The organism is Bacillus norwichensis (assembly GCF_014836955.1).
GTDB lineage: Bacteria > Bacillota > Bacilli > Bacillales > Bacillaceae_C > Siminovitchia > Siminovitchia norwichensis.
Genome location: NZ_JACSPV010000010.1, coordinates 1 through 57,671, shown reverse-complemented (window position 1 = coordinate 57,671; position 57,671 = coordinate 1). Strand labels below are relative to the sequence as shown.

Here is a 57,671-nt window from a genome sequence, read left to right as displayed (position 1 = left end):
TTTTTTCATCCAGAGTCCAATATTTCACCGCTCTTACGGAACGAGTGCTTTCTAGAAGCCAATCCTTTGATAAGACATCATCTTGTCCGATTTTCCGGCAGGTTACTTGGTAACCGTCATCATAACGCTGTACAGGGCCCATCGGCATGCTTCCGGGGGCGGAAGCTCCTGTATCAATAACATGGGTAACCCCACCTACCCAACCGACAATCTCATCTTCCCAAAAAATAGGAACCAGTGTATGAACATCACATGTATGCACGTTTCCAACATGATTGTCATTGTTACAGAAAATATCTCTATCAGCGATTCCTGGATTCTCTTCATAATCATTTTCAATCATAAATTTTATTGCTGCTCCCATTGTTCCGACGTGAATAATAATCCCTGTCGATGTAACAATAGAGTCCGCTTCAGGAGAGTACAAACTGAAACATAGTTCACCTTCCTGCTCTACAATGGGAGAAGCAGCCACTTTCTTAGCCGTTTCCCTTGCATGAACGACCCCGCCGCGAAGTTTTGAATAAATCTTCTCAAACTTTATTGGATCTGACTCTTTTAATGGCAAGGAAGTCAATCCAGCATAATGCCCCGTTTCTTTACTTATTTCTGTCATATCATGACGCATTTGCTTTAATGACTTTCCACCCCAGCCGATCGGTTTTTGTGTTTTTGGTAGAACACTACCTATTGCTTTTGCCAAGTTGAATACCTCCTCGCATTGATTATTTTAATTCCTTCAGATGGAAAATTCGGTTCTCATCCAAATAAGCTTCAAACCCTGTTGGAACAACCAAAGTTGTTGCTGTTGATTCCACGATAGAAAATGCCTTAATTCGGTTCCCAGGAATCAGTTTTTCCATCTCGTAAATATCGGCGTATTGCCATCCATCTGTCCAATAGACCTGGCGTGTCCCTATGAAAGCTTCTTTTGGAGGCGTCTCCCCATCCAAAGGCTCAGACGGAATCTCCGGCTTCGGTACATCAACAACTCCGCGAACAATCGCACCGGTAATAGAATAACCGAGTTCTGGGGACAAGGCTGATTTGGCATAGACTCTTGTGTACATGTCCTCAAAGGTTTTAACCAATGTTTCAAAGTCATCTTCATTTTTAAATTCTTTTATCGGCGCTTCAATTTCCAAATCATTGAGCTGTCCTTGATACTGCATACGATAAAGGAGACGGAAGTTCACATCCTCAGGCGAATAGTCATTTTTCCTGAATTCTTCTGTCACTTTCTCCTTAAGCTCGTTCCATGAAGACTGTAATTCTTTTCCAACCTTCATAACAGTCTGGCTATCCGCATCCTCGTCTACATTCAAGTCCAAAGTTTTGTCATAGCGGTATTCGAAATCCGCAGCACCGCATCCAAATGCAGAGAATCCAGCAGCCCATGCAGGGATTAGTATGTCTTCAAAGCCCAGTCCTTTAGTGTAACCAGCTGTATGTAACGGGCCTCCCCCTCCATAGGAAAAACAAACATACTGAGATGGCGAATACCCCTTGCCAAGAATCATTGATTCTAAATAGTTTCGAAGTTGTGATTCAAGTAATTCTATAACTCCCAGTGCCGCTTCCTCGACGGGTAACCCAAGGGGATCTGCAATTTGAGTTTTAACGGCATGGTATGCCCGTTCACGCGACAGTTTAATTGCACCACCAATAAAATTATCTGGATTGATCATACCAATCACAACATGGCAGTCAGAAACAGTAACAGTTTCAATGCCTCCTTCGGGGTTGCATACTCCTACAAGTGATCCCGCGCTATCTGGACCTAGTGTCAGATTTCCATAGTTTGGATCGATTCTTACATAGCTCCCGGTCCCTGCACCTGTTGTATCCATTGACACTAGAGGCAAAGATAAGACTAGTCTGGCCATATCGGGGCTGGAATTAATGGCAAGGTCCCCTTGTGTAATCAGTCCAATATCAAAACTTGTTCCTCCAATATCCGAACATGCTACATTTTTAAGCCCGAGACTTTCCGCTAAATATTTTGCTCCAACCATTCCCCCTATTGGGCCAGAAACACATGTCCTAGCTAGCTCATTTGCTTTTATACTGATGGTTCCACCATGACTGGCCATAATCCTCAAATTGAAATCGGTTCCATTTTCTTTTAAAGCTTGATCTATTCTTTCCAAAGTTTTTCTAGATGGCTCAGCGGCATAGGCTTCTACAATTGTTGTGTTTGTCCTGTGAGATTCTTTTCTCACTGGATAATAATCGACTGTTGCAAAGACCTGAATATCCTTTTTTGCTTTCTGAATTAACTCTTTTGCCATGTCTCTGATTTTTCTCTCGTGTTCTGGATGCTTGTATGAGTGGAGTAAACTAATGACAATCGCTTCGACATCTTCATTTATTAGCTTTTGAATAGCTGGTTCAATTTCATGCTCATATAGCGGAATGACAACATTCCCAAACATATCTACTCTTTCGGTGATGCCAATAGTCCATTTTCGCGGTACTAACGGTGGGTCAAAATGATGTGTGTTAATATGAATCCGGTCAGAATAGGAATAACCTAGATAGGATTGAATCCCCCTTCCCATGCGGTGGTTATCTTCCATTCCTTTATTCACTACTAATCCAACACGGCGTCCAACTCTGGATACAAGACGATTAAGCATGGCGGTACCGGAATAAACCCCAGCCCGCAAATTGGGAAACTCCTGTTCCACTTCTACCTCCCATTGTCCCAATGCGTCTTTGGCAGAGTTCAACAGCCCTATATGCTCATCCATCGGTGTAGTTTGGGCTTTTCCTACAACAAAATCCCCCGTTTCATCGATTATAAAGGTGTCTGTCATTGTTCCGCCAGCGTCAATCGCAAGAATCTGTGACTTTGCCAAATTGTTTTTCTCTCCTTTCCATTGAATTAAAGATTATAATTGCAAAAAGCATACCAACCTGTTTCCGAGAATAAAATAAAGAAAAGCAATTTCGGTATTTGGTTAAGCTTTATTCGCCGGAAGTCTCCCACTTTTGTAAGTGTGCCGGTATTCCATCAGTGGGGACAAGCCCCAGCTGAATCTAGTTAAAGCATCCGGCGGATGCCACAGATTTTCAGAGGAAATGTATCGAGCGGAACTAGTTAAAATCTGGGCGCAAATAAGCCAAGGCGAATTTGTTTGTTTGAAAGAAATGAAATTAACTGTATCCTTTCGCTACATGTGTAGCGAAACGTTGTATTGGCAAAAGGAAAGCAAGGCGGAGTTATTATAATGAGATACAAAGAATGTGTGAAGTGTTTGTTATCGGAGCAAAGCAGGCAGCCTTTGCCTTCTGCTGCGATTGACAAAATCCACTTAGTTGTCTCCACTTCACTAACAACAAGCCACACCACATCCTTCAGCTCCGGCAGACTTAGGTTAGTTATTTTTCCCAAAAACAAAAAAGCTTCGGTAATCAATTACCAAAGCGACGTTAATGAAATCATTATTATTGGTGTTTTTTCAGGAGTCTTTTGAGCCTTGTCCGCATATCCTCAGCAATCCCATTGATTTCTATGACCCTCTCAATCTCCGCAGCATTCTGGCGGTCATGAAAAAATAAATGGTGCAAGCCCCTGACTGAAATGGTATGTTTCTGTCGATCAATCAAAGTAATCTCCGATGTTTCTTCTATCATACCTTCCTCCAGTACTCTTCCGAAATAACCTGCTTTTCCGGTCAGAATAAATTGTTCAAATAATCCCCGGATCCGGTTGGAAATATCCACTTTAGCGCAAGGGATCCTACTTTGGGTGATTTCAACTTTTGCATCGCCAATTTGAAAAATATCACCGATGTATATATCATCTTCTGTAAATCCGGTGATGGTCATATTTTCTCCAAAAGCGGGTATAGCCAGCTCTGTACCTGAGAGTGAGTTCCAATCCGCATAATGTTCAAAGGGATAAAAACAAACAGCACGATCTATACCACCATGACTTTCATTGTCCGCAACATCATCATTTTCAAAGCCAGATGTATAAAGATATGCTGAAGAAACAGGCTTTTTTCTAATTCCGGAATTGATTACCTGTCCAAATGGATTCCCAATCAGCTGCGGCCTGCCCACATTCAATGATCTAATAATGATCCGATTCTCCCTTCGTGTCACTTTTTTACCATTATACAATATAAAAAGCCCGGCGAAACCGGGCACAATTTATATTCAAATTGGTTTGGTGGAGACTTCTCTCTGTTTTTTCCACAAAGAGTATCCACCTCTAAGACTATAGATATCTTTTACTCCGTTTGCCTGTAAAATACTTGCTGCCATTGCTGACCGACCTCCAGAAGCACAATATACAACAATCGGACAATCCCGTGGCACTTCATCCAAACGGTCTGGTAAAGTGCCCAACATAATATGTTCTGCCCCTGGTATGCAGCCAAGCTCCCATTCGTCTCCATTCCGGACATCCAAAACTGCCGGGTGTTCTATATTATTTATATACTCCGGCTGTATTTCTTCGTATGTTTCTAAGTTGGGATGGTTCCTTATTGCGGAAACGACATCCATATAACCGCTTATTCGATCAATTCCAATCGAATATAAGGCATTCATCAACTTATTCTTTGTTCCAGATTCCACTAACAAATACAAGGGCTTATCATAGTTTATAAGCCACCCTGCCCATTTAACAAAGGATTTATTAAATGGGATATTGATCGTTCCAGGAATATGTCCTTTTCTAAATTCATCCACATTCCTCGTATCGATCACTATACCATTTATTAGCCATTTGATCAGGTCGAACTGGTCATTTGACTTTGAAGGCACAGCCAGATCTCTTTTAAATGCAGGTCCTGTCTTATTAACTCGCTTCATGATGGAAAAATATTTTGGCGGTTCAGGCTGACCATGCAGCAAATCGCGCGAGAATGTTTTTGCATCATGATGTTGTAAAGCTGGATTAAACATTTTCTCATATCCTGCTGTTGAAGATGGTACAGCCCCCAATGACTTTCCACAGGCACTGCCTGCACCATGCGCAGGCCAAATTTGCAAGTAATCCGGGAGCTGTTTGAATCTTTCAATGGAAGCAAACATTTCCTCGGCTCCCTGTTCAGCAGCCCCTTCATACCCGACCGCAGTCTCTAATAAATCTGGGCGACCAACATCTCCGACGAAAATGAAGTCTCCTGTAAACACACCCATCGGCTGATCAGCCCCACCCCCGGTATCTGTCAAAAAAAAGGAAATGCTCTCGGGGGTATGTCCAGGGGTATGCATAACTTCAAATTCCAGATGGCCGATGCTAAAAACATCGCCATCTTTTAATAACTGATGGTTCACATTAATCAAATTGTCATACTTCCAATTTACCCCGCCTTCATCCGATACATATATTTTTGCTCCTGTCCTGGCCTCCAGCTCCCTCGCCCCAGAGACAAAGTCAGCATGTATATGCGTTTCAGCAGTGGCGATTACCCTTAGTCCATTAGCTTTTGCCGTCTCAATGTATTGATCAATATTTCTTGAAGGATCGATGACAATGGCTTCACCTGTTTTTTGACACCCAGCCATATATGAGGCATGTGCAAGATATTCATCATAAAAATACCTTAATAACACTCGGCTCAATCTTCCTTTCTATTTTCCAGATTTGGAATCACGTTGATAGATGCCTGAATATAAGCTAAAAGTCTTTGCACCTGAGGCTCTTTTATCCATTTCATCATTGTAAGCATTGATATTTGCCGGGTGTTTTTTTCAGCCTCACTTCTTACTTCTGTCCACAGTCTCTTCCCTTGTGAAAATCGATCTTTTACTGGATTCATATAATCCTCAACATTTTGTAAAAGATATTGAATGGATTTCTCATCCTTCATCACATCTTCTGCAAAAACTGCAGCCTGCTCCAATTTATCTATAATTTGTAACAGCGATGGCAGCTTTTCAAGCAAATGTATGCCTGATTCAAGTGTTTTCCAATCAATATTCGTATGCTCCAGCTTTAATTGTAATTTTTCTATCGTTTTTGCATCTGCCATGACAGATTCTACTGATGTTAGGAGCTGCTCCAATTTATCCATTCTCTGGACAATGCTAGGTAATTGTTCCAGTAGCCTTTCCAATGAATCCGCTGTGTCCGGATTGTTCAGCTTTTCCATTAATTCTTTACTTACAAGGGCTGTTTCCATCTATTTGAACCTCCCTACATGGTTCCTTTTAACATCCCATTCCAATATATGATCGGAAGCATATCTTTTTTCATCACGTACATACTGCGCCGTTCCTTTGCCTGGTTGAATGGAAATGACTCTTTCGGTTGTTTATCATAATTGAATTCAGCTAATATTAATGTGTTATACCCTGTCACTAGCGGACAAGAACTGTAGCCGTCATATTTGGCGCCCAGCGCTTCTCCTTTCATAAAAGACAAGAGGTTTTTAACAACGACGGGATATTGCTTTCGAATTGCCGCGCCTGTCTTGGATGTTGGTAAGTTGGAGCAATCACCGAGTGAAAAGATATTTTCATATTTTTGATGCTGCAGCGTATGAGGATGAACATCAACCCAGCCGGCTTCATCTGCAACCATGCTATTTCTTATGAAAGCCGGTGCACGCATCGGCGGAGTGACGTGAAGCATGTCATAATGGATTGAAGTCTGTTCCTTTGTTTCAACATGTTCAAAAATCGCTACCTGCAAATCACCTTGTACTTCTATTAGATTGTGTTTAAATCGTACATCGATTTTTTTCCTCTCTAAAATCTTCTCAAGGGCAAGCCTGTATTTTTTGACATCAAAAATAGCATGATTGGCCGAACCGAAAATAACTTCCACCTTGTCCCTGATGCCTGTCCTGCTGAAATAATCTTCTGCTAAATACATAATTTTCTGCGGAGCTCCCCCACACTTGATGGGAGTCGCCGGATGTGTGAACAACGCATTCCCGCCTTTGAAATTCCTAATCACATCCCATGTATAATCTGTATATTGATAGGAATAATTACTACACACTCCATTTTGTCCAAGTGTTTCTGTCAGCCCTTTTATCCCTTCCCAATCAATTTCTATTCCCGCGGCCACAATCAAATATTCATATCTAAGCTTAACCCCATCAGATAGCTGAACATAATTTTCTTCAGACTCAATAAAGGTAACTGCCGATTGAATCCAATCAGCTCCTTGAGGAATCAATTCTGTCATACTTCTTTCAGTCTCTTCCTTTTTGGCTTCTCCTCCCCCCACTAATGTCCAAAGTGGTTGATAGTAATGCTTTTCAGCGGGATCGATAATGGCAATCTCCCCAGCAAGTGACCTTAAGTCTTTTAAAAGCCTTGCAGCTGTACTGATGCCCGCTGTTCCTCCTCCAATAATGACGATCTGATAATGTTTATCCATGTTTATTGACCTCCATCAGCCTTTATATAAACAGGATTTGAATCCCATGAAGCGAAGCAAACCCGCCTTTACGATTATAGTAGTGGATTTGGTCATTTATGCTTCTTACTCATTGATTTTCCGAATCGCTGTAAATTGGGTTTGAAAATTTATTCGAAATGCAGTTTACATTCGCCATATATCATTCAGGGGACAAGTAAACTGATATAGGAATCAAGCAGCGGGATTTATTCTAAACACCTCTTTTTACCACAAAAAGTGTATCAATTAAGAAAATTTAACTGCAACACCATCAGCTCTTGGGAGCAAGTACTAATACCCGCAAAGAAATTAGGAACAGGTACCAACACTTGATATTAAAACATAATATTTTCCTGTTTTTGTAAAAAAAATGCGGTTTCTTCAAGCCACAGGGATCAAACTGCTATCGTAATTTTTGTCAGGTTTTCAAGCCATTCAACTTTCATATGTTATTTCCAATTTGAACATTATTTTAATATATTATTAATGTTTTCGTTGCATAAAACAGGCTTCAGAATAGAAAACAACTACTTGTGCATTTTTTCACAACTTTATCATAAAGACGATAACAATTTGCCACATAATATCCGTTCAAAAAACTCAATCAAGGGTATTATAAAAATGAGGGGTGTTTAAATGATGTACAAAAAACATGAACGGATTTTGATGGGACTTGCATTTGGTGTTGCGGCCATTATGCTTTTATCTATGCTTGGACGAATTTTTGGAAGTTAATGAAAGGGTGGAAGTTTAATGTTTAATGGAGACTCTTTGTTTTACAGCAGGCTATTGACCGAACTTACCCTCTCTTTCCATATCATATACGCCACAATTGGGGTTGGCGTTCCGCTGATGATTATGATTGCACAGTGGGTCGGCATCAGGAAGAATGATGAGCATTATATTTTATTAGCAAGACGATGGGCTCGTGGCTTTGTCATCACTGTTGCTGTCGGGGTTGTGACGGGTACGGCGATAGGATTGCAACTCTCGCTTTTATGGCCAAATTTTATGGAATTGGCAGGTAATGTTATAGCTTTACCGCTATTTATGGAAACTTTCGCTTTCTTTTTCGAGGCGATTTTCCTCGGAATTTATTTATACACTTGGGATCGTTTCGAGGATCAACGGAAACATCTTATGCTATTGATACCAGTTGCAGCAGGAGCAGCCTTCTCGGCTGTTTTTATTACAATCGTCAACGCATTTATGAATTCACCACAAGGCTTTGACATTGTAAATGGGGAGCTCGTGAATATCAACCCAATCATTGCCATGTTCAATCCGGCGATGCCTACAAAGGTAGCACACGTCGTTGCCAGTGCGTTTATGACTTCCGCTTTTGTGTTGGCATCTATTGCCGGGTTCAGGTTATTAAAAGGGTCGGACCATATTTATCATAAAAAGGCTTTATTTTTGACCATGAAGATCGGACTGATTTTTTCCATTGCTACAGCAGTTATCGGAGACTTCTCTGGTAAATACTTAGCGGATTATCAGCCGGAAAAGCTTGCAGCGGCTGAATGGCATTTCGAAACATCTGGAGATGCCCCACTGGTTTTATTCGGAAAATTAGAAAATGAAGAAGTGAAATACGCCTTTAAAGTTCCGAAGGCACTCAGCATTTTGGCATACAGCAAACCCTCTGCCGAAGTTGTCGGTCTTGACCAGTTTATCGATGAGGAGATCCCACCTCTGTATATTCACTATCTCTTCGATATTATGGTGTCGGTAGGTATGTGGATGACATTATTGTCGATTGTATTCTTACTGGGAGCCAATAGAAACTGGAGATTTATTCAGACAAAATGGTTTCGCCGTCTGATTGTGCTCGGAGGCCCCCTCTCCATCCTCGCAATTGAAATGGGATGGTGGCTGGCTGAAGTGGGAAGACAGCCTTGGATTCTTTATGGTTTGATGAAGACGTCGGATGCTGCAACAACAAGCGGACAGGTTGATCTTATGCTCGTCCTGTTTGCCGGGGTGTATATCATCCTAGCAATAGGTAGTGTCGTAGTATTGACAAGAATGTTCCGTAGCAACCCTGTTGAACGTGAGCTCAAAGATCGTCAGGAAGAAAAAGGCGGTGTCGTTCGATGAATCTAGAAATATTAGGAATCATGGTGTTATGGACATTTTTATTTGGCTACGTTATTGTTGCTTCCGTAGACTTCGGCGCAGGATTTTTTAACGCATACAGCCTGTATGCAGGAAAGCAGCATATTTTGACAAATATTATCCAGCGCTACCTGTCCCCTGTATGGGAAGTGACCAATGTATTTCTTGTATTCTTTTTTGTAGGTATCGTCGGATTTTTTCCAAAAACAGCCTTTTATTACGGGACTATTCTCCTTATCCCTGCGAGTATAGCCATTATACTTCTGGCTATTAGGGGGTCCTACTATGCTTTTGAAACTTATGGAGCAAAGGGGCATAAGGGATATTCCTTCATGTATGGCCTCTCCGGGCTGTTCCTTCCAGCCTCCTTATCGATTGTGCTAACAATCTCGGAGGGCGGCTTTGTTTCGATGGTAGATGATAAGCCTGTATTGGATTACTGGGCGCTGTTTACCAGCCCCCTTACATGGAGCATTGTAGTATTAAGTATTGCAGCCGTATTGTATATATCTGCTGTTTTTCTGACTTGGTACGCCCATAAGGCAAAGGATAAGGATGCGACAGAACTAATGAGAAGATACGCACTCATTTGGTCTCTGCCGCTGATCATTACTGCTTCTGGGATTATTGTTGAGCTTCGTGACCATAACCCGGAACACTTTGGAAATTTACTTGATCTCTGGTGGATGTTTGCTTTATCTTTCCTACTCTTTATCGGAACTGTATGGCTTATCTGGAAAAGAAAACATTACGGAAGAGCTTTCGGCTTGCTGGCGGGTCAGTTTGCCCTTGCGTTTTTCGCATACGGCTTCTCTCACTACCCCTATTTGCTTTACCCGCACTTGACGATTTACGACAGCTTTACTAATGAGGTCATGGCGATATCGTTGATCGTTGCCTTTATTGCAGGTCTGGGATTGTTAATCCCTTCTCTTTATTTACTCTTACGGTTGTTTCTTTTCAATAAGGATTATGTCACAGGTAAATCAGATCCATATTAATAAAGGAGATTGCATATGCATAATTTCTTCATTTTTTACGCCCCTTTCATTGTACTCGGAGTGGCCATCGCAGTAGCGTTTTGGGCAGCTCCAAAAGACCGTGCGGTTACTAAGAAATAATCACAAAAACTCCGGATTCCATGATGGATATTGATGGAATCTGGAGTTTTTCATCCCTTAATCAAATCCGTTCAGTTACAGATTCAAATTAGGAATTTCGATACTTTTAGTTGGTCAAATATTAACAGTAAAATTTGACTCCAAAGTATATAGAACTTTATAATATACTTATTACAATAATCATATCTTCCACATAAGGGGAGTAGCTATACAGCAAAGTCGTCAATACAGGAGTTATTCCTCGGCTTTGTTGGCAGCACAGTTGTGTTGTTTGCGAGACCTTGCCAATTTTTGGCAGGGTCTTTTTCCTTTTTTAAAAAGACCTGACCTAGGAATTGGTACGGATGTCTTTTTAAAAAAGGAGATCATAATGAATTTTTATAAAAAATTAGCAGAAAGTGTTCAAATACAATATATCAATGGAAAACCTATGGTTGTTGGACAAGCAGATTCCTTAAAATTAATAGGTGTTGGACGTAGTGCCTTTGTATTTTTAATAAATAATACAACTAAAGCGATGAAAATATTCTTTCCTGGATTGAACAATATTGCATTGGAAGAAGCGTACATTTATCAAATAATCAAAGACATTGACTTTTTTCCTAATATTTATGGATCCGGTTTAAACTATATTGTTATTGATTATGTAGAAGGCTATACGCTTTTTGAGTGCTTAACACTTGGCATTCCGATTTCTGAAAAAGAAATAAATGAAGTCGATTTTGCCCTATACTTAGCTAGAAAAAAAGGGTTAAACCCATCAGATGTTCATTTGCGAAACATCATCATCACGCCCAATGGTTCAATAAAAGTAATTGATGTTGCCCGCTTTCGACAATCACAAAAATGCCCTCAATGGGAAGACATCAAAAGTGCTTTTTCCTACTTTTATCTTAAACCCTATTTCCCAAAAAAATTTCCAGCTTTCCTGTTAAATGGAATTGCCTATCTTTATAAGAAAATTTATAAAAAACGGCTCTTATCCTTTTATTTAAGAAAAGCGCAAGCTCCTTGATCCGATGAGGCGGTTCTTCAGCGACCTCAATGGAAGCGTTGGCTGCCACATCCTGTGGCTTCGGTGGCACTAGTTTGTTCTGTCCGTCAAAGATCAAGCTCCTTTGAATAATTCTATATATCTTCACTCACAATGAAAAAACAAACAGGCGAATTAATCTCGCTTGTTTGTTTTTAAATCGCTAAAATGTTGTATAGATATTCTCGCACTCCTCGCCAGTTGGTTCATAAAAACAGTGCAATTTAAACCTGCCGACCAACGGTTGATCATACCATGTAGCAGGACAATCGCCCTGCGGCCTGAAATACCAAAGGCTAAATTTAGCAGGCCATAGTCGTTCTCCTTGCACTGATCGTCTTGCCAGCCTTCTTTCGCTTTCTCGTGCCCTTTGATAAAAATATCCATGGGTCACGGCTTCAAATGCTTTTGGTTGGTATACCATTTGCGGGATAGTGCGGAGACCGACAAAATCGGAGCAGTTTGCCCTGATTCGATTGACCCCTACGTTGCCAACCAGGAGCATTCCCTGTAACCCTTCGCCTTCTGCTTCTGCTCTCAGCAGCCTTGCCAAGAGGTCAATATCGGCTGTCCTTGCTTTTACAACTGCCATACAGCGCCACCTCCAAGTCTCTACATCTTTATTCTATTATTGGAAATGGTGAATGGTTCACTCATGCGTATGATTAGAGCAGTTCCTCAAATCGTCTCCTTGATTTTTCCGCAATGTCCTCTGGAGCTTTATAAGTAAGTGGCTCCTGATGTAATGCCTGGAAAAAGTTGATATCGCTTGTTTCAAGAGCTCCTATCGTCAATCTTGGAATAAGCCTGACATGAACAGGCTCTCTTTGTTCTGGATCGATTGAAAGAATCATATTGAAACTGGAAAAGCTTTGATCGGTTAAGATGGAGAATATGGCTTGGAGCCCCTTCGCAAAATGGTCCCAGTCCGCCCCATTGATATCCTCGATGGAATAGGCTTTGTTAAAAATTCCTATGTAATCATTATGACTTTTTGGTGCAAAAGCATGCAGCCACGTTATCGTCCCATTATCAGCAATCCATCTTTCTCCAATCGATCTTTCGGTTTCAGAAAGGGCATTAAAATATTTTGTACCTGTCTCCATTTCAAACTGCCTTGCTTTTTCATAAGTATTCATTTGATAATTTGTCCCGGTGTCCGAAATAATGATATGGAGATGAGGGTGTATGATACTGCCGCCTGAAAGCGGCAGGTAATTCCAATTAATTGAGGCAAACTTTGCTTGTGAATCTGTTACTGCTACTCTATGTATGTACCTCTGTGCTGCCTGAAAAGCGTTTTTTATCAATTCAGGCGTAAACTCGTTTAAGCGGACAAAATGAGAACCAGAGAAAACAGCTACTCCATTATGCTTGCTGTATGGAAAAAGATTTGGAAACACAATGGCTTCACCTTTTGTAATCCGCCCTTCTTCAGCAATCTCCTGCGGAAAAACAGGTGTCATATTTAATATGTTCTCTGGACAAAATGGACAATTGACCCTTTTTGTCTTTTCGGCTGCTTCAGAATAGTCTACGGGTGTAATTGCCAATCCCGCATCATAAACGAGCCGGGATGTTTCCCCTGTCAGCGGGTCAAAGCGAACTTCGGTTTCACGCTCAATTTTTCCCTCTTTCGTGTCATAAAAAGTAAATAACTCTGTTTTTTTTCTCAACTTAATTGCCAATGTTTCTACCCCTCCTCTTTTAGTTATCAATATAACATTTCCCTCGAAAAAAGTCTGTATATTCCATTTTCTTATCATGAGTAAAGGCGCAAACCTCTGTACATCGGCAGGCTCAAAACACGACGTCCTGTCGCTTCGCTTGCACTAGTACTTCCTGTACGTCGGCAGGCTCAAAATGCGACGTCCTGTCGCTTCGCTTGCACTAGTACTTCCTGTACGTCGGCAGGTTCAAATCTCGACGTCCTGTCGGTTGCGCCAGTACTTCCTTTACGTCGCAGCCGATGTTGGCTTATCGTATAAGGAAGCGCGAGGCCTGTTTGCGATAGGCGCTGGAATTGGGCGCAGCACAATCATAGAATTTTATAATTTCTATACTAAGAAAAGATCGCACAAAGGAAATCCTCGTGCGATCTTTTTTAATGTTCGTTCTGAACTGGGATATTCACTTTCACCTTACGATCCTGCTCATAAGGAGTTTCCTGATAGACGTAATAATTCAACCAGTTGGAAAATAGAAGATGGCTGTGAGACCTCCATGTATTTAGCGGCTGCTCGTTCACGTCGTTATTCGGGAAATAATTTTCCGGAATTTCGATATCCAACCCTTTTTTCAGATCTCGTTCATATTCGATAGCCAACGTATCTGTATCATATTCCAGGTGGCCTGTAACCATAATATGTTTCTCATCTTCAGATATAATCATAAATGGTCCGGCTTCCCCTTTAGATAGTAGCTTCAGGTCAGGATGATTCGTGATTTTTTCCTGGCTAACGCTTGTATAGCGTGAGTGCGGAGCAAAATAGACTTCATCAAATCCCCGAACAAGTTTAATCGTCTGATCAGCAATCGTATGCTTATAAATACCGGAGCATTTGGATGGCAGCTCAAACTTGCCAATCCCATAATGATGGTATAATGCTGCCTGAGCCCCCCAGCAAATATGTAAAGCCGAGGTAACATGATCTTTGGACCAATTCATGATGTCCTTCAGTTCTTCCCAATAATTGACCTTTTCAAATGGAAGATGTTCAATCGGCGCTCCCGTGATGATCATACCATCAAAATAATAATTTTTGACCGTTGAAAATGTTTTGTAAAATTGTTCCAAGTGCGATTTGCTTACATTTTTGGATTCGTGTGTTTCCATGCGCAAAAATGTTATGTTTACCTGTAAAGGGGTATTTCCAAGGAGCCTAAGCAGTTGTACTTCCGTTTTTTCTTTTTCCGGCATCAAATTTAAAATTAATATATTTAATGGACGGATATCTTGCGTACTTGCTCTTTCCTCATCCATTACAAATATTTTTTCTTTATCAAGAACTTCCCGCGCTGGCATTTGTTTAGGAATATTAATTGGCAATGAAATCCCTCCTGCTTGAAAAATCTAGTAAAATCTATTATAAGCGGGAAGCAACATTTCAGCAATGGATAAAGTTCATTTTTAGATTTTTTCATAAAAAAATAGTTTTGTGAAGCATGCTGACAAATTCAAAACACATGCCAAGAAATCATATCAAACTGTGTACATCGCTTAACAAGCTTCTTCCATCGGGATTAAACTTTTCCCCATGAAATATTAATTTTACTTTTTATTGCCGAAGAGTGACTTCAGATGGAGTACGGCGACCATTTGAGAAATAAGGAGTCATATTCCATTTGGAGTGGTATTTTGTAGCTTTAATGTTTTCTTCCCTATCATAATAAAGGATATTCCTAACTTTATAAATTGCATGATTAAATCTCAACATATATAGGAATTCTCGCCGTACCCATTTATAGGTTAAATCCAACAATAGGACACAATTTAAAAATAAAAAAGTTGTTTACTAAATTAGTTTTCCTTCAGTTGAATAAGATACTTTGCCAAGGTTTCTTATTTCATCATTTTTTCTTTTGAAGCTCATTAAAACTCTGGATGAAAAACTCCTTAAATCTACGCGCAGCGACAGACATATAGCGATCCTTTTGCCATGAGATTTGGTAGGTTCGCTTGCAAATTGGTTTATTGATATGCAGCACATGAAACGATGTCTCTATTTTTTCTATTAATGTTTCCGGTAAAAAGGCAACACCACTCCCTGCACGCAGATAGTGACCCACCGCGGAATGCTCGTCAACTTCACATATAACATTCGGCGTAAAACCGGCTTCCTGGCAAAATTGATTTGTCATATCACGGAATGGATTGTCTCGATTTATACAAATAAAAGAATCTTCAGCCATGTCACTTAAGTTTATGCGGCTTTGGTTCGCTAATCGATGTGTGTGAGGAACAGCTAGCAGGCTTTCCTCGGTCAAAAAGGACCGTCCCTCTATCCCATTCTGATTCATTGGAGGAAAGGTGATACAAGAGTCGATATCCCCATTTCTAAGTTGCTGTACCTTGTCCTTTTCTGAAGCTTGTGTGATTTGAAGTTTAACATCTGGGTTCATAGAGATAAACGAACTTATTATTACAGCAACGGGGCGATCATTAGCTTGACGAAAGGTAGGCAGGTCAGATATCCCGGCACTTTTCATATCGGCTTCATACTGGATAATGAAAAGAAAGTGAACGAGATCTATCAACGCCTAAAGGAAAATGGGTTTGATGTGAATCCACCACAGAGGTTACATGCTTGGACATTCTATGTGAAAGCCCCGGGCGGGTTTAAAGTTGAAGTTCTTTGTAGATCGAAAAGAGTAGAAGAGAACATGGGAAGTTAATAGACTCCTTAAAAAGTTGATAAGACATCAAACCGATTCCCCACTAATTTTAGGGAATCGGTTTTCTTAGTATTGTATTGTTATTATCGGGTACAGCAAGAATTCTTTTCTTTTGGAGCCACAAATTTAAATAGTGACATAGAATATGTCTTCGACGTCACTTTGTCATTAGAATTGACTCATAAATTTGAAAAAGAGAGTCGTTAACGGTGAAAAAAAGTGACGTAGAGCTCGATGGGTTTGAAAACTAACTTATCAAACAGGGATAAAACGATTAAGGATTATATAAGACATATTAGTAATTTTAATAATTGGATTAATCCGAAGCGCGGTACCATCTTCGTCGATACTTGGAGTTTCGTCAAGGTCTACTTCTTCCATATGTTTTACGTCTCGGAGGCCTCAGCGATATAAAAAAAGAAACTATCCATAAAAATCAATTTTCACTGACTTTTTGGATAGCTCCATATTTAATGCTCGGCTCCCAGCCCGGTGTTTGACTTGACATCCATTTCGTTATATTTGGTAGTATTGTCCTCTGGCTTTGTAATGAGAGAAACAATGATTGATGTAAGGAATCCTAAAGGAATACTGATGATACCTGGATTAGCAAGCGGGAAGATTGCATTATCTCCCATGACACTTGGTCCGATAATGACAAGAGTAACCGCACTCAGCATCCCGGCAAGCATACCAGCAATGGCTCCAGCAGTGTTAAAGCGCTTCCAATAGAGTGAGAAGATAATGACTGGAAGGTTCGCGCTGGCTCCTACAGCAAAGGCCAATACAACTAAGTAGGCGACATTCATTCCCTTGGCTAAAATACCAAGGATTATTGACAATGCACCAATCACTAAAGCTGTATTCCTCGCAACCATGAACTGCTTCTTACTGTCCACTTTTCCACGCTTGATGACATTCGTATAAATATCATGTGCAAACGCCCCTGACCCAGTGATTACAAGCCCGGCAACAACAGCAACAATGGTAGCAAAGGAGACCGCTGATATAATCGACATAAAAATTTCTCCACCGATTGTTCCCGCTCCACCCCCAATATATTGGGCCAACAACGGTGCAGCCATATTCCCGCCTTTGTCCGCCGCTCGAATATCATCGGAACCAACAAGGACTGAGGCAGCGAAGCCGACCAAAGCAATCATGATATAAAATACACCAATTAAAACCATTGCCCAAATAACTGATTTTCTAGCTTCCTGTGCTGATGGCACGGTATAGAAACGAATCAAAATGTGCGGCAGACCAGCAGTTCCCAAAATCAATGCCATTCCAAGGGACAACAGGTCAATTGGATTTTTATACAATACTCCCGGAGACAGAAACTCATTGCCGTTTTTGGCCACTACTTCTCCAAATAAACCAGAGATACTGAACTTAAAGATAAATGCGACCAATAAAACAAGAATGAGAGTGGCAAACATTAGCAGCACGGCTTTGATAATCTGCACCCAGCTTGTTGCGAGCATTCCACCGAGCATGACATAGATAATCATTAATGCTCCGATGATGATAACAGCCAATTCATACGGAATGCCGACAAGCAAATTAATGATGGCTCCTGCGCCCACCATTTGCGCTACCATATAAAATGTTGTGACAACTAAAGTAACAGTGGCTGTCATCATTCGAATCGGTCTTTCCTTCAATCGGGAAACAAGTACATCTGCCACTGTGAACTTACCAGAGTTTCTCAGCGGTTCTGCAACAATATAAAGAACGATCACATACCCAACCATCCAGCCGACGGCGTACATAAACCCATCGTAGCCATTTAATGCCACCAACCCAGCAATCCCCAGAAAAGAGGCGGCACTCAAATAGTCTCCAGATATCGCCAACCCATTTTGCCATCCCGTCAAGGATCGGCCAGCAGTGTAAAAATCAGCTGTACTTTTATTTCTTTTAGCAGCCCATAGCGTGATATAGATTGTTGCTCCGACTATGGCTATAAATAAAAATATCCCAAATAGATGAGCCCCCATATCTATGCTCCCTTCTTCTGTCCGTATTTATCTAATGTAGCCTTTGCCTTTTGGTCGAATCCTTTCGCCTTAGCAAAGTAGACAAATGCCAGAGCCCAGGCAACAAAATAAAGGGATACACCATACAAGTATCCGAAGGTTATATTTCCGGTAACAAATTTCCCCATAAGTGGTTTGGCGTAAGCGGCCATCAGTGGAAACGACAGATAAAGGCAGAAAAACAAAATGACCACAGGCCAAATAAAGCGTAGCTTGCTTCTTTTTAGTTCTAAAAACTCTTCCGAATTAGCAATTTGCTCGTAGTTTTCCATTTTCGCACCCCCTAGTTTGGAATAAAATCAGTTGCAAAAAAACCGATTTTGTTTACTATAAAACAAAGGTGTGACAAAAAGGGAATAAATACGTGAATTGTCTGATTTTTTACTCGAATTGCAACATTTCATATGTAAACGGTTTCAATCACTGTTCTAATAGCTTAAACAGTTTCTTTTGTGCACTGCGGCTAACTGGTATCTGCGTTTTGTTTTCGCCTTTTAGAATAAGATTATAGGCTCCATTAAACCAAGGGGTTATTTCTTGAATATAATCCAAGTTAACCAAATAGCTCCGATGTGTCCGGAAAAAAGGAAACCCCTTTAGCTTTTCTTCCAATTCCTGCAAGGTCATTTTCCCTTGAACAAATTCATTTTCTGTATGTATTTCTACAAACCTGTCTACACGAGTTGCATAATAGATAGACTCAGGTGATAATACCACAACTTTTTCTCCGTCATCAATCAATAGTTTTGAGGTTGCAGGTATGGAAGCTGAAGAGTCCCTCTCTTTTCTTGATATTAGCGAGTCAGGCTGAAGAGCATTGGACATTCGTCTCCTAACTCTGTCCAATGCCTTTTTTAAACGCGACTCATCATATGGCTTCAACAGATAGTCCACCGCCTCCACTTCAAATGCTTCAAGAGCATAGTCGTCATAAGCAGTGATGAAGACAAAAAGCGGAAGTGCCTTATTCTCTTTGGACAGCTTTTTAGCAACATCCACACCTGACAGCATGGGCATATGTATATCTAAAAATATCACATCCGGCGCATATTTTTCATACAGATCAAGCAATTGCTCACCTGACTCGGCGCTGGGACAGAGCAGCAGGTCTTCTTCCTGCTGCAGCATATAAATCAGCTCTTCCCTGACAAGACGCTCGTCCTCAGCAACCATTACTCGAATGGTCATGTGGCTTTCCTCCTTAAATGATTATTTGGAATTTCAAAATAAATTTCACTGCCTCCCGAAGGCAGATTACGAATATGCAGCCGGGATTGCTCCCCTAACATTCCTATTAACCGCTGATTTACATTATATAATCCCGTGCCTCCTCCCCTTTTGCTTTCAATAGGAGAGTGTCCTGCCAGTGCGAGGCTTTTTTCAGAAAACCCGCTGCCATTATCGCGGATAACAATTTGCACCTTTCCCCCTATTTGTCTTATGTCAATTTCAATTTTTCCACCTTCCATTACGTCCTCCAACCCATGGTTTACACTGTTTTCCACTAATGGCTGAAGTGTCGAAGGAGGAATCAGAGCATCTTTGCATTCCTCAATCGGAGAAAAGCATATGGTGATACGTCCGAAAAAGCGCGCTTGGATAATTTCGATATATGACTGCAAATGTTCACACTCTTTTTCTAGTTCTACGAGAGAAGTCGAAGCCAAACGCAGATTGAATCTCATAAAGCTTCCCAATTGCACTGTAATGTGCCGGGCTTTTTCTGGATCACTCCGAAATAAAGTCGCAATAAGATGAAGCGTATTAAATAAGAAGTGTGGGTTAATCTGCGCTTCCAGATTCCTTAATTCCGCATCGCGGATCAGCGCCTGTAATTTCTCCGATTGGACAACGGCGAGCTGATTAGTTAAAAGCTTTCCCAATCCTTGGGCTAGAACGATTTCGACCGTGCGGATATGCTGTGATTTTCGAAAATATAGTTTGATAAGCTTGCTTGTTTTATTTGATTCCAAAATAGGAACAATGATTGCTGCCTGCAATGGACATTTTTCATGTTGACAGCAGATTTCATCCTGGGAATAGGCCACTTTCAAAATGCCTGTTTGAATGACCTCATATGATAGCCTTGTCTGCAAAGGGTCACCAGGTTTATGATGATCTGCACCAAGCCCCACATAAGCCAATACCTGCTCTCGGTTGGAAACAGATACAGCTGCAACCTTCAATCGTTTAAACAACAGTTCCGCTATTCCCTGTGCCATTTCAAATGGGGATTCCTTTTTCAAGTGGGGCAAAGCATCCTCAGCTATCATCAAGGCCCTCCTTGATTCCAAGGCTGCTTCTCGTTCCTGCTCATTAATGGCTGCAGCTATCATAGCCGTAAATATCGCAATGGCCACGCTGTTTGAAAAGACAAGAGGTAAGCTGATTTGATCGACTGCCGCCTTTATAAAATCATCATGGGGATTGAAGATCAGCAAGATCCCCATTTGTAGAATAGGGGGGAATATTCCAATAAATAGTGCCTTTAATGGAGATATCACCCTGTCATTTGAAAAAAAACGTGCAGTCATACCAACGAGTAATCCTGTTAGGATATTTACAATGCAACCTGCAGTATTTCCTAACCCTCCGAGATAAAGAAGATGGATGCCTGCAATGAGACCTGCCCCCATACCAACTATCGGTCCTCCTAACAAACCCGCTATGACAATTGCCACAAGGCTGGAGCTGACTACTAACTGGTTTACATGGACGGGGAAAAATATAAATGGGGATACAATCTTCCCGTTCTCTATGACAATGCCTGAAATGGTTCCTGCAATTCCAAACAGACCATAAATGACGGCATGCAAAATAACGGTTCTCGTATCCATTTCTCGATCCAGCAGACTCCTAAAGCTCGAAATTCTTGTCATTAAAAAGGCCATAATCAATAGAAGTCCAAGCCGCTGCACTAAAATATACGTCATGAACTCCACCAACCGCGTCCTTTAGTATCCATTCCTGTTTGAGCCTTAACAAGTGTACGAAGGAAAGCCTTTTCATCGGTAGGCCTGCGGGAGAACAGAGTCCCAAGGATTGCTCCAATAAATCCGATTGGAATAGCTATAATGCCGGGATTGTAAAGTGGAATCAGCGCATCTCGGCTAATCCAGCCATTATCAATATTCATAATATGGGGACCGAACAACACTAGTATGACAGAAGACAAAAATCCACTGAGCATTCCTGTCATAACGCCCCTTTCATTAAAACGTTTCCAATACAATGTTAAAAGAATTACGGGAAGATTTGTCGAAGCAGCAATGACAAATGTTAAGGAGACAAGAAAAGTAACATTGATATTTTCCAATCCCAATGAGAATACTGTTGCGATTAGCCCAATCCCGACAGCCATCCATTTCGCAACACGAAGCTGCTCTTTATCAGTTGCTTTTCCCTTTTTATAAATATGGTGATATACATCATGCGAAAGTGAAATGGTAGCAGATATAACCAATCCTGTAACAACAGCAACGATTGTTGTAAAAGCAAGTGCTGAAATGAAGGCAAGTAGGAAATCACCGCCTAGTTCCTTAGCCAGCAACGGAGCCGCCAGATTTCCAGTTGGGTCTTCAACTGCTAACTGCTCCATTCCCACAATAGCAATCGTTCCAAGGCCCAACACAAGAGTCATGACATAAAATACTCCAATGATCCAAGTAGCAGTAATGACAGAGCGCCGCACTTCCAACGTATTTTTAACGGTATAAAACCTGATTAATATATGAGGCAAGCCTGCTGTCCCCAATAGCAAGGCTAATTTCAGCGAAAACATTTCCATAAAATCATCAAACAAGTTTCCCGGGTAGAAAAATTGTTTTCCAAGAGGAGTACCCTGCTTTACATAATCAATGAGTTCAACAACCTTCCAATCAAAGTGTGCTAGCACCATTAGTGATACGAGGAAAGTACCAGACATGAGCAATACGGTCTTTACGATTTGAACCCACGATGTTGCAACCATTCCTCCAAGTACAACGTATACAGTCATTAAACTTCCTATGACCAAAACTGATATAGAATAGTCGATACCTAAGAGCAACCTTATCAATAGTCCTGAAGCAACTAATTGGGGAATCATATAAAAAATGGAAATAAAGAAAGTACCGCATGCCATCATTAGTCTGATTGTATTCCTTGGAAAGCGTGCACAGATGACATCCGCCAAGGAGTATTTTCCTAGATTCTTAACGGGCTCAGCTATCAAAAACAAAACAATCAAATAAGAAACCAAAAAGCCGATAGAATATAAAAAACCGTCATATCCGTGAAGAGAGATAGCCCCTGTTATCCCGAGGAAAGATGCAGCGCTAATATAATCACCAGCAATCGCCAACCCATTTTGAAATCCGGTCAGAAGTCCAGAAGCAGCATAGAATTGTGAAGTCGTCCGGTCTCGCTTTGCAGCCCAATGTGTGATGATCAGAGTACAGACAATGATACAAAGAAAAAAGAAAAAATATGTATAATTCATGAGTCTTTCCCCTGTTTCAGATCTTCAATTAATTCATCATGTTTTTTCGACTTGGACCAATAAACCCATCCCAGTATCCATGTCACGAGCAACTGAAAAAAGGCAAAGAGCCACCACCATGGGATGAATAAGGAATTTCTTTCTTTTGTTATCCATTCTGGAAAAAACCATATGAAAAAAGGCAGGGAAAAATAAAACAGGATAAAAAAAATCGTCATTGGTATAATGAGTCTTTTTTTACGATCCAAGAGCTGTTGAAAAATGACAGCCTCCTTCATTTGTAAAACATCCACCTTCCCAAACTCTTTTCTATATTTATCTCATTCTACCAAAGTTTCATATAATAATGAATTGCAAATTTTTTCAAGATAGTATAAGTGACGTAACTCTCCAGTTTACACATCCTCATTCTGCAGATAAGGGAGCGGCGGGCTCAAGCACGCGACTCCTGTCGCCTTCCTTGCACCTATAATCCTGTACTTCGATCCAACTCTGCAGCTGGTTAAAAAGTTTTTTTGCAATTTTGAAATTGTATTATTTTCTTTAAGAACAAAGCCCCCCGGCAATCTTGCAGGGAGCTTCATTGGTTCTGTTTGAATTAATGGGATGTTTGCTTCGTTTTCCTTCTTTCATTATTACTCAAATCGGTAGGAGCCAGTTCTTTTGATATTTCCATCAATGGATTATTAGCTGCACCTCCGGCGTTCTGAAGCATGTCCTTGGTGTTATTCAGCACTTTTTTAACAGGCTCCATATATTTTCCATTCCGATATTTGCTCAAGCCGTACGCCGCAGCACTGATTCCGGCAGCAGCAAGCATAGTTGACCAAAATTTCCTCATTATACAGCCTCCTGTTCATCCCATTTATATTTGTTCAAAGTTCTTCTTTGAACTGTTCTTATTGTGAGTCCCGATTTTACTTCTTATTCAGGAAAATGAACAAAAGCTGATTAACACCAAGAAGAAAGTTCCAGCTTATGTTGAAGTGGAATAATCAATCTTTTCAGGGTCAATCCTTTTCAGTGGTTCCTCAGCCGGACCTTCCATCACTTCACCTTCATGAGAAAACCTTGAGCCATGACAAGGGCAGTCCCAAGTTTTATCACCGCTGTTCCAATTGACCTCACATCCCATATGGGTGCAGGTCGTATCTACTACAAACAGTTCCCCACTGTTATCCTTATACGCCCCGGCTCTCTTCCCTTTGATGGTAATCACTGCACCTTCATTATGCTGAATGTCTTTAATTTCTTTATCAGGACGGTCAAGTTTTCCTCCTATTAAATGAGCTGCGACATTCATATTTTCTTTCACAAATGTTTTAATGCTCGGATCCAATGGAAATCTGGAAGGAGCATAAAGGCGTTCATACGGATTGTCCCTGCCCAAAATCAAATCACTAATCAACATACCGGACAACGTACCGTGAGTCATGCCCCATTTTCTAAATCCGGTTGCGACAAAGACATTGTCGGGACCCTCTGACATTCGTCCAATATAGGGTACTTTATCGGGTGTCACCAGATCTTGAGCGGACCATCTGTATAAAACGCTTTGTGCCCCGAATGTTTTGATGGCCTCTTCTTCTAATGCTTTATAATGTTCTATTTCAGGAATACCTTGACCGGTTTTATGGCTTTCTCCAGTTACAAGCAGCATATCTTCTCCGTTGATTTGGACACTTCTAAATGAACGGGTAGGTTTGTTTAAAGAAATATACATGCCATCTGGAAGGTTTTTCTCAGGCTTAACTGCGACCACATACGATCGTTTTGGATATAGGCGAGAAAAATAGCCTTTACCATCATGAAATGGAAAATGGGATGCTGAAACAACATACTTTGCCCGTACTTTTAAGCCATCTCTTAAATGAACGACGGCAGAATCCCCATACTCAATATGGCTTGCTGTTGTTCCTTCAAAAATTTCAACGCCTAGTTCGCTTATTTCCTTTACCAAATGCATCAAGTATTTTAGCGGGTGAAACTGGGCCTGGTTTTTCATCTCTACTGCACCAATCGCTGAGATGGGCAAGGCTATATGATCAATAAACCCTCCATTAATCCCAATCTCTTTATAGGCTTTCGCCTCATCTTCAAGGCTCTGTCTGTCATTTTCAGAGGTAGAGTATATAAACGCACTCTTCTTTTGATAATCACAATCGATACCATGTTTTTCGATGAGATTCTCTATAAAATGGGCCGCATCCTCGTTTGCAGCATAATAAAGTTTGGCACTATCCACCCCAAAATGTCCGATCAATTCATCGTATATAAGGCCGTGCTGAGCTGTTACCTTTGCTGTCGTATGTCCAGTTGTACCATTTAATAAGCGTGTTGATTCCAAGAGCGTTACTTTTAAACCTTCCTTCGCAAGCAAAAATGCAGTTGTAATGCCGGCAATTCCTCCTCCGACAATGGCAACCTCTGTTTCGATGTCACTTTTAAGCGCTGGAAAAACTGGAAGCTTTGCTGAGTCAACCCAATATGATTTTGGATTGTTAGTGTTGGGATGTTCACTAGTCATGGATATTTCCTCCTTATTAACCCTTTCATATCTTTCAGTTTTCCCAATTTGACGGAAAAATGTGCGGAAATTAGCATTAATCATCAGCTAGCTAACAGTGTAGAGTGTGCTCAATTGTGGAATATCTCTGCCATAAGAGGAATTCCCGAGCCTGTGTTCACCATCTACTACAGTGGTTTCGATAAGCTCAACATACTTTTTGGCATCCTAAATTCGTATACACGACGTACCATTAGTTTTTTAACAAAGTCAAATGTGCCTCGGCGTATTTGCTCGATAAATTCCTTTTGAAAATCTGTGGCATCTGCCGGAGGTTTTAATTTTATTGAGCCGGGGTTTGAAAAACCCCGGCTCAATGTAATACCAATATGCATTTATCTCACCACTTACAAGAGTACAACATTTCTGCTGAATGAAATTAAAAAGGCCGTTCCGGCGGGGTCCGCGGAACGGCTGCGTTAAATTATTACGAGATAACTGGCAAAACTCTAGTTTCTTGTGCCATTTCCGATTTGCAAATCGGGCAGATTGTTTTATTATCTGTAGAAAAGGCATCCCTCATCCAACAAGAACATTGTTCATTCGTACATGACCAAACAATTGTTTCCTCTTCAGGAACAGGCTCCTGAGGCCCTCTTCTATAAGCCATGAATTAAGATCCCCTTTCTTGTTATCCTTTCTATTATACCCCATTTATGGAATAAAAAAAATGAACGGTGAAAGTGATTCTTCGGGGAGTCTCGACAAATGATAATATTATCTTTTCGTCATCGCCATTTTTGTATTAAAAAAAGCAAAATATCTTTAGAAGTAAATTTTGCTGAGTAAGTTCTTCAGTCACCACAGCAAAGCTGCTTATTTCAGTTACATTGTCAAAGGCTTCCTTGAAGCTATGTCTCAGGAGCACACTCTTTCTGAATAAACTCCGCCTTCTGGCCCGCTTCAAGTTGCCATATCCTGTCAATTCACTTGCACTAGTACTTCCTGTACGTCGGCAGGCTTAGGGCGCGACGTCCTGTCGCTTCGCTTGCACTAGTACTTCCTGTACGTCGCAGTTAGACATAAAAAGTTTAGTCGAACACAATATTTCATCTAATTTTAGATTTTTTGCCCTTTAAAAAAGTCAAAGCGAAACCTGAGTAGTTTCACCTTGACTTGAATCAGACTCTAATTAATCATTATCAGTGTCGGTTTCTTTTTCGATGATTTTTCCGCTATTTGAATCAATCTTCATTTCGACATCATTTAGCCCAACTACTAATTCAATTTCGTAATAACCATCATCGTCCAATTCCGCTTCTTTTACTTTTCCTGGTGTGTCTTTGGTAGCTGCTGAAATTGCATCATCAAGAGAAATTGTTACCTCTTGGTTTTTGCTTGAGCGATTATCGTCATCATGACCATCTTTTCTGTCAACCTTAATGATTCTTCCAGATCCAGCATTGATTTCCAAATCGATTTTCTGATTGTCTTCTCGCATTAATTCAATATCATACACGAAATGCCCGTCTTCTTTCTCAAGCTCTATACTTTTCAGTTTGCCCCCGACTTCTTCAATCGCAATTTCTTCAGCTTTCTCTGTTGAAATCAAATCAGCAGGTTTTCCTTTACTACCAACATCCTGAGTATTGGAGGCTGCTCCAGCTCCAATTGCACCGCCTAATACGAGTAACCCTGTGATACTTCCAACCAATAGTTTTCTTTTCATCATTGTTTTGTTCCTCCTTAATTGATATTAAGTTCATGTTAACCTCTGAAAATGAGGACATCCTTATAAGAAAATGAGAAAACGATGAGAAAAAAGATATACTATTGATTAATCATCCCAGGTAATAGACAGGACTTCACCCGTAATCGCATTGATTTGAACTATAGCTTCCTTTTCTTTATCTCGTTCCACTTCCACAAGATAGAAGTTCAATCCATCTGATACCTCTATATCTACATCATCGACGACTCCATTTATTTGTTTCAAAGCTATTTTTCTCGCTTCCTGCTCTGTAATCCCGTGTGCAGGATCTTCCTGAATGTCGACTTTCTTGTTACTAGACTCTACAATTTTACCGGATAAAGGATTGATCTTTAATTGTGTTTCAACAGAATCCTTTCTGACAACAGCAAAATAAAAATGCTCATTGTCTTCTAACTTCTTTTCCAATTGCTCAATTTCACCTGGATAGCTTTGCTGAATCAGCCGTTTAATTTCAGTTTCTGTCAATTGCTGTTCCTTTTTTTTATGTTCCTTTTTCTCTACCTTGAGTATTTCTCCACTTTTTTCATCGACAGTCACATCATAATGTCTGTTTTCCGATTGTAGCGTAACATAGAAGGCTGCATTGGCTTTTTTTACTGTTTCAATTTCGCCTCCATACATTTCCTTCACCAGTTTCCTTGCATCAGTCTCTGTCAAAGGGCTTGCTGAAACCATTAACAGTGATAATTGCCATCCTATCGTAATGATAACTCCTGCTGCTAAAATAATAAGCACAACCCGTTTTTTGGAAATTCTAATCATTGTCTTCGCCCCGTAAGTTTTTATACTATTATACAGATTCATTATGAGAATTCGATGAGAGACCAGTTTCAATTTTTAATTGTGCTGTCGTCCCGGAGCCTTCTTTGCTGATTAGATTAATCTCAGCATTAATGACATCCGCCAGTTCTTTAGCAAGCGACAGACCCAAACCAAAGCCCCCGGACTTTCTCGAGCGTGACTCTTCCACCCGATAAAACCGGTCAAATACTTTCTCCAGTTCTTCTTTAGGAATCCCTATGCCTTGATCAATAATTTCGATAAGTGCTTTTTGATTCATCATCCTAATATTCACTTGAATCGGCGCATCGCTGTATTTTTGTGCATTGTCCATCAGAATGTAAAATATTTGCTTCAATTTCTGTGAGTCTGTTTTTATTGTAATATCTTCCATTGTTTTCAGCTGTATTTCTCGTTTAAAGGCAGCTCTAAAAGATCTGATTGACTCTTCGATGAAGCTGTTTAACTGAATTTCCTTCTGTTCAACCTTCCATTGTTCATCATGTTTTGCCAGTAATAGAAACTGTTCTATCAAGTCCTTCATCCTGTGTGATTCCATTTGAATCGCTTCTACAGATTCATCGAATAATTCTGGAGCTTCTTTTCCCCTTCTCTTTAAAAGGTTCGCATATGCTTCAATGACAGTAAGAGGTGTTTTTAATTCGTGAGATGCATTAGATATAAATTGCTCTTGTTTCTCATGATTGAGCTCAAGTTGGCCAATCATGTTATTAAAAGTCTCTCCCAGTTGATATAACTCGTCCTTGGACTGCTTTCGCAGTTCGATCCGTTTATAATGCCCGCTTTCTTGAACTTCTTTCATTGTCTTTATTAGCGATTTAATAGGGGAAACAATAAAATTACTTAACAAACGTGCCGAAAAAAATACTGGTATGGACGCAAGGATCGTAATTGCACTCAAAACAAATTTTAAAATGGTCAAATTATTAGCAGTTGACTCCAGGCTTTGAGTTAATTGAAGCTCTGCAACCTCTCCGTCATTCCAAATAATCGGTATTGAAACGAAAGCATAAGGAGTATTGGTATATTCAACGATTTTCTTTTGCTCTTTATTTGTAAAAGTCACTGGTGCCTCTCTCAGCATTTCTTGTCCAGTAGAAGTAACAGCCGGGCCCGGGGTTCCATCTGCATTCACAATCTGAAGCATGCTATTGACTGGCATATGAGCTCTGAGTAAATCTTTAATAGGAATGCTTGCCTTTGCCTGACTGATTCCAGGCACTGTTTGCTTTACTTCCCCCGTCACCCTCTTTAACTCACTATCAAACATCATTCGACTGAAGGTAAAATAAATAGACGTATTAATAATCAGGAGGAGAACAATGAACATGACAGCCGAGTATAGATTAATTTTTGTTTGAAGTTTCATTGGCTTTCCTTTAAAACATAGCCGACTCCACGCACAGTATGGATTAGCTGTCTATCGTATTTTTTGTCCATCTTATTTCTTAAATAGCGTATATACACATCTACGATATTTGTATCGCCATAATACTCATATCCCCAAACCCCACTAAGAATCTGTTCCCTGTTTAAGACTTGGTGAGCGTGTTCCATCAAATAGGCGAGCAAATCAAATTCTCTTTGAGTGAGTTCAATATCGTCCTTTTCTCTCTTTACTTCTCGAGATAAAATATTTAACCTTAAATCTCCTATTTGTATCCAGCCTTCGTCTACAATATCAGGAGTCTGACCCCGGCTTAATCTTAAAGCTGCACGAACCCTTGCCAAAAGCTCTTCCATTTGAAATGGCTTTGTAATATAGTCATTGGCACCCAGATCCAGTCCAGAAACCTTATCTTCAACAGAGCCCTTTGCGGTCAATAATATAATCGGCGTATGGTTGTCCTCAGACCTTATTCTCCTTAATACCTCAATACCACTCATTTCTGGTAGCATAATATCCAATAGGACAAGATCCCATGTTTGATCACGGAATTTCTTCAGACCATCCGCCCCAGTAAAGGCTTTCTCAGTATGATACCCTTCAAAAGACAGCTCAAGCTCAAGCACCCTTGCAATTTTTTCTTCATCTTCGACAATTAATATAGCTTGCTTCCTCATTTAGCGACCCTCATTTATGAACAATATAATACATCTATTATATGCGGCAAAAGCCAAATTACAAAAGGAGTAGAAGCTATTTCCCCACCAGTGGTGAAAAATGTTATAATAAACAGGAATTTCTTTTGGAGGTTATGATAAATTTGATTACTGTAAATAATGTTGGTCTACGTTTTGGAGACCGGAAACTGTTTGAAAATATAAACATCAAATTCACACCTGGTAACTGTTACGGGTTAATTGGTGCGAACGGCGCAGGGAAATCTACGTTTCTTAAGATTCTTTCTGGTGAAATCGAAGCACAAACCGGCAATGTATCCATTTCTCCCGATGATCGGCTTGCCGTTTTGAAACAAGATCACTTTCAATATGAAGAAGTTGAAGTCCTGCAAGTTATCATTATGGGACATACTCGCCTGTATGAGATCATGCAGGAGAAAGACGCTATCTATATGAAAGCAGACTTTACCGAAGAGGATGGCATGCGTGCAGCGGAGCTGGAAGGTGAATTTGCCGAATTGAATGGCTGGGAAGCAGAATCAGAAGCTGCGATTCTCTTAAAAGGTCTTGGTATTAACGAAGATCTTCATAACAAGAAGATGGCTGAACTGTCCGGGAGCGAAAAAGTCAAAGTTCTCCTTGCGCAAGCTCTCTTTGGAAAGCCGGATATTTTACTGCTTGACGAGCCGACAAACCATCTCGATATTAAAGCTATTCAATGGCTGGAAGAGTTCTTGATCAATTTCGAGAATACTGTCATCGTTGTATCCCATGACAGACACTTCCTGAACAAGGTTTGTACTCATATTGCGGACCTGGATTTCAGCAATATCCAAATATATGTCGGAAACTATGACTTTTGGTATGAATCGAGCCAATTGGCACAAAAAATGGCTCAGGATGCCAATAAAAAGAAGGAAGAGAAAATCAAAGAGCTGCAAACATTTATTGCTCGTTTCAGCGCGAATGCTTCTAAGTCCAAACAAGCGACGTCGAGGAAAAAGCTTCTGGATAAGATTACCCTTGATGATATAAAACCATCTTCTAGACGCTATCCTTATGTGGCGTTTACACCGGAAAGAGAAATCGGAAACGATCTACTTACTGTGAGTAATCTTACAAAAACTGTTGACGGTGTAAAAGTTCTTGACAATATCAGCTTTACCTTGAACAAGGATGATAAGGTGGCACTTATTGGAAAAAGTGAAATTGCCAAAACGACATTGCTGCAAATTCTTTCCGGAGAAATGGAGCCTGACAGCGGCAGTTATAAATGGGGAGTAACGACCTCCCAGTCTTATTTTCCAAAAGATAACTCAGAGTTTTTTGAAGGCGTCGAGTTAAGCCTTATTGACTGGCTGAGACAATATTCGCCGCAGGATGAAACTGAAAGTTTCTTGCGTGGTTTTCTTGGAAGAATGCTCTTCTCTGGAGAAGAAGCAATGAAAAAAGCCTCCGTACTATCTGGAGGGGAAAAAGTACGCTGTATGCTGTCAAAAATGATGCTGAGCGGTGCCAATGTACTTTTATTGGATGAGCCGACAAACCATCTGGATCTTGAATCCATTACTGCGTTAAATAACGGTTTGATTAACTTTAAAGGATCCTTGGTATTCACTTCGCATGACCATCAGTTCATCGAAACACTTGCCAATCGGATTATCGAGCTGACACCTTCGGGGGTTGTTGATAAGTATATGACTTACAATGAATATTTGGAAAGCGAACAACTGCAAAAGCAAGTTGAACAAATGTATGCTTAAAAATCAAAGGGGCGTCCAAATCGCGGATGGCCCCTTTTTAATTTACAAGCAGATATTCTGATTTTTTTATAATGTCCGCCAGCTTTTTCGAGTGTTCTTTGTACATCTGCTTAGCCGATTCATTTTCTGTAGCCAATGCAAAGCTTTCAAGATCAGCCTGACATTTTTTTAAAGCACTTAACAGCATAGGTTTTTCCTGCGGATTTGGAACCTTGATCTTATCATCATATAAATCGACCGTTAATTGTCCATAAGAGTCCACTTGTCCAATATATACGTTATCAAGGACGATCCCTAGTCTTTGTAGCTCTACATCAAGCCATTCTCTTGTTAATCCGCAGGCTGCAAGCCCTGAATCCATAATTTTCCCTTCTAATATGACAGTTTCGGGAACTTTTACAGGTGCAGTCTCTAAATTTAAATCATGAGGTGTTACCGGCTGTTTTTCTTTTTTAAGCAATACATTTAAATCTCCATTTGCTTCAAGCACTGCAAACTCTACATCCGAAACTTGAAAAGCGTTCTTTTTTCTTAAAAGATGAAGTAACTCATCCACAGTGTACTTCTGCTTTGTTAGATTTTCCTCTTGAATTTTTCCATTTTTTATTACAACTGTTTCGCGGCCTTCAATAAAGTCCCTAGCTTTCTTACTCTTGATGGCAAGTAAACCTGCAAAGAATGGGATAGCTGTCCATACAAGCATGCTATATAAACCATGAAAAAAATTTGTTTCCAGCCCTGTTGAAATTTCAGCTGCAATACTGCCAATTGTGATACCGGCTATATACTCAAAGAAGGATAATTGCGATAGCTGCTTCTTTCCCAGCCATTTTGTGAGTAAAAATAATACAAGCACTAAAAGCACTGACCGTATAATTATGTTGAGCCACTGGGGAATATCCAAGTTATAGCCTCCCTTTTAAGAGTTCTTATATTGCAATTCTTCCGCCATCATCCATTCAACCCGTTTTTGCAAATCAGAGATAATGGGCTCCGTGTCCATCATACACTCGTGGAATATCTTCTTTGCTTCCTGTCCCGTACTTGTCATAGCTAATTTACTAAAAGATGCTTGTATTCCTTTCATCGTTGCAAGTGTTGTTTTTACATCAGAAATGACAGTCAAATCATGCCCCTCCTTTATTCTCAAAAAGGAACAGAAGCAGTTTCGTTCTGTTCCTTTTCAGAGTGGTTATTGATTATATTGCGGTTCTTCCTGAATAATTTCCTGAACTCGTGGTTCAAGCGCATCAATAATGGCCTGCGTTTGCTGTGCAGTAGCCTTATATAATTGCTTAGCTTGTTCGTTGTCTGTCTGAAGTGCAAAACCTTCCAAGCTTGCCTGAGCACTTTTTAATCCTGTCAGAGTCTGCTTCACGTTATTAATAACAGTCATTTGCAATCCCTCCATCATTCATTGTTCTGAAGAACGTTTCTATTTTATGAGAAATTCGCTTATTTATTAGATGAAAAAAATAACAAAAACCCGCATTTCGCGGGTTTAATCAAGTCTAACATATCGATACAAATGAGTGACAATGACTTTTAACAGCGCGTATACTGGAACAGCAAAAATCAAACCAAGCAGTCCACCAAATTTCCCGGCCACCAATAGGACAAAAATAATAGTTAATGGATGGATATTCAGCTTTTTCCCCATAACAAGCGGTGAGGTGATATTGCTGTCAATTTGCTGTACAATCACAACCACTATGACAACGAGAAGCGCATGAAAAGGAGAATCAAGTAGCCCAACAATCACCGCAGGAAATGTTCCAATCCATGGCCCGATAAAAGGAATTACGTTTGTAATCATAGCAACAAAACCAAGAACAAGGGCATAATCCAGACCGATAATCAAATAACCAATATAAGCGGTCAATCCCACACAGAAACTGACGATAAGTTGGCCCTGGATATATGCGCTTAAAGCTTCGTCCATGTCCTTTAAAATATTTATTCCTTCATTTTGATGTTTTTTAGGCAGGATTTTCAATAAAAAAGTCGGCGCCTGCCTTCCATCCTTAAGGATGAAAAATAGAACAAACGGAACCAGTACAAGTATCATTAGAATATTGGCAACAAATCCGACAGTGCTCGCAATTTTTAAACCAGCATCCTGAAGCATGGTTTGTGCATTATTTTGCAAATAAGTCGTAATTTTTTCCACAGATAAATATTCGTTCTCTTGGAATCGTTGGAACCAGTCTTGATCCATCGTGGCAAGAACCCACTCCTGTATATACTTGGAATACGCAGGCAGGTTTTTCATAAAAAGATTATACTGTCTTTGCAGTTCCGGGCCTATTATAAAAACCGCCGCTGTCATTATACCTGCAATCCCAACAAAAACAATCACAATTGCCAAGGTTCGAGGTATTTTTTTTTCCAGTAAGTTAACAATCGGCCGCAGCAGGTAGTAAAGAATACCACTAATGACAATAGGCGGCAACAGCGTTTGGATAATGATCACTAACGGGGTAAAGATAAAGCTCACCTTTGTGCCCAGAAAAATGATCAAAAAAGCCATAATAATGCCTGTTCCAATCCTGAACCATTTTTCTTTAACCATAAACTCCCTCGTTTCTCTCTATATAGCGATATATACATTATTGCACATTCCTACGGTAAAACACTAATGAAAAACCCGCCATCTTATATAGATGAACGGGTTCCTCAGTTAGATATTCAATGCCTTTTCGTCTTCAAGTTTTTTAATGCGCTCATTAATCTCATCTTCGCTTAAATTGTGTTCCTTCACATAAAGATTGCGAGGATGTACGCGGCACTCATCAGAACAACTGCGCATATATTTATGCTCGTTTTCCTCAGAGCTTAGGAATTGCCTGTTGCACTCTGGATTTGCACAGTTCACGTATCTTTCACAAGGTTCACCATCAAAATAGTCCTTCCCAACAATGACATGCTCCTTGCGGTTAACTGGAACAGAAATCCTTCCGTCAAATACATAACATTGTCCATCCCAAAGCTCACCTTGTACTTCAGGGTCTTTACCGTAAGTGACGATGCCACCATGAAGCTGACCGACATTTTCGAAGCCTTCCCTTACCAGCCAGCCCGAGAACTTCTCACAACGGATGCCGCCCGTACAGTACGTAAGGACTCTCTTTCCTTCAAAGTTGTTTTTATTTTCCCTAATCCAATCAGGCAGCTCTCTAAATGTTTTGATGTCAGGGCGGATAGCACCTTTGAAGTGTCCGAGATCGAATTCATAATCATTGCGCGCATCCAGGACAACTGTATCCTCTTCCTGCATTGCTTCAAAAAATTCCTTCGGACTCAAATATGTTCCTGTCAATTGTCGAGGATCGATGTCATCTTCCAATCGAAGGGTGACTAATTCCTTCCGTGGACGGACGTGCATCTTTTTAAATGCGTGTCCATCCGCTTCGTCTATTTTAAAAACCATATCCGTAAAGCGCGGATCAGCTTTCATCATTTCAATATATTTGTCTGTCTGCTCGACAGTACCCGAAACGGTTCCGTTAATCCCTTCATTTGCTACGAGAATTCTTCCTTTAAGTTCGTTCTCTTTGCAGAATTTCAAGTGCTGCTTCGCAAACTCCTCCGGATCCTCAATTGTTACATAATGATAATACAATAATACTCTGTACTCTTTACTTGTTGTCATTTTTAACTACCACCTAAGATTTTATATTTGCAAGATACAAAAGTAGGTTGCGATAAAGATTATACTACCGTTTGTGATGCTTGGCAAACATAAGAAAAACGCAGGGTGCTGGGCGCCTGGCAGGCTCAGAACGCGTCATTCTGTCCCTTCGCTTGCACTTCTACGTTCTGTAGGTCGGAGCTAGACATGAGAATCTGATTTTGAATTGAAAATGATTTATGAAAAAACCCCAGAATAACCGGGGCGATGAAATAGCGTTATTACTCGGCTGATGTCAGCTCTCGGACTTTGTCATCACTTGGAAGCAGCCATGTCAGAATACCTACAATCGGCAACATTCCACATAATATCATGACAAAGCGCATGCTATACATATCCGCCAATGTTCCCAATAATACAGCTCCCACTGCCCCCATACCGAAGGCAAGGCCGACAATCAGACCAGAGACCATTCCCACTTTTGATGGCAGCATTTCTTGCGCATATACAACAACTACGCTGAAACTGGATAAAATAATAAAACCAATAACAAAAAATATCGGGATGATCCATGAAAGTGGAACAAAAGGTAAAATAATCGTGAGCGGAGCAGCACCCGCCATGGATAGAAAAATCACATTTCTGCGACCAAAACGGTCGGCCATCGGACCTCCGAAAAAGGTTCCTAATACTCCGGCAAACATAAAGATAAATACATATAATTGCGCGTGCTTGACAGTCAGACCGTAATCTTCTATCAAATAAAACTGATAGAAGTTATTAATACCCGCAACATAGAACGACCTCGCGAATACTAGAAAAATGAGCAGCCCTATTGCGATTTTGATTTTTTTATGAACAGGGACAACAGACTCCTGTGCCTCGGCCCTGTTTTTTTTACTGAATCTCATTCCATCCTGTATCTGTCCTTTATACCATTTTGAGACGTATAAAAGGATAATAATTCCAGTTATCGTGACAATCGTAAATAGAAGCGCGCCCTTTTGACCAAGCGAAACGAAAATAAATGCAGTAAAGACTGGCGCTAAAGATTGCCCAAAGTTTCCGCCAACCTGGTAAATGGATTGGGCTAACCCGCGCTTTGGACCTGCGGCCATATAAGCAACGCGGGAACCTTCCGGATGAAAGACAGCTGATCCAATACCTATAAAAAAGACTGAGAGAAGGATGACATAAAAATTGGGAGAAAGAGCAAAACCAATTAAGCCAAGCATACTCATAAACATTCCAATTGGCAGCATAAAAGGGGTAGGCCTTTTATCTGCAAAATATCCGAAAACCGGTTGCATGACAGAAGCCGTCATATTCAGAACGAAAGCAATCCACCCTATTTGCGCAAACGACAAATTCAGCGTCTGTTCGAAAATCGGATTCATTGCAGGAACAACAGATTGAATGGAATCATTCATGAGATGGCTGGCGCTCATTGCAAAAAGTATTCCGTAGACTGTTGGCATTTTGTCTGGCGCTGATGTGTTTTTTATTTTGGTAGTTGCGCTCATTTTATCTCTCTTTTCTTCATGACTGGATTTTCTACGTTCTCCGGAAATTGATAGGGCTCACCATCTGCTAAAATGAGCAGCCCGTAATACAATTGAAGATCATCATCACACTGTTCACAGTATGAGACATCCTCTTTGTTCCAAAAGGCAGCCAAAGATGTTTTTTTTACTTTAACACATTGAAATTCCTCTTTCAGTTCCTGAAAAAGGGACATATACTGCTGAATGGCAGCCTTTGAATCTGAGTAAGTATACATTTCAATGATATCGCTTCTCCACTCTGGAAAAAACCACCACGGTTCACTTTCGCCTTTCATTAAAATCACTTCCCATTGTTGAACCATGTTTTTTCCTCCAAACTTGTATGGTTGCAGAAACTCTGCTCCAAATTACTTGAACATTTCAAACATGAATAATATTATACATTTCCGCTCTTAGGGTTTCCAAATGAAATGCTTATATGATTTTGTGAAAAATGGAATTATAAGCGCGTGTTCCACAATTTAAAGGAGAGGCAAAAAGGGAAAGCCGATTGGTTTACGCTGTCGATTGATACTTTCGAGTTTAAATACACGAAGAGATTTTTCTGCTTATGATTTGGTGACTTTTTGAACATCCTATATTAAGTAAGAACAAGGAGGTGTTGCGAATGAGAATCGGTGTCGAAGAAGGTTTAACGAATGTTTCACAAGCGCTTGAGGAAAAGGGCTACCAGGTTGTTTCTTTTTCACCCTCATCAAATTTAAACAATATCGACTGTTATGTTGTCACTGGGATGGATTCCAATTTCATGGGAATCGAAACAACAAGCACCCAGGTTCCTGTCATTGAAGCACACGGTCTTTCTGCCGACGAAATCTGCCAAAAAGTGGAAGAAAAACTACACTAAAATAAATGCGACTGAAGACAGCTTTTAGTCCTCAGCCGCGTTTATTTGCTTCATAAACCAACTAATAAATCGATCCATTTCCTCTTGTCTAAAAATGATGGAAGACGATGTACTGGATAAAGGCTCATTTGAAATGATTGCCATAATATTAGTCAACTCTTCTAAAAGAAATTCATCTTGTGGATTTCGCACAAGCACTACTTTGGGGTAGTTCATTCTCTTATACCCTTCAACTAGGATGATATCAATGGGAAGCTGCTCATACATCTGGACAATCTCCTGCAGCTCCCATTTCTCTTTCTTTGCTTCTAAGTGTAACGAACCCGCTCCTTCAACTGTTGAGACAATTGCTCCTGCTTGCTGATGTTTCTCTGAATCTTTATTTAAAAAGACACGATCAGGTGCATTGCCATGACCATGATGCTTAATTGTCCCCACCGCAAGCTTCATTTCTTTACACGCAGTAATCAATCTCTCAATCAAAGTCGTTTTGCCGCTGTTTTGAAATCCTACAATTTGGATAATTTTCTTTCCTGCCATGGCACTCCGCTTCCTTGTTGATCTTCAAGTAGGATTAAATCAACTGAATCTCCAGCCTGATAACCCCTTGTACCTCCCGGTAATATAATGAGACAATCCGCCCAGGCAATTGATGTTACTACCCCCGATTTATCCAATCCCACAGGTTCAGCATATACCCTTCCATCCTTATAGCTTAGTTTGCCTCTTACAAATCTACTGAATGGATTTGGTTTCGGAAAATCAGAGTTTAACTCGCCAGTAATGAAACGTGTATATGGACGATCAGAATGCATCCAATAGCGTAAATAAGGTTTAACAAACAATTCAAACCCGACAAAACAAGCTGATGGGTTGCCTGATAATCCAAAAAGCAAACGTCCGTCTATTTCAGCACAACTTGTCACGCTCCCCGGACGCATGGCTATTTTATTGAATAAAAGTTTTGCTCCAAGTCGTTTATAGATTTCAGGCAGGTAGTCAAAATCCCCAACGGATACGCCGCCGGTTGTAATGACGATATCACATTCTTCAAGTGCTGCTACCATTACCTTATATAATGCTTCCAAATCATCCGCACAATTATCATATTTTTTATAGAGGCCGCCTGTTCGAAGAACTTGTGATTCAATCATGTAGCCATTGCTGTCCCTTATTTTTCCTGGTACAAGATCATCTTCAGGGCGAAGTAGCTCACTTCCAGTTGCAATGATTCCAACAGTAGGCTTTTGGGCTACTTTCACGTTACTGTATCCGAATGTGGCAAGCAGCGCTTTAATTCCAGGTGTGACTCTCTCCCCTTTATCTATCAGCGGACTGCCTTTTTGAGCGTCTTCCCCTTGATAGGAAACATTATCGCCTTCGTGAAGAGTCCTTTTTATTTCTATGTATTTCTTCCCGCCCTCAGTGACCTCTTTAACCAATTCGAGCATAATCACACAATCTGCCCCATCTGGAATTTGAGCGCCAGTCATGATGCGGACCGCTTCCAACCGACCAACCATCTTCAAGCTGACCTGCCCCGCCCCAATTTCATCAATAACTTCAAACAATAAGGGAGTATCCCGGGATGCATTCTCCGTATCCTTCGCTTTTAATGCAAAACCATCATAAGGGGAGCGATCAAATGGCGGGACGTCATGATCAGCTATCAACGGAGCATAAAGGTAGCGGTCATCGCACTCAAGTATAGATACCGTTTCCCCGTCCCCTCTTTTTTTATATTCCATTACCTTTTCAACTGCTTCCTTGATCCAAATAGGTTTTCTTCTTTCGACCACTGATTCATCAAGCTCCTTCCCAGCATTATCCGCCAATATAGGACATCTCTATTTTTTCTTTAGACTTAGCACTTTCTTCTGTCCGCTCATCAGAGTAGCGGTCCTTTCGTTGATTCCAAATGGAGCGGATTTCATTGATCAAGGATTCTTCTTCCTTATTGGCACGAACCAACCCACGCAAATCATAGCCCTTTGAAGCAAACAAACAAGTGTAAAATTTTCCGTCTGCTGAAATCCGTGCCCTAGTACAGCTAGAACAAAACGACTCTGAAACTGAAGTAATAAAGCCGACTTCTGTATCCGTGTTTTTATATTGATAACGTTTGGCCACTTCTCCAAAGTAATTAGGATCTACCGGTTCCAGATCAAAATGATCCGATAATATGCCCAGCATTTCTTTTTTTGTCACCACTTTACTGAAATCCCAGCCATTAGAATTGCCGACATCCATAAATTCAATAAAACGAAGAGCTACTCCCATATCTTTAAAATGATTGGCCATCGGTATGATTTCGCTTTCATTCACACCTTTTTGAACAACCATATTGACTTTTACACCAAGACCAGCATCCTGTGCTGCTTTGATCCCCTTCAGAACAAGGTTCGAGCTAACACCCCTGCCGTTGATTTTCTTGAAAATGTCATCGTTTAACGCATCAAGGCTAACATTTACTCGATGAAGGCCCGCGTTCACAAGAGCTTTCGCCAATTTTGGAAGCAGTACACCGTTAGTCGTCAGTCCAATATCTTGAATGCCAGGAATCTTATGCAACCTACTTATTAAAACGGCGACATCCTTTCTTAACAGCGGCTCGCCGCCAGTAATCCTTAATTTTGAAACCCCTAATTTACTGAAGGCAGCAGCAAGGCGTTCTATTTCTTCAAATGATAATATTTCATTTCTTGGCAAAAATTTAAAATCAGAACCAAAAATGTCAGCAGGCATGCAATATTGACAGCGGAAGTTGCACTTATCTGTGACAGAAATCCTCAAGTCTTGCAAAGGCCGGTTTAATTGATCTTTCATCCTGCTCATTTCTCTCAGCTCCAATCCGTCCCTTAGTGCAAGGTTTATACAGATTGTATCACTTTTCCCTTGTTCGTTCATGCTTTAAGATAATATGTGGAAGTTTTTTTCATTTATTTGGGTAAATAAATGAAAAAAAGCTGAAACTTTCTTCCAGTACATCCGTTATACTATTTAAGAGGAGTGAAGAAAATGAGAAAAGGATTAGGAGCAATCATTGGGGTACTTGTTATTCTAGCCCTTATACTAGTTCCGTTGTTAGGAAGTTACAACGGGTTTGTAAATGTTGAAGAGGATGTTGAACAAAAATATTCCCAAATTGAAAACCAATTGCAGCGAAGAGCGGATTTGATTCCGAACCTTGTTAATACTGTCAAAGGTTATGCAAAACATGAAGAAAAGGTGTTGGGAGATATCGCAGATGCGCGTTCAAGGCTAATTGGCGCGAACACAGTTCAGGAACAGGCTGACGCAGATGCCTCTTTGTCCAACGCTCTAAGTAGATTATTGGTTATCTCTGAAAATTATCCAGAGCTGAAGGCAGACAAACAATTTACCCAGCTGATGGACGAGCTTGCGGGAACTGAGAACCGTATTGCTGTTGCGAGAAAAGACTACAATGACCAAGTAACCATTTACAATAAAAAAGTAAGACAATTCCCTGGGCGTCTCGTCGCTTCGGTGTTTGGATTTGAGAAAAAAGAGTACTTTAAAGCGAAAGCAGGGGCAGAAGAAACGCCAGACGTTGATTTTGAAGGGAATGGAGAGTGATGAGGCGGGCTCTGCTCTCTCTACCCATTCTCGTCTTTTTTTTCTTTTCTATTACGGGTTTTAAAGCTGCGGCAGCTAATATTCCTGATCCTGTAGGAGATATTTATGTCCAGGACTTTGCCCACGTCCTTTCAGACAATGAGAAAAATGAGTTGACAGAGCTTGGCAAATATTTAGATGACCACACACAGGCTCAAATCGCTGTACTGACCATCAATTCACTGGAAAACGAAGCAGTAGAAGAATACGCCTTAGAGGCATTCCGACAATACGGACTTGGAGATGCCGAAAAGGACAACGGTGTTTTGCTTTTGTTAGCACCGAAAGAGCACAAAATAAGGGTTGAGGTGGGTTATGGCTTAGAAGGCGCTTTACCGGATGGAAAAGTGGGACGAATTCTCGATAGTTATGCTATACCTTATTTGGAACAAGATGAGATTAACCTTGCTATCACAAACACATATAAACAGCTATTTAATGAAGTTTCAAAAGAGTATAGCTTGGACAAACAGGCCGATGCTGAAGGCGTAGAATACAGTCAAACCGAAAGTCTATCGCCATTGTCCGTACTTATATTCATCTTGATATTTGCTGGAATCATCTTCATGGATTTCCGCTTTCTCGGAGGAGCTTTTACCCTGAGCCTACTTAGAATGCTTGCCGCTATCTTAAACAGAGGTGGCGGTGGTGGCGGCTTCGGCGGCGGACCGCGATCCGGAGGGGGCGGTTCATCAGGCGGTGGTGGAGCAAGTAGGAGTTGGTGATAAGAAGAAAAGCGAAAGCGCTCGTTTAGCGACGTACAGACTGGACGAGCCCTGACGAGATAAAGGAAAAAGAAAAGCGGAGAGTGCCTGCTTATCGGCGACAAGCATAAGACGAGCGCTGAAGAAGGCGTAGTTTGCCTTCAACAGCGTTTGGCTTATGACCTCGAGCCGATGGCACTCGCAGCTGGACAACACGGCGGCCGATGTTGACTTATCGTAGGTGGCCCTCCTTAGCCACCATAGGAATTTATCTTATGACATCAAGGGGCTAGGCGTTGTAGCTGAACAGTGCTCCGCCAAGACTGAATGGTAAAAATTACAGAGGGCTTTCCGAAAAGCTGCGTTTCAGCCCAAAAACCATAATAATAAAACCCAAGAATGGTTGAAATTCTTGGGTTTTATTATTATGGTTCATCTCCTTTGGACTTATTACACAGCTCCTACATATTTATTGAATTAGTTAAGATTTTTTTCAGCAAAGGGAACAGTACATTAGGCAATTCTTCCACATAAGGAGCAATGATACTGCGATTGCCATATATAGTTTCAAAAACTTTTTTCTGTTCAAATTCTAAGCCAGAAGTAGACAGGAAAATATTAAAAATCTCTATCCCTTTTTGACGGACTTCCATGACGGCTTCATGGGTATCCACAATTCCATTGTTATAATCATATGCCGCAGGCTCCCCATCCGAAAAAATAATTAAAAATTTTTGTTTTTCTTTTCTTTCAAGAAGCCTTTCAGCAGCGATTCTAATGGCATAGCCATCTCGATTATCCTCCATGGCTTCCAATTCCATGATTTCCGGACCTGTTTTATGTTGCAGGGACATGGAAAATGGAATTACCTGAAAAAAATAATTTGGCTGGTCGTCCTCGGCCGATTCGTTGGCATCCTCCCAAAAACCGATAATTTCATGCGGTACATCAACAGATTTCAATGCTTCATGAAATAAGATGATGCCACGTCTTGTCTCTTCCATTTTATCAAACATAGATGCTGAGCAGTCTACGAGAAGAATGAACGATGCATCAATTTCCTTACTGGGTTCTGCCTTTTTATAGAATAGCTTCGGATTCTCATCCGTAAAGAAAGGTAAAAGATTCTTTCCAAGCTGTCCCATTTGCAGATGGCTTCGATGGTCAGTCTCTTTCTTTTCCATTACGCGCTGAATGATATTTTTTAGTTTTTTATGATAAAATTTCACTTCTTTTTCCAGTTTCCCATACTCAGCTAGAGCCTCTTTATCCGGCCTTCCGGCTTTAAGAAAAACGGATCGTGCATTTTTATTGGATGTACCATATTTATTTTTTCCATTGGAAGCATCAAGCTCACCCATACTGGTCAATTCCATTCCGTCATATTCCTTTTTATCTGTTTGCACGCTCCGCCCTTGAACAATCCCAAGCGCCTGATCCCCTTCCTCTCCCTCTCGTTCACTTCCGCCTGCAATATCCGTCCTAGTTCCCTGGTCCAGATTAAATTGCATAAAGCTTTTTCCTGGACTTTCTGTTTCTCGATGCCATGTCCTCATCTCTTCTTCATGCACCTGTTCATCTCCACCAGCTTTTTCCTCTGTCGTATCATCATTTTGTAACGAATCTTTTCTTAACAGATCTGAATATGACATGACATCAAGTAGATTTTGTTCTTGTCCAGGTAGATGATAGTAGTCATTAATCATATCTGTATTGACTAGCTGGCCAACCCTTTCCACGATTTTGAGGCAAGCATCTGCAACAACTTGGGTAGATTGGGTATCATAGAAATTTTCAAGTTCACTGCGGATCAAGGGTATGCCTTCATCAATTTCTGAATTGAAGGAAGGCATTGTTAGAATAGGGCTATCAGAGTTCAAGCTTAAATAAATCAAGTTGAACAAAGCATCTATAAAAAGATTCCTTTCCAGATTAACAACTAATTGGGACTCGAAATATTCTTTGTATATTTTGCGTCGAACCTTGAATTCAAATGCCATTCCCGGCCTTTCCTTTTTACATAACTCCTCTATTCTTAAATCTTCAGCAAGGATAAAGAGCTGTCCAGCAAAACGGGGAATTAGGGAAGCAGATATGATATCCCTGAATAGTTCAACGTCCTGGAAATCAGTAAAATTCATGTTCCCAAGCGCACGCAAATAAACATCACTTTTCATCCCCGACTTTTTTATCCAATCAGGGCGATGATTCCAGAAATGACTCACAAAGACTTTTTGCTCTCTTTTGCTTAAGTAGGAATGTGCACGAATTTCAGCTTCATACAATGCAGACTTTGTAAGAGTTTTAGCCAAATCTGTGAGTTCCAGCATCAAAAGCGTGTCAGCTTTTTCATCATTGAAAGCAATGAAACGATGCATACCTGCCACCCCTATTTAAATAGCGTTGAGGCAATATTTAACACAGCTGCCTGTTCCCGCTCTTCCTCTAATTTGTCAGATATCCCCCTTCGAACAGCTCTGAGAGGATCCATATACACAGCAAGATCACAAGTATCAATCAGAGCCCTAATAGATGCCGCTTCCTCTGGAATGATTCCACTTTTTACCTGAACTAGCAAATCGGCGGATAATTGGACAAATTGTTCAATCGTTTTCTCATTCAGTAATTTGCTCTCTTGTTTGATGACATTCTTCAATATTTCTCCTTGCACATAGGGGATATCGATTACGATAAATCGATTTTTCAATGCTTCATTCATTGGAACAGTCCCGACATAGCCTTCATTAATCGCCGCAATCACACCAAAGGTTTCCTTTGCATGTATGACATCAGCTGTCAATGGATTCGTCAGCATTCTTCTATAGTCCAATATACTGTTTAACAGAGGCAGTGTTTCAGGCTTTGCCATGTTAATTTCATCTATATAAAGGAAGTGGCCTTTCTCCATTGCTTTGATGACAGGTCCTTCAATAAAATCAATCCTGCTCACTCCGTCATTTTGCGTAATTGTTTTAAAGCCAAGAAGTGCTTCCGCATCCGTATCAACAGAGCAGTTGACACTATGCATAGGCTGACTGAAGAAACTCGACAGTGCCTCCGTGAGCCTTGTTTTACCAGAACCAGTCGGCCCTTTTAATAAAACATTTTTTCCGAGAGATAATGCTATGACCGCATCCTGAAAGATCGTCTGATCTTCCGACAGAAATCTATGTTCGCCAATTAACTCTTCGTGGTAATAAGAGAATGCCCGCTTTCTCTTCTCTACCATATTTTGAATATCGCTGGGCAGATCTACAAGATTCAACGTAAACAATCCTTCCTTTTTAGCAATTCATTTTCTTTCTTCACCATTTTAACAAATCAGCGGCAAAGAAAAAAAGCGTGCTGTTTCAGCATGCTTATGGTTCATTGCTCGGAGCTTCATTCATTTCGTCAGTCCCTAGAAAGATAGTTTTCGATTCTTGCGGCTCTCGACTGTATGTATATAAGCCACGTCCTATTTTAATAATATTTGGATCTGCCTTTGTAATCGTATTCATAAATGTGGTCATGTTGGCGATTTGAAGCCCCGTCTGCTCCTCAATCTCCCTTTTTAATTCAATGCCTCGAATGGGGGCAGACTGTGCTTTTAAAATTGAGATGGCAGTATCTCGCATTTTAGTCGTTTTGCTTCTTCGGGATGGCCTTGCCCTTCTTGATGGCGAACTGCTATGTTCAATATTATCACCCGGTGCTTCCAAATAGTTTTTGGCAGGCGGTAGATATTGAGTTTCTTCCTCCTTAGCCGCTGTTTTTAGACCTTCCTCTCTATCAAGTTCACGCAACCGCGAGAATATGAAAGCCCTTTCTTTTTGGAACTCCCTAAGCAATCTCTCTTCTGCATCCTGCATTTGCTCTAATCTTAGCTTTAGCGCAGTTCTTTCATCAAACATAAAATTCCCTCCTTCATTCTTTCTCCTAATATATTCATTATAGAATGTTCAAACGAAAATAGTAAGAAAAAATAGTAATCATTGATAAATAATTTTGTTATTCTCGAAACTTGTCAGTTTATGATGATAAGTTTTCTATTCATTCCATTTGTAAATTCTTTATATTCATAGTAGACTTATAATTGGAAGCGGTTACCTGTTTTTTCCTTGGAAACTATCTTTAAGGAGGAATTCAATGAGTCAAGTAACAATGGATGTAAAAGAGAAAGTAGAAAAGTTTTTACAGGGGACAAAAAATCTTTATATTAATGGTGAGTTTGTTAAAAGCGCCGAGGGTAAAACTTTTGACACTCCGAACCCTGCGACAGGAGAAACACTCGCTACTATATATGAAGCAGGTGCAGAAGATATAGATCGTGCGGTAAAAGCTGCACGCAAAGCATTTGATGAAGGAAAATGGTCAAAAATGAGTGCTGCGGCAAGAGGTAGACTCATTTACAAGCTAGCCGACCTGTTAGAAGAGAATAAAGAGGAACTCGCACAGCTTGAAACCCTTGATAACGGGAAGCCGATTCGGGAAACAATGAATGCGGATCTTCCATTATCCATTGAACATTTGCGTTATTATGCAGGTTGGACCACAAAGATTACAGGACAAACAATTCCTGTAGCGGGACCATTTTTTAACTACACACGTCATGAAGCAGTAGGTGTTGTCGGGCAGATCATCCCTTGGAACTTCCCTTTGTTGATGGCAATGTGGAAAATTGGGGCAGCTCTGGCCACAGGATGTACTGTCGTATTAAAACCAGCGGAGCAAACACCACTTTCCGCCTTATACTTAGCTGAACTAGTTGAAGAGGCTGGATTCCCGCCAGGTGTTGTTAATGTTGTTCCAGGCTTTGGTGAGCCTGCAGGTTCTGCACTTGTAAATCATCCAGATGTGAACAAAATCGCGTTTACAGGGTCCACAGAAGTTGGAAAGAAAATCATGGAACAATGCGCTAAAACGGTTAAGCGCGTTACTTTGGAGCTAGGAGGAAAATCACCTAATATCATCCTTCCTGACGCGGATTTAACTCAGGCCATTCCAGGTGCATTGAATGGTGTCATGTTCAACCAAGGACAAGTATGCTCCGCTGGTTCTCGTGTATTCATTCAAAAGAAAAACTTTGATAATGTAGTTGCTGACATGGCTTCCCATGCGAAAAGTATTAAACAAGGTGCTGGTTTGAACCAAGATACCGAAATGGGACCACTCGTTTCTGCTGAGCAGCAAAACCGGGTTTTGAATTATATTGAAAAAGGTGTAAGTGAAGGAGCTGAGCTTCTTGCTGGTGGACAAAAGCCACAGGATCAAGGTTATTTCGTAGAGCCAACCATATTTGCGGATGTCAATGACGAAATGACCATCGCAAAAGAAGAAATTTTTGGACCAGTTATTTCTGCACTGCCATTCGAAGATCTCGATGAGTTGATTGAGCGTGCAAATAGAACCGAATATGGACTGGCAGCTGGACTATGGACACGTGATGTAGCAAATGCCCATTACGTTGCAAGTCGTCTTCGTGCCGGGACTGTTTGGGTCAACTGCTATAATGCCTTTGACGCAGCTTCTCCATTCGGCGGATTTAAGCAATCAGGACTTGGTAGAGAAATGGGTTCATATGCACTGAATAATTATACTGAAGTCAAAAGTGTATGGATTTCGATGAAGTAACATCTTATACAGGGTCCCTCTTTGAGGGGCTCTTTTTTTATAATTTGCGCCCAGATTCAATTCAGCCGAGGTTTGAACCCCCACTGAAAGGATAGCAATAGGCTTTCATCTCACCACTTACAGAAGTCAGCGTCTTTGCTGAATGAAGGTAAAATTCGTAAAATGTCATATTTTGATAGAATAAATTCAATAAAACGCTTTCAAATCTATCCGAAAACAGGTACAATAAAAAATGAAAATTCAATTTCCCGAGGAGGTTTTTGCAAGCATGAAGATTTTGACTAATGAGCAGTTAGTTGCAGCCTACCGAGATGCGAAAAAGAATGATCATGGTGCCGATTGGATACGATTACTGAAGATGGAAATAAAAAAACGAGGATTAAACCTGTAAGAACATAAAAAAAGCGCTAGTCGCTGGGTACCAGGAGCTAGACATGGAAAACTGATTTTTGAAATAAAAACGATAAAAAAAGTATACTTTCTTTACTTTTAAAGACCGCGTGCCTTATGGCACGCTTTTTTATTTTCAGTAACTATTTGCATCCAAGGGGGACGTCGCTGATTTTATCAGCAAATGAGGAAGTGAACCCTTTGAATAAAGAATCCATTTCGATAAAAAGTTTGATCATCTTTTCTAGCTATGCTGTTCCCTGTCAAGACCGATAATTGAACATGCGTAACCTCTTCTAACTATTTTTTTTCAACATTTTTTGCAAATGTTCTTCTGATTTTCCTTTTGGAATACTGAGAGTTTCCCAATTCTCACCTTTTAGTTGTTTTCCGATGTAAACGATTTGCCCTACATGATAGGCATAGTGAGCCATTTGTCTTTCAATCGCTTCTAATACCGAATGACTTTCGCCACGGATGTATACACTTTTTAATAAATCTTGCTCGCCTAACGCCTTTAATGTTTCAAAAAGAGTGTTCCACCCCTTTTCCCAAGCTCTTATCAACTCCTGTTTTGATGATATATCATCCTCAAATTCTCCGTCGCGATTCCTGTCCGATTTTTCTCCATCCGAAGTTAAGAAATCAGACCATCTCGACATCATATTACCACTTACATGCTTAACTATAATAGCAACACTGTTTGAGGCTTCATTTAAGCTCCAGTGAATTTCTTCGTCTGACAATTGCCTCATTGTCTTATCCCCGAGGTCTTTGACATTGTTAAATCTTTCTTGTACAACTTTTAAATACTCATTTCCGAGGTTCATAGTTTGGCACTCCTCCTCTTTAGAATTCTCATTTTTAATCAAAGTAGATACAGCGTGAACTACCCGCCACTTACCAACTCACGACCCTTTTCGGGTTACTTGAAGTGGGGGTTCTTGTGTAATCTCCGCTTTTGATAGCTGACAAAATGAACCAAGCTAAACCTCTTATTCCAGACCTGTTTCACTATCAACAAACAATCCCTCCATTGCAAATCTACACACACAACGTTTTGATTAGCTACACTTTTTATTTCTTGATGTTGGTCATCGAAATTGTAGAAGATTTGATTGTATGTGAAGTGGGAATGTCTCTATGTCGTTTTATTTTAACTTTAATTTCATTTCATTTCTTACTTTGCATGTCGCCAGCCTGTACCCAAGCAGGCCGTCAAGATACTCCTATACAACCATAAACATCATAATAAAACACCCCAAAGTTAGATTTGTGACTTTGGGGTGCGCTTCTATTTGCCGTCTTTTTAGAATAATTATCCTTCGAGGAGAAGGTCTTCAGGATTTTCAAGCAACTTTTTAATTGTGACGAGGAATCCGACTGCTTCTTTACCATCAATGACACGGTGATCATATGATAAGGCAACATACATCATCGGACGGTTTTCCATTCTTTCCGCATCAATAGCCACAGGTCTTGTCTGAATGGAGTGCATGCCGAGTATCCCCACTTGGGTTCCGTTCAAAATTGGTGTAGATAATAAAGAACCGAATACACCACCGTTTGTTATCGTAAATGTTCCGCCTTGTAAATCACTGAGGGCTAATTTGTTATCACGTGCTTTTTTCGCAACTGTAAGAATGTCATCCTCAATTTCAGCGAAATTTTTGCGGTCACAGTCACGAATAACTGGTACAACGAGGCCTTCGTCAGTAGAAACTGCCACTCCGATATCATAAAACTTCTTATAAACAAGCTCGTCTTCTTGTAGCTCCGCATTAACCGCAGGATATTTTTTCAATGCTGCTACAACAGCTTTGGTGAAAAATGACATAAAACCAAGTTTGACATCATGTTCTTCATAGAACTTGTCTTTCTTGCGTTTACGCAATGCCATCACTGCTGTCATATCGATTTCGTTGAATGTAGTCAACATAGCAGCCGTTTGCTGAACTTCAACGAGTCTTTTTGCAATTGTTTGGCGGCGGCGTGAAAGTTTTACACGTTCAACAGGTTTATTAGGATTTTCCTGAACAGCTGCAGCGGGCTTGGCTTGAGGAGCAGGTGCCGCAGCAGGCTTAGGCTGATTTGAAAATCCTTCTACATCTTGTTTTCGTACCCTTCCAAGCGGATCAACAGTTGGGACCTCTGTTAAATCGATACCTTTTTCTCGGGCTAATTTGCGAGCAGCTGGAGATGCAATTGGGCGATCTTTTGATTCTTCCTCCTGCTTTTCCTCTTGCTGTGCGGCTGCTGGTTGAGCGGCAGCAGGTTCAACTTTTTCAGCTTTTGGCTCCTCAGGAGCCGCTTCAGAGGCTGCAGCACCCGCTGAGGCACTTTCGTCGACAATTGCGATCACATCTCCAACGTTGACTGTTTCGCCTTCGTCTGCTTTTAACTCTTTGAGAACTCCAGCTTCTTCAGAAATGATCTCAACATTTACCTTATCAGTTTCAAGCTCTACAATATATTCCCCTTTTTCAACATAATCGCCAGGCTTTTTCAACCATTGAGCGATTGTCCCTTCCATAATAGATTCTGCAAGTTCAGGTACTTTGATTTCGGCCACTTTATTTCCTCCTCTAATGTTTGCGGATGATATAGAAAAGCGAAAGGCGACTAGCAGAAGAATGATTTAGCTATATGATGAAAACTTCTACCTTCTCTATGTTAGATGCGCCTAAAGCTATCTCATTTATTCATCCTCATTAAACCAGTTACTCAAATGTTTTTCTATTTTCAAAAATCATTCTGATTTTGTAAACACTGACTGTACAATACGGCTCTGAGCTTTTCTATGTGCCGTTGGATCACCCTCTGCTGGGCTTGACCTTCTCCGGCGTCCTTCATACTTAATATCGACACCTTCAGGCCTGATTTCCCTTATATAAGAAATCACGTGAAGCCAGCCGCCCATATTCTTCGGCTCCTCTTGCACCCAAATAAGTTCCTTCAGGTTCGGGTATCTGGATATAATATCCGCAATTTCTTTTTTCGGGAATGGATAGAGCTCTTCGACTCTCAAAATATGGAGCCAATCCACATCTGTTTCATTTTTCAACTGCTCTTCCAAATCAATCGCTATTTTACCACTGCAAAGTGCAATTCTCTCAACTGCTTCATAGCTCTCTCCCAAGCCCGGCTGTTCTATGACCGACTTGAAGGAGCCCTGCGCTAATTCCTCAACTTCCACGGAAGCAAGCGGATGACGAAGTAAGCTCTTCGGCGTCATAATGACAAGTGGCTTCACTTCTTCCTTGTTCAAGATAGCTGCTTGTCTTCTTAAGATATGGAAATATTGAGCAGCATTAGATAAGTTGGCAACAATCCAGTTATTCTCAGCAGCACTCTGGAGGAATCTTTCCACTCGTCCGCTTGAGTGTTCTGGTCCCTGACCTTCATAACCATGCGGCAAAAGCATAACTAATCCTGATTTCTGCCCCCATTTAGCTCTGCCGGATGCGATGAATTGGTCAAAGTAGACTTGTGCCATATTCGCGAAGTCACCAAACTGAGCTTCCCATATAACTAGGGTTTCTGGAGCAAAGACATTATAGCCGTATTCAAATCCGACTACCCCACCTTCAGTTAAAGAACTATTATATAGGGCAAATGATGAATTTACATCGGATAAGTGATGCATCGGGATATATTCTTCACCCGTATTAATATCATGCAGTACCAGGTTCCTTTGTGCGAAGGTACCTCGCTGTGAATCTTGCCCAGTCATTCTTAACGGTGTGCCGTCCTTCAGGATAGATCCGAAAGCAAGAGCTTCAGCGTGTGCCCAATCTATTTTTCCTTTTTCCGTAATTACATTTGATCTTCTTTGCAAGATTCTTTGAAGCCTAGGAAAGACATTGAAATCTTCCGGCCATGTAATCAATTCCCTGTTGATTGTTTCCAATTCATCAATCTTAACTGATGTATCAATTTTTGGAAGCTTTTTCACAACATTTTTCGGAGGGTTCATGACTATATCCGGATTGCCATTCACTTTAGGAAGATTATCATATGCCTTTTGTAGGTTTGTTTGTACTTCCTTATCAACCTTGTCAATTTCTTCTTTTGTCAAAAGTCCCTCTTGGACTAATTTATCCGCATAGACTTCTTTAGAAGTGGGATGGTTCTTAATGATATTGTACATAAGCGGATTGGTAACCATTGGCTCATCCATTTCATTATGACCAAAGCGGCGGTAACCGACCAAATCAATAATGAAATCCTTATGGAAAGCCTGGCGATATTCATGTGCTAAGACGGATGCAGCCAGTACTGCCTCTGGATCGTCCGCATTTACGTGAACAATCGGAATTTCAAAACCTTTTGCGACATCTGAAGCATACAAAGTTGAACGCGAGTCACTGCTTTCGGTCGTAAATCCAATCATATTATTGGCGATGATATGTATGGAACCGCCTGTGTTGTACCCTTTCAAACGTCCCATATTTAGAGTCTCCTGAACAATTCCCTCACCTGGGAAAGCTGCGTCACCATGAACAACGATCGCAAGACAGTTGTCCAAATCTTGTTTTGGATAACCCTGAACATTACGGTCTTCCTGGGCTGCTCGTGTAAACCCATCCACGATAGGGTTGATCACTTCTAAATGACTTGGATTATTCGCAAGCGTGATTCTGGTTGTTGCGGTCGTACCACGCTTCAACTTTCTGTCAGCACCAAGGTGATACTTTACGTCCCCAGTCCATCCATATGTGATGCCAATTGAACCTTCAGACGGAATGAGCTCTTTATTGGGTGCTTGTTGAAATTCAGAGAAAATCAATTTATATGGTTTTTGAAGTACATGGGCCAAAACATTTAGACGGCCTCTGTGTGCCATTCCAATATTTACTGTCCTGGTACCGGTTTCTACAGCTAGACTGATGACTTCATCCATTAAAGGAATCAGCGTCTCCAATCCTTCCACAGAAAATCGCTTCTGACCTACGAATGTGCGATGGATGAATTTTTCAAATCCCTCTACTTCAGCCAGACGTGTAAATAAGTTGATTTTTCTTTCTTTACTTAGCTGTGTGTAATAACCGCTTTCTTCGATTTTTTGCTGCAGCCAGTTCCTTTCGTCCAATTCATGTACATGATTATATTCAAACGCAAGTTTTTTTGTATATACTTCTTTTAAATGATTGATTGCATCAAGCCCGTCTTTCAAATTAGATGGAGCATTAGGAGAAATAAATGATGCCGGAATTTGTTTTAAGTCTTGTTCTGCCAAATTGTACTCTGAAAGCTCAAGCCTTCTTGTATTCTTTTCCTTTCGGCGGATCGGATTGATATCCGCTATCAGGTGGCCATAAGTACGGATATTATCCGCATATTTGACCGCGGCAACAAGTTTGCTCAATCGGTTGTGTGTCGCAGGCATTTGGAATGAGACATCCGCCTGACCTTCAGTTGTTTCAACCTGCTTTGCTGTAGCCGGCGCCCCCCATTGATCAAAAGCCGCCTTCATTTCAGGATCGACGCTGTCAGGATCTTTGAGGTATTGTTCATACAACTCCATTACATAACCAAGATTCGGTCCGGAAAACTGCGCCCAAGGCGAATCTTGATAAGACGCTTGTCTGCTCATTTGTTAAAAAACCTCCATCTTGAAGCTCTTAATTTATTTTTAAACCGGTTATATTTTTGTAATCCCGGTCAAAAAAACGTGGGTCAATCTAATCAAACCTTAAGTGCAATTCCATTTTATCACTGCAAACAATTTAGTAAAAGATAAATGTCATCTTTTAGACAAATTCAGTCAAGTTCTGCATGCAGACTGGGTTATGCTCACCTTTTAACAAAGTTTCATCATGAACCTGTTACATTTTTGTGTCAATTTTTCCATATACAATCTTACTACTCTTCAAGAAAAATTCAAATATAATGGCTCTATTTTTTTTACCTTTATTCTCGTTTGTTACACGCCCACGTATTACGCATATACTATTATGATTTATTCAAGGGGGTGGTTGAGTGTTTCCGTGGGGAAAATTTCCATTTAATGATGATTTAAAAAAGATGACTGAGCAAATGAAACCAACGGATATCCAGTCATATGTCAATGAAATGATTAAAAAATATGTCCCCTCCCAGTGGGAAAACTCAGCTGAAACTGAAACAGCAAACCCCTTTAATGCCTCAACCACTAATCAAGGCCAACAAACTAAACCAGATGTGGATGTTTTTGAAACATTCGATTATGTGTTCGTACGAATAAAATTACAAAGTGAAGAGCAGCAAGATCAGCTGAAATTCTTCCATACATCCAATCAAGCTATTATTGAGAATTTTCACGAAATTGGAGATCGACATACCATCACTCTTCCTTGCCTCGTTAAAAGGAAAGGTGCCACAGCATTGGTGAAAGACCTTATTCTTGAAGTGCAAATTCCAAAGAACGTCGACATGCAATATACAGAAGTAGATATTTCCGAAAAATTATAAAAAGGCTCTCCCCATTTTCCCTGAAAAATGTTGTGATAAAAAGTAAAAGTCGAGCCATATTAAGTATTGATACCATACTATGAAAGGAAATAGCATGACTACATTTGACAAATTGGAATTTGGCCGTTCAGATAGTGAGCTGGCAGAAAAAAAGTGGTCCATTGTATCCATCGCATCTATTCCACTTATTATGACATTGGGCAACTCCATGCTTATTCCTGTATTGCCCTTGATGGAAAAAAAGCTTGATATCACGAAACTGCAATCCAGTCTTATTATCACTGTCTATTCAATAGTGGCAATCTTTCTGATTCCTATAGCTGGATTTTTATCAGATAAATTCGGCAGAAAGATTATTATCATTCCATCCTTGATCATTACAGGTATCGGAGGACTTATTTCAGGATGGGCAGCATGGAAAATGGATTCACCTTACTTCATGATTTTGTGCGGAAGAATTTTGCAGGGGGTTGGGGCGGCGGGAGCCTTCCCTATCGTACTTCCACTTATTGGGGATATGTTTAAAAGGGATAAGGACGTAAGTGCCACCCTAGGCGTAGTGGAGACATCCAATACCTTTGGAAAAGTGTTGAGTCCTATTCTAGGTTCTTTCCTTGCAGGAATCTTTTGGTTCCTCCCATTTTTGTCCATACCTTTATTTTCGATTATTTCAGTCTTATTAATCATGATACTGGTTAAGAAGCCAAAAGGAGATCAGCATGAACTCTCATTTGGTCGATTCCTCAAGAATATTAAAAAAATTTTTAAAGAGCACTGGCGGTGGCTTACTGCTGTATTTCTCATTGGCGCCATTCTGATGTTCGTGCTATTTGGCATGCTTTTTTACTTATCGTCCATTTTGGAAGATGACTATGGATTTGATGGCATTAAAAAGGGACTGTTACTTGCCATACCTCTTGCTACACTTTGTATTGCCTCTTTTACTGCTGGCAAATGGATTAAGGATAGTCTACAAAGAATGAAATGGGTTTCTTTTTTCGGAATCGTTTTAATGGGGAGTATGATTATCACAGCGTTGTTGTCGAAAAAATTCATTTTTTTAATTTCGATTTTTTCACTGTGTGGAATTGGAATCGGAGCAGCTCTTCCTTGTCTTGACGCAATTTTGACCCAAAGTATTGAAAAAGAAATGCGTGGAACAATCACGTCAATATTCAGTTCCATGAGGTTTGCTGGAGTCGCAGCAGGACCTCCTGTCATCGCCATCATGATGAATCAAGGAAGTAAAAATATGATCTTCCTATTGGCTGGATTAAGTGCTGTTTCGGCTCTTCTAGCGTTTATAGCCATCAAGCCAGAAAAAGAAAAAAAAGCACCGAGAGCAAATCCGGCGCTAGAATAAAACGCTGCTGCTGCAGCGTTTTTTTATTATTAAGTGGCATCTTCTTTGAATTCAGGCTCAGGCGTCGATTCCGAAGCGACTTCCTGGAAAATTGCTTTTACCTTCTCACGTTTTCTCTTCGCTACAAGAATATACAATATATCGTTCCCTTGCAACGTTGTATCCCCTTTTGGAGTAACAAGCTTTTCACCCCTGATAATGGCAGAAATAAGCGATTCCTCCGGTAACTCTATATCTTTTATCTTTTTCCCAGCTAATAAAGCCTGTTCTTCAAGCATGATTTCCATCATTTCATTTTTTGTTTTACCGATTGAAACCAATTCAATACTATGTGGGATCGACACTTTGTTTCCCTCTGACAAACCCAATACATTTGCTAGTGGGGTGATAGTTGCTCCCTGCAACAGGGCAGATGTTAAAACGACAAAGAATACTACATTAAACATTAGCATACTATTTTCGATGCCGGCTACCAATGGATAGGTGGCAAGAACAACAGGAACAGCCCCTCGAAGCCCTGCCCATGAAATAAGCAGCTTTTCTCCAAACGTGTACTTCATAAACAACATCGTAATAAAAACGCTAATCGGCCTTGCCACAAGCATGAGAAGGAACGAAAGCAGGAGTCCCTGCCAGGTAACTTTTAACAGCTCTGACGGGAAAACAAGAAGGCCTAGCAATATGAACATGGTGATTTGCATCATCCATGCGGAGCCTTCATGAAAACGAATAATAGAATGACGATAGGTCAAGTCAGAATTTCCAACGATGATTGCCATCACATACACAGCCAATAAGCCACTGGCATGAATTAAACTTGTAACCCCATATGTCAGGGCTGCAAATGACAAAGCAAGTACAGGATAAAGTCCTGAGGAATCAAGGTTGATCTGGTTGATGACCCAAACCGAGACCTTGCCAAAAATCAGTCCTAATACAAGACCTAAGCCCATTTGCCAAAAGAAACTTGGTAAAAGCTGAAAATAGGAAGAACCTGGCGTTTGGATCAATTCAATCAAGGAAACAGTCAAAAAGATTGCCATTGGGTCATTGGAGGCAGACTCAGCTTCCAATGTAGTTTTTAACTTAAAACGAATATTCCTTTCACCCAAAGCGGCAAAAACAGCGGCCGCATCAGTCGAACCAACAATGGCACCAACCAGAAGGCCTTCAAGCCAACTAAAACCTAAAATGTATTTAGCAAAAGTTCCCATAATAACAGTGGTAAGAACAACGCCAAGAGTCGCAAGTGAACCCGCTGGAACGATAACCTTCTTCATGTCCTTCCATTTCGTATTAATCCCACCATCAAACAATATGATGACCAATGCAATGGTGCCTACCAAAGTGGTCAATTTGACATTATCAAAATAAAAGAAGCGATTTAATCCCATTCCTACAAGGATAAACAGTACCAACGAAGGTACCCCAAGACGTGAGGAGAACTTTGCTGTCAACACACCAACTATCAGTAAAATTGATAATATAAAAACAATTTGCTCTACAGTAAAATCCAAGGCCATTCCCCCATCCATTCTACTAATTATGTAATTATGATTGGCACAATAGCCAGTTACTCAAAATAATAAGGAAAAGTTTATTCATCCAAGACGAAAAATAGAATTCAACAACGAAGTCCACACAGATTTAGAATCACTTTTTTTCATGAGAAAAGAACCCTATAGGAAGTTGCTTTATCCGTAGTGTTGTAGGATTATCAGCACATCAGTCATCGTCATTCTTGGGAAAATGAAAGAAACCACATTCCAATTAGGCTTTTCGAAAAGAGGTCCTCACGGAGCAGTAATGTAGAGGCAATCTTTACCTATTTAGCTGTTAACATAATTATATAGAACTTTAGGTTCATCAACAAATAAAATGATAGAAAAGTTGTATCTTTAGCAAAATAAGCTATACTCTTTAACTCAACTTTCGCAGAGAGAAATTGGCAAATAAGCCTTGATGTAGTTGGGAAGGCCAGAGAACCACTGCTCAAGTTG

At 40.5% G+C, this 57,671-nt stretch carries 53 protein-coding genes and 1 pseudogene (1 of these 54 running past the window's edge); 13 read left to right on the top strand and 41 right to left on the bottom strand.

The window, feature by feature from the left end:
* The 6 genes from H9631_RS08055 to H9631_RS08030 form a co-directional block, all read right to left on the bottom strand.
* Positions 1–703 carry the 5' end (the start) of a hydantoinase B/oxoprolinase family protein gene (locus tag H9631_RS08055; RefSeq protein ID WP_191811622.1) on the bottom strand. 1,583 nt of this gene lie to the left of the window's left edge, so 703 of the gene's 2,286 nt are visible here — the first part of the coding sequence; it begins with the start codon at positions 701–703; its stop codon lies off the left edge, out of view.
* A 22-nt stretch (positions 704–725) separates the two neighbouring features.
* On the bottom strand, positions 726–2,861 hold the full coding sequence (locus H9631_RS08050; protein WP_191811621.1) for a hydantoinase/oxoprolinase family protein: 2,136 nt from the start codon (positions 2,859–2,861) through the stop codon (positions 726–728).
* Between the two features lie 589 nt (positions 2,862–3,450).
* Positions 3,451–4,131, bottom strand: a complete 681-nt coding sequence (locus tag H9631_RS08045; protein WP_191811619.1) for an MOSC domain-containing protein — start codon at positions 4,129–4,131, stop codon at positions 3,451–3,453.
* A gap of 36 nt (positions 4,132–4,167) precedes the next feature.
* Positions 4,168–5,574, bottom strand: coding sequence for an MBL fold metallo-hydrolase (locus H9631_RS08040; RefSeq protein WP_191811617.1), 1,407 nt, complete (start codon positions 5,572–5,574; stop codon positions 4,168–4,170).
* 5 nt (positions 5,575–5,579) lie between these two features.
* Complete coding sequence (locus tag H9631_RS08035; protein WP_191811616.1) at positions 5,580–6,143, bottom strand: hypothetical protein; 564 nt, start codon at positions 6,141–6,143, stop codon at positions 5,580–5,582.
* Between the two features lie 14 nt (positions 6,144–6,157).
* The gene (locus tag H9631_RS08030) at positions 6,158–7,351 is read right to left on the bottom strand and encodes an FAD/NAD(P)-binding oxidoreductase (RefSeq protein ID WP_191811614.1); all 1,194 of its coding nucleotides are present in this window, start codon (positions 7,349–7,351) and stop codon (positions 6,158–6,160) included.
* Positions 7,352–8,125: 774 nt separating this feature from the next.
* Here H9631_RS08030 and H9631_RS08025 point away from each other — a divergent pair.
* The 4 genes from H9631_RS08025 (at position 8,126) to H9631_RS08015 (ending at position 11,626) form a co-directional block, all read left to right on the top strand.
* Positions 8,126–9,472, top strand: a complete 1,347-nt coding sequence (locus tag H9631_RS08025) for a cytochrome ubiquinol oxidase subunit I (protein ID WP_191811612.1) — start codon at positions 8,126–8,128, stop codon at positions 9,470–9,472.
* On the top strand, positions 9,469–10,491 hold the full coding sequence (locus H9631_RS08020) for a cytochrome d ubiquinol oxidase subunit II (protein ID WP_191811610.1): 1,023 nt from the start codon (positions 9,469–9,471) through the stop codon (positions 10,489–10,491). The genes H9631_RS08025 and H9631_RS08020 overlap by 4 nt, the downstream gene beginning before the upstream one ends.
* 15 nt (positions 10,492–10,506) lie before the next feature.
* Positions 10,507–10,611 carry a cytochrome bd oxidase small subunit CydS gene (cydS, locus tag H9631_RS22835; protein ID WP_404801723.1) on the top strand — a complete coding sequence of 35 codons (105 nt, stop codon included), beginning with the start codon at positions 10,507–10,509 and terminating at the stop codon, positions 10,609–10,611.
* A gap of 247 nt (positions 10,612–10,858) precedes the next feature.
* Positions 10,859–11,626 (top strand): protein kinase family protein, encoded by a 768-nt coding sequence (locus H9631_RS08015; RefSeq protein ID WP_318246784.1) that lies wholly within the window; start codon positions 10,859–10,861, stop codon positions 11,624–11,626.
* Positions 11,627–11,807: 181 nt separating this feature from the next.
* Here H9631_RS08015 and H9631_RS08010 read toward each other — a convergent pair whose 3' ends face one another.
* The 4 genes from H9631_RS08010 to H9631_RS07995 form a co-directional block, all read right to left on the bottom strand.
* Entirely contained in the window at positions 11,808–12,236 is a 429-nt protein-coding gene (locus tag H9631_RS08010; protein ID WP_191811609.1) for a cell wall hydrolase, read from the bottom strand.
* Between the two features lie 73 nt (positions 12,237–12,309).
* Positions 12,310–13,332: a hypothetical protein gene (locus H9631_RS08005; protein ID WP_191811607.1), complete on the bottom strand. Its 1,023-nt coding sequence runs from the start codon at positions 13,330–13,332 to the stop codon at positions 12,310–12,312.
* A gap of 416 nt (positions 13,333–13,748) precedes the next feature.
* The gene (gene metA / locus H9631_RS08000) at positions 13,749–14,693 is read right to left on the bottom strand and encodes a homoserine O-acetyltransferase MetA (protein ID WP_191811605.1); all 945 of its coding nucleotides are present in this window, start codon (positions 14,691–14,693) and stop codon (positions 13,749–13,751) included.
* Positions 14,694–15,214: 521 nt separating this feature from the next.
* Complete coding sequence (locus H9631_RS07995) at positions 15,215–15,853, bottom strand: LysR substrate-binding domain-containing protein (protein WP_191811604.1); 639 nt, start codon at positions 15,851–15,853, stop codon at positions 15,215–15,217.
* Here H9631_RS07995 and H9631_RS07990 point away from each other — a divergent pair.
* Positions 15,794–16,039, top strand: a pseudogene (locus H9631_RS07990) (VOC family protein); the annotation flags it as partial. The gene H9631_RS07995 and the pseudogene H9631_RS07990 sit on opposite strands and share 60 nt — an antisense overlap.
* Before the next feature lie 470 nt (positions 16,040–16,509).
* Here the strand turns inward: H9631_RS07990 and H9631_RS07985 are convergent.
* The 14 genes from H9631_RS07985 to H9631_RS07920 form a co-directional block, all read right to left on the bottom strand.
* Positions 16,510–18,042, bottom strand: coding sequence for a solute symporter family protein (locus H9631_RS07985; protein ID WP_191811600.1), 1,533 nt, complete (start codon positions 18,040–18,042; stop codon positions 16,510–16,512).
* Positions 18,043–18,044: 2 nt separating this feature from the next.
* The gene (locus H9631_RS07980) at positions 18,045–18,353 is read right to left on the bottom strand and encodes a DUF485 domain-containing protein (RefSeq protein WP_191811598.1); all 309 of its coding nucleotides are present in this window, start codon (positions 18,351–18,353) and stop codon (positions 18,045–18,047) included.
* Between the two features lie 148 nt (positions 18,354–18,501).
* Complete coding sequence (locus H9631_RS07975; protein ID WP_191811596.1) at positions 18,502–19,269, bottom strand: LytR/AlgR family response regulator transcription factor; 768 nt, start codon at positions 19,267–19,269, stop codon at positions 18,502–18,504.
* Positions 19,266–21,014 carry a LytS/YhcK type 5TM receptor domain-containing protein gene (locus H9631_RS07970; RefSeq protein ID WP_225220935.1) on the bottom strand — a complete coding sequence of 583 codons (1,749 nt, stop codon included), beginning with the start codon at positions 21,012–21,014 and terminating at the stop codon, positions 19,266–19,268. Before H9631_RS07970 ends, H9631_RS07975 begins: the two co-directional genes overlap by 4 nt.
* Positions 21,011–22,561, bottom strand: a complete 1,551-nt coding sequence (locus H9631_RS07965) for a solute symporter family protein (RefSeq protein WP_191811592.1) — start codon at positions 22,559–22,561, stop codon at positions 21,011–21,013. Before H9631_RS07965 ends, H9631_RS07970 begins: the two co-directional genes overlap by 4 nt.
* Positions 22,558–22,854, bottom strand: a complete 297-nt coding sequence (locus tag H9631_RS07960; RefSeq protein WP_191811590.1) for a DUF485 domain-containing protein — start codon at positions 22,852–22,854, stop codon at positions 22,558–22,560. The genes H9631_RS07965 and H9631_RS07960 overlap by 4 nt, the downstream gene beginning before the upstream one ends.
* Before the next feature lie 305 nt (positions 22,855–23,159).
* Positions 23,160–23,402 (bottom strand): hypothetical protein, encoded by a 243-nt coding sequence (locus tag H9631_RS07955; protein ID WP_191811589.1) that lies wholly within the window; start codon positions 23,400–23,402, stop codon positions 23,160–23,162.
* Between the two features lie 135 nt (positions 23,403–23,537).
* Positions 23,538–25,088: an FAD-dependent oxidoreductase gene (locus H9631_RS07950; RefSeq protein WP_191811587.1), complete on the bottom strand. Its 1,551-nt coding sequence runs from the start codon at positions 25,086–25,088 to the stop codon at positions 23,538–23,540.
* 167 nt (positions 25,089–25,255) lie between these two features.
* Positions 25,256–25,462, bottom strand: a complete 207-nt coding sequence (locus H9631_RS07945) for a hypothetical protein (protein ID WP_191811585.1) — start codon at positions 25,460–25,462, stop codon at positions 25,256–25,258.
* A gap of 92 nt (positions 25,463–25,554) precedes the next feature.
* A complete protein-coding gene (locus tag H9631_RS07940) occupies positions 25,555–25,737 on the bottom strand; it encodes a cold-shock protein (protein WP_160705807.1) in 183 nt (60 codons plus the stop codon).
* A gap of 522 nt (positions 25,738–26,259) precedes the next feature.
* Positions 26,260–26,799 (bottom strand): PepSY domain-containing protein, encoded by a 540-nt coding sequence (locus H9631_RS07935; protein WP_191811583.1) that lies wholly within the window; start codon positions 26,797–26,799, stop codon positions 26,260–26,262.
* Positions 26,800–26,904: 105 nt separating this feature from the next.
* Positions 26,905–27,603, bottom strand: a complete 699-nt coding sequence (locus tag H9631_RS07930) for a PepSY domain-containing protein (protein ID WP_191811581.1) — start codon at positions 27,601–27,603, stop codon at positions 26,905–26,907.
* 28 nt (positions 27,604–27,631) lie between these two features.
* Positions 27,632–29,011, bottom strand: coding sequence for a sensor histidine kinase (locus tag H9631_RS07925; RefSeq protein ID WP_191811579.1), 1,380 nt, complete (start codon positions 29,009–29,011; stop codon positions 27,632–27,634).
* Entirely contained in the window at positions 29,008–29,706 is a 699-nt protein-coding gene (locus H9631_RS07920) for a response regulator transcription factor (RefSeq protein WP_191811577.1), read from the bottom strand. Before H9631_RS07920 ends, H9631_RS07925 begins: the two co-directional genes overlap by 4 nt.
* A 143-nt stretch (positions 29,707–29,849) precedes the next feature.
* Here H9631_RS07920 and H9631_RS07915 point away from each other — a divergent pair, with 143 nt between their 5' ends.
* Positions 29,850–31,469: an ABC-F family ATP-binding cassette domain-containing protein gene (locus H9631_RS07915; RefSeq protein ID WP_191811575.1), complete on the top strand. Its 1,620-nt coding sequence runs from the start codon at positions 29,850–29,852 to the stop codon at positions 31,467–31,469.
* A gap of 37 nt (positions 31,470–31,506) precedes the next feature.
* Here the strand turns inward: H9631_RS07915 and H9631_RS07910 are convergent, their stop codons facing one another.
* The 7 genes from H9631_RS07910 to H9631_RS07880 all read right to left on the bottom strand — a co-directional run bounded on the left by H9631_RS07910 (position 31,507) and on the right by H9631_RS07880 (position 36,967).
* A complete protein-coding gene (locus H9631_RS07910; RefSeq protein WP_191811752.1) occupies positions 31,507–32,367 on the bottom strand; it encodes a DUF421 domain-containing protein in 861 nt (286 codons plus the stop codon).
* 21 nt (positions 32,368–32,388) lie between these two features.
* The gene (locus tag H9631_RS07905; protein WP_191811573.1) at positions 32,389–32,595 is read right to left on the bottom strand and encodes a DUF1657 domain-containing protein; all 207 of its coding nucleotides are present in this window, start codon (positions 32,593–32,595) and stop codon (positions 32,389–32,391) included.
* A 66-nt stretch (positions 32,596–32,661) separates the two neighbouring features.
* Positions 32,662–32,865: a DUF1657 domain-containing protein gene (locus tag H9631_RS07900; RefSeq protein WP_191811571.1), complete on the bottom strand. Its 204-nt coding sequence runs from the start codon at positions 32,863–32,865 to the stop codon at positions 32,662–32,664.
* Between the two features lie 105 nt (positions 32,866–32,970).
* On the bottom strand, positions 32,971–34,041 hold the full coding sequence (locus H9631_RS07895) for an AI-2E family transporter (protein ID WP_191811570.1): 1,071 nt from the start codon (positions 34,039–34,041) through the stop codon (positions 32,971–32,973).
* Positions 34,042–34,149: 108 nt separating this feature from the next.
* Positions 34,150–35,121, bottom strand: coding sequence for an oxygen-dependent tRNA uridine(34) hydroxylase TrhO (gene trhO, locus H9631_RS07890; RefSeq protein WP_191811568.1), 972 nt, complete (start codon positions 35,119–35,121; stop codon positions 34,150–34,152).
* 260 nt (positions 35,122–35,381) lie between these two features.
* The gene (locus H9631_RS07885) at positions 35,382–36,623 is read right to left on the bottom strand and encodes an MFS transporter (RefSeq protein WP_191811566.1); all 1,242 of its coding nucleotides are present in this window, start codon (positions 36,621–36,623) and stop codon (positions 35,382–35,384) included.
* On the bottom strand, positions 36,620–36,967 hold the full coding sequence (locus H9631_RS07880) for a DUF1033 family protein (RefSeq protein ID WP_191811564.1): 348 nt from the start codon (positions 36,965–36,967) through the stop codon (positions 36,620–36,622). The genes H9631_RS07885 and H9631_RS07880 overlap by 4 nt, the downstream gene beginning before the upstream one ends.
* A gap of 305 nt (positions 36,968–37,272) precedes the next feature.
* On the opposite strand from H9631_RS07880, the gene H9631_RS07875 reads away from it, so the two are divergent.
* A complete protein-coding gene (locus H9631_RS07875) occupies positions 37,273–37,512 on the top strand; it encodes a YkuS family protein (protein ID WP_191811562.1) in 240 nt (79 codons plus the stop codon).
* Between the two features lie 24 nt (positions 37,513–37,536).
* Here H9631_RS07875 and mobB read toward each other — a convergent pair whose 3' ends face one another.
* Genes mobB through moaA form a run of 3 tightly spaced genes read right to left on the bottom strand, consistent with a single transcriptional unit; the run spans position 37,537 to position 40,347 of the window.
* Positions 37,537–38,052 (bottom strand): molybdopterin-guanine dinucleotide biosynthesis protein B, encoded by a 516-nt coding sequence (mobB, locus tag H9631_RS07870; protein WP_191811560.1) that lies wholly within the window; start codon positions 38,050–38,052, stop codon positions 37,537–37,539.
* Positions 38,022–39,311 carry a molybdopterin molybdotransferase MoeA gene (locus H9631_RS07865; RefSeq protein ID WP_191811750.1) on the bottom strand — a complete coding sequence of 430 codons (1,290 nt, stop codon included), beginning with the start codon at positions 39,309–39,311 and terminating at the stop codon, positions 38,022–38,024. Before H9631_RS07865 ends, mobB begins: the two co-directional genes overlap by 31 nt.
* A gap of 25 nt (positions 39,312–39,336) precedes the next feature.
* On the bottom strand, positions 39,337–40,347 hold the full coding sequence (gene moaA, locus H9631_RS07860) for a GTP 3',8-cyclase MoaA (RefSeq protein ID WP_318246783.1): 1,011 nt from the start codon (positions 40,345–40,347) through the stop codon (positions 39,337–39,339).
* Between the two features lie 183 nt (positions 40,348–40,530).
* On the opposite strand from moaA, the gene H9631_RS07855 reads away from it, so the two are divergent.
* Positions 40,531–41,109 carry a LemA family protein gene (locus H9631_RS07855; RefSeq protein ID WP_160705791.1) on the top strand — a complete coding sequence of 193 codons (579 nt, stop codon included), beginning with the start codon at positions 40,531–40,533 and terminating at the stop codon, positions 41,107–41,109.
* The gene (locus H9631_RS07850; protein ID WP_191811558.1) at positions 41,106–41,873 is read left to right on the top strand and encodes a TPM domain-containing protein; all 768 of its coding nucleotides are present in this window, start codon (positions 41,106–41,108) and stop codon (positions 41,871–41,873) included. The genes H9631_RS07855 and H9631_RS07850 overlap by 4 nt, the downstream gene beginning before the upstream one ends.
* A gap of 440 nt (positions 41,874–42,313) precedes the next feature.
* Here H9631_RS07850 and H9631_RS07845 read toward each other — a convergent pair whose 3' ends face one another.
* The 3 genes from H9631_RS07845 to H9631_RS07835 form a co-directional block, all read right to left on the bottom strand.
* On the bottom strand, positions 42,314–44,230 hold the full coding sequence (locus tag H9631_RS07845) for a vWA domain-containing protein (protein ID WP_191811556.1): 1,917 nt from the start codon (positions 44,228–44,230) through the stop codon (positions 42,314–42,316).
* A gap of 11 nt (positions 44,231–44,241) precedes the next feature.
* Positions 44,242–45,081 carry an ATP-binding protein gene (locus tag H9631_RS07840; protein WP_191811746.1) on the bottom strand — a complete coding sequence of 280 codons (840 nt, stop codon included), beginning with the start codon at positions 45,079–45,081 and terminating at the stop codon, positions 44,242–44,244.
* Positions 45,082–45,211: 130 nt separating this feature from the next.
* Positions 45,212–45,745, bottom strand: a complete 534-nt coding sequence (locus tag H9631_RS07835; RefSeq protein ID WP_191811554.1) for a Rok-like winged helix domain-containing protein — start codon at positions 45,743–45,745, stop codon at positions 45,212–45,214.
* Positions 45,746–45,980: 235 nt separating this feature from the next.
* Here H9631_RS07835 and H9631_RS07830 point away from each other — a divergent pair, with 235 nt between their 5' ends.
* Positions 45,981–47,465 (top strand): aldehyde dehydrogenase family protein, encoded by a 1,485-nt coding sequence (locus tag H9631_RS07830; protein WP_191811552.1) that lies wholly within the window; start codon positions 45,981–45,983, stop codon positions 47,463–47,465.
* Positions 47,466–47,733: 268 nt separating this feature from the next.
* Entirely contained in the window at positions 47,734–47,856 is a 123-nt protein-coding gene (gene sda, locus H9631_RS07825; RefSeq protein ID WP_160705786.1) for a sporulation histidine kinase inhibitor Sda, read from the top strand.
* Between the two features lie 295 nt (positions 47,857–48,151).
* On the opposite strand, the gene H9631_RS07820 is transcribed toward sda, so the two are convergent.
* The 3 genes from H9631_RS07820 to sucA form a co-directional block, all read right to left on the bottom strand.
* Entirely contained in the window at positions 48,152–48,685 is a 534-nt protein-coding gene (locus H9631_RS07820; protein ID WP_191811550.1) for a DUF1572 domain-containing protein, read from the bottom strand.
* A 488-nt stretch (positions 48,686–49,173) separates the two neighbouring features.
* On the bottom strand, positions 49,174–50,427 hold the full coding sequence (gene odhB / locus H9631_RS07815; protein ID WP_191811548.1) for a 2-oxoglutarate dehydrogenase complex dihydrolipoyllysine-residue succinyltransferase: 1,254 nt from the start codon (positions 50,425–50,427) through the stop codon (positions 49,174–49,176).
* Positions 50,428–50,604: 177 nt separating this feature from the next.
* The gene (gene sucA, locus H9631_RS07810; protein WP_191811547.1) at positions 50,605–53,451 is read right to left on the bottom strand and encodes a 2-oxoglutarate dehydrogenase E1 component; all 2,847 of its coding nucleotides are present in this window, start codon (positions 53,449–53,451) and stop codon (positions 50,605–50,607) included.
* A gap of 386 nt (positions 53,452–53,837) precedes the next feature.
* Here sucA and H9631_RS07805 point away from each other — a divergent pair, with 386 nt between their 5' ends.
* Positions 53,838–54,308, top strand: a complete 471-nt coding sequence (locus tag H9631_RS07805) for an Hsp20/alpha crystallin family protein (protein ID WP_191811545.1) — start codon at positions 53,838–53,840, stop codon at positions 54,306–54,308.
* A gap of 94 nt (positions 54,309–54,402) precedes the next feature.
* On the top strand, positions 54,403–55,671 hold the full coding sequence (locus tag H9631_RS07800) for an MFS transporter (protein WP_191811543.1): 1,269 nt from the start codon (positions 54,403–54,405) through the stop codon (positions 55,669–55,671).
* Positions 55,672–55,700: 29 nt separating this feature from the next.
* Here H9631_RS07800 and H9631_RS07795 read toward each other — a convergent pair whose 3' ends face one another.
* Entirely contained in the window at positions 55,701–57,188 is a 1,488-nt protein-coding gene (locus H9631_RS07795; RefSeq protein ID WP_191811541.1) for a potassium/proton antiporter, read from the bottom strand.
* Positions 57,189–57,671 lie beyond the last annotated feature (483 nt).

Bases quoted from the DNA above. Each gene is read 5' to 3' on its own strand.
- H9631_RS07830 (WP_191811552.1), top strand. From the start codon at position 45,981: ATGAGTCAAGTAACAATGGATGTAAAAGAGAAAGTAGAAAAGTTTTTA.
- trhO (WP_191811568.1), bottom strand. From the start codon at position 35,121: ATGACAACAAGTAAAGAGTACAGAGTATTATTGTATTATCATTATGTA.
- H9631_RS07835 (WP_191811554.1), bottom strand. From the start codon at position 45,745: ATGTTTGATGAAAGAACTGCGCTAAAGCTAAGATTAGAGCAAATGCAG.
- sucA (WP_191811547.1), bottom strand. From the start codon at position 53,451: ATGAGCAGACAAGCGTCTTATCAAGATTCGCCTTGGGCGCAGTTTTCC.
- H9631_RS07970 (WP_225220935.1), bottom strand. From the start codon at position 21,014: ATGACGTATATTTTAGTGCAGCGGCTTGGACTTCTATTGATTATGGCC.
- H9631_RS07925 (WP_191811579.1), bottom strand. From the start codon at position 29,011: ATGAAACTTCAAACAAAAATTAATCTATACTCGGCTGTCATGTTCATT.
- H9631_RS07930 (WP_191811581.1), bottom strand. From the start codon at position 27,603: ATGATTAGAATTTCCAAAAAACGGGTTGTGCTTATTATTTTAGCAGCA.
- H9631_RS07845 (WP_191811556.1), bottom strand. From the start codon at position 44,230: ATGCATCGTTTCATTGCTTTCAATGATGAAAAAGCTGACACGCTTTTG.
- H9631_RS07975 (WP_191811596.1), bottom strand. From the start codon at position 19,269: ATGACCATTCGAGTAATGGTTGCTGAGGACGAGCGTCTTGTCAGGGAA.
- H9631_RS07855 (WP_160705791.1), top strand. From the start codon at position 40,531: ATGAGAAAAGGATTAGGAGCAATCATTGGGGTACTTGTTATTCTAGCC.
- H9631_RS07950 (WP_191811587.1), bottom strand. From the start codon at position 25,088: ATGACTAGTGAACATCCCAACACTAACAATCCAAAATCATATTGGGTT.
- H9631_RS07985 (WP_191811600.1), bottom strand. From the start codon at position 18,042: ATGGGGGCTCATCTATTTGGGATATTTTTATTTATAGCCATAGTCGGA.
- H9631_RS07885 (WP_191811566.1), bottom strand. From the start codon at position 36,623: ATGAGCGCAACTACCAAAATAAAAAACACATCAGCGCCAGACAAAATG.
- H9631_RS07940 (WP_160705807.1), bottom strand. From the start codon at position 25,737: ATGGCTTATAGAAGAGGGCCTCAGGAGCCTGTTCCTGAAGAGGAAACA.
- H9631_RS07895 (WP_191811570.1), bottom strand. From the start codon at position 34,041: ATGGTTAAAGAAAAATGGTTCAGGATTGGAACAGGCATTATTATGGCT.
- H9631_RS07880 (WP_191811564.1), bottom strand. From the start codon at position 36,967: ATGGTTCAACAATGGGAAGTGATTTTAATGAAAGGCGAAAGTGAACCG.
- cydS (WP_404801723.1), top strand. From the start codon at position 10,507: ATGCATAATTTCTTCATTTTTTACGCCCCTTTCATTGTACTCGGAGTG.
- mobB (WP_191811560.1), bottom strand. From the start codon at position 38,052: ATGGCAGGAAAGAAAATTATCCAAATTGTAGGATTTCAAAACAGCGGC.
- H9631_RS07980 (WP_191811598.1), bottom strand. From the start codon at position 18,353: ATGGAAAACTACGAGCAAATTGCTAATTCGGAAGAGTTTTTAGAACTA.
- H9631_RS07900 (WP_191811571.1), bottom strand. From the start codon at position 32,865: ATGACTGTTATTAATAACGTGAAGCAGACTCTGACAGGATTAAAAAGT.
- H9631_RS07965 (WP_191811592.1), bottom strand. From the start codon at position 22,561: ATGAATTATACATATTTTTTCTTTTTTCTTTGTATCATTGTCTGTACT.
- H9631_RS08030 (WP_191811614.1), bottom strand. From the start codon at position 7,351: ATGGATAAACATTATCAGATCGTCATTATTGGAGGAGGAACAGCGGGC.
- H9631_RS08020 (WP_191811610.1), top strand. From the start codon at position 9,469: ATGAATCTAGAAATATTAGGAATCATGGTGTTATGGACATTTTTATTT.
- H9631_RS07995 (WP_191811604.1), bottom strand. From the start codon at position 15,853: ATGAAAAGTGCCGGGATATCTGACCTGCCTACCTTTCGTCAAGCTAAT.
- H9631_RS08025 (WP_191811612.1), top strand. From the start codon at position 8,126: ATGTTTAATGGAGACTCTTTGTTTTACAGCAGGCTATTGACCGAACTT.
- H9631_RS07955 (WP_191811589.1), bottom strand. From the start codon at position 23,402: ATGAGGAAATTTTGGTCAACTATGCTTGCTGCTGCCGGAATCAGTGCT.
- H9631_RS08010 (WP_191811609.1), bottom strand. From the start codon at position 12,236: ATGGCAGTTGTAAAAGCAAGGACAGCCGATATTGACCTCTTGGCAAGG.
- H9631_RS07945 (WP_191811585.1), bottom strand. From the start codon at position 25,462: ATGCATATTGGTATTACATTGAGCCGGGGTTTTTCAAACCCCGGCTCA.
- H9631_RS07820 (WP_191811550.1), bottom strand. From the start codon at position 48,685: ATGAACCTCGGAAATGAGTATTTAAAAGTTGTACAAGAAAGATTTAAC.
- H9631_RS07800 (WP_191811543.1), top strand. From the start codon at position 54,403: ATGACTACATTTGACAAATTGGAATTTGGCCGTTCAGATAGTGAGCTG.
- moaA (WP_318246783.1), bottom strand. From the start codon at position 40,347: ATGAGCAGGATGAAAGATCAATTAAACCGGCCTTTGCAAGACTTGAGG.
- sda (WP_160705786.1), top strand. From the start codon at position 47,734: ATGAAGATTTTGACTAATGAGCAGTTAGTTGCAGCCTACCGAGATGCG.
- H9631_RS07840 (WP_191811746.1), bottom strand. From the start codon at position 45,081: ATGGTAGAGAAGAGAAAGCGGGCATTCTCTTATTACCACGAAGAGTTA.
- H9631_RS08035 (WP_191811616.1), bottom strand. From the start codon at position 6,143: ATGGAAACAGCCCTTGTAAGTAAAGAATTAATGGAAAAGCTGAACAAT.
- H9631_RS07875 (WP_191811562.1), top strand. From the start codon at position 37,273: ATGAGAATCGGTGTCGAAGAAGGTTTAACGAATGTTTCACAAGCGCTT.
- H9631_RS07935 (WP_191811583.1), bottom strand. From the start codon at position 26,799: ATGATGAAAAGAAAACTATTGGTTGGAAGTATCACAGGGTTACTCGTA.
- H9631_RS07920 (WP_191811577.1), bottom strand. From the start codon at position 29,706: ATGAGGAAGCAAGCTATATTAATTGTCGAAGATGAAGAAAAAATTGCA.